General features: G+C 63.9%; 51 protein-coding genes and 1 pseudogene (2 of these 52 cut by a window edge). 21 read left to right on the plus strand and 31 right to left on the minus strand.

What is annotated here, in order from left to right; genetic code table 11:
• From EB235_RS28495 to ftsZ, 8 genes are all read right to left on the minus strand, one after another.
• On the minus strand, positions 1–411 hold the beginning of the coding sequence (locus EB235_RS28495; RefSeq protein ID WP_027034065.1) for an ABC transporter substrate-binding protein. Its footprint begins 1,035 nt before the window's first position; only the first 411 of its 1,446 coding nucleotides appear in the window; it begins with the start codon at positions 409–411; its stop codon lies beyond the left edge, outside the window.
• A 45-nt stretch (positions 412–456) separates the two neighbouring features.
• Positions 457–1,431: a sugar-binding transcriptional regulator gene (locus EB235_RS28500; protein ID WP_027034064.1), complete on the minus strand. Its 975-nt coding sequence runs from the start codon at positions 1,429–1,431 to the stop codon at positions 457–459.
• 246 nt (positions 1,432–1,677) lie between these two features.
• Positions 1,678–2,913: a VWA domain-containing protein gene (locus EB235_RS28505; protein WP_032926059.1), complete on the minus strand. Its 1,236-nt coding sequence runs from the start codon at positions 2,911–2,913 to the stop codon at positions 1,678–1,680.
• The gene (locus tag EB235_RS28510; protein WP_032926058.1) at positions 2,906–5,149 is read right to left on the minus strand and encodes a DUF5682 family protein; all 2,244 of its coding nucleotides are present in this window, start codon (positions 5,147–5,149) and stop codon (positions 2,906–2,908) included. The genes EB235_RS28505 and EB235_RS28510 overlap by 8 nt, the downstream gene beginning before the upstream one ends.
• A 4-nt stretch (positions 5,150–5,153) precedes the next feature.
• Complete coding sequence (locus EB235_RS28515) at positions 5,154–6,233, minus strand: ATP-binding protein (protein WP_027034062.1); 1,080 nt, start codon at positions 6,231–6,233, stop codon at positions 5,154–5,156.
• Positions 6,234–6,264: 31 nt separating this feature from the next.
• The gene (locus EB235_RS28520; RefSeq protein ID WP_027034061.1) at positions 6,265–7,692 is read right to left on the minus strand and encodes a DUF5691 domain-containing protein; all 1,428 of its coding nucleotides are present in this window, start codon (positions 7,690–7,692) and stop codon (positions 6,265–6,267) included.
• The gene (locus tag EB235_RS28525; protein ID WP_245268924.1) at positions 7,689–9,074 is read right to left on the minus strand and encodes an SWIM zinc finger family protein; all 1,386 of its coding nucleotides are present in this window, start codon (positions 9,072–9,074) and stop codon (positions 7,689–7,691) included. The genes EB235_RS28520 and EB235_RS28525 overlap by 4 nt, the downstream gene beginning before the upstream one ends.
• Positions 9,075–9,302: 228 nt before the next feature.
• Entirely contained in the window at positions 9,303–10,340 is a 1,038-nt protein-coding gene (ftsZ, locus tag EB235_RS28530) for a cell division protein FtsZ (protein ID WP_027034059.1), read from the minus strand.
• 382 nt (positions 10,341–10,722) lie between these two features.
• On the opposite strand from ftsZ, the gene EB235_RS28535 reads away from it, so the two are divergent.
• From EB235_RS28535 to EB235_RS28565, 7 genes and pseudogenes are all read left to right on the plus strand, one after another.
• On the plus strand, positions 10,723–11,421 hold the full coding sequence (locus EB235_RS28535; RefSeq protein ID WP_027034058.1) for a GntR family transcriptional regulator: 699 nt from the start codon (positions 10,723–10,725) through the stop codon (positions 11,419–11,421).
• Between the two features lie 220 nt (positions 11,422–11,641).
• Positions 11,642–12,997: a glutamine synthetase family protein gene (locus EB235_RS28540; protein WP_027034057.1), complete on the plus strand. Its 1,356-nt coding sequence runs from the start codon at positions 11,642–11,644 to the stop codon at positions 12,995–12,997.
• Between the two features lie 123 nt (positions 12,998–13,120).
• Positions 13,121–14,005, plus strand: a complete 885-nt coding sequence (locus EB235_RS28545) for a helix-turn-helix domain-containing protein (RefSeq protein ID WP_027034056.1) — start codon at positions 13,121–13,123, stop codon at positions 14,003–14,005.
• A gap of 154 nt (positions 14,006–14,159) precedes the next feature.
• Complete coding sequence (locus tag EB235_RS28550) at positions 14,160–16,328, plus strand: TonB-dependent siderophore receptor (RefSeq protein ID WP_027034055.1); 2,169 nt, start codon at positions 14,160–14,162, stop codon at positions 16,326–16,328.
• 22 nt (positions 16,329–16,350) lie between these two features.
• Positions 16,351–17,224 (plus strand): annotated as a pseudogene (locus EB235_RS28555) (ABC transporter substrate-binding protein).
• Positions 17,217–19,223 (plus strand): Fe(3+)-hydroxamate ABC transporter permease FhuB, encoded by a 2,007-nt coding sequence (fhuB, locus tag EB235_RS28560; protein ID WP_027034054.1) that lies wholly within the window; start codon positions 17,217–17,219, stop codon positions 19,221–19,223. Before EB235_RS28555 ends, fhuB begins: the two are co-directional and overlap by 8 nt.
• Positions 19,224–19,468: 245 nt before the next feature.
• The gene (locus EB235_RS28565; protein ID WP_027034053.1) at positions 19,469–20,584 is read left to right on the plus strand and encodes an anhydro-N-acetylmuramic acid kinase; all 1,116 of its coding nucleotides are present in this window, start codon (positions 19,469–19,471) and stop codon (positions 20,582–20,584) included.
• On the opposite strand, the gene EB235_RS28570 is transcribed toward EB235_RS28565, so the two are convergent.
• From EB235_RS28570 to EB235_RS28580, 3 genes are all read right to left on the minus strand, one after another.
• Positions 20,581–21,009 carry a GNAT family N-acetyltransferase gene (locus EB235_RS28570; RefSeq protein ID WP_027034052.1) on the minus strand — a complete coding sequence of 143 codons (429 nt, stop codon included), beginning with the start codon at positions 21,007–21,009 and terminating at the stop codon, positions 20,581–20,583. The two genes, EB235_RS28565 and EB235_RS28570, sit on opposite strands and share 4 nt — an antisense overlap.
• Positions 21,010–21,074: 65 nt before the next feature.
• Positions 21,075–22,460: a sigma-54-dependent transcriptional regulator gene (locus EB235_RS28575; protein WP_027034051.1), complete on the minus strand. Its 1,386-nt coding sequence runs from the start codon at positions 22,458–22,460 to the stop codon at positions 21,075–21,077.
• Entirely contained in the window at positions 22,457–24,277 is a 1,821-nt protein-coding gene (locus EB235_RS28580; RefSeq protein WP_027034050.1) for a sensor histidine kinase, read from the minus strand. The genes EB235_RS28575 and EB235_RS28580 overlap by 4 nt, the downstream gene beginning before the upstream one ends.
• A 345-nt stretch (positions 24,278–24,622) precedes the next feature.
• Between EB235_RS28580 and EB235_RS28585 the strand changes: the two genes are divergently transcribed.
• Positions 24,623–25,951 (plus strand): dicarboxylate/amino acid:cation symporter, encoded by a 1,329-nt coding sequence (locus EB235_RS28585; RefSeq protein ID WP_051429813.1) that lies wholly within the window; start codon positions 24,623–24,625, stop codon positions 25,949–25,951.
• Positions 25,952–26,022: 71 nt separating this feature from the next.
• Here EB235_RS28585 and EB235_RS28590 read toward each other — a convergent pair whose 3' ends face one another.
• From EB235_RS28590 to EB235_RS28645, 12 genes are all read right to left on the minus strand, one after another.
• Positions 26,023–27,042, minus strand: a complete 1,020-nt coding sequence (locus tag EB235_RS28590; RefSeq protein ID WP_027034048.1) for an ROK family protein — start codon at positions 27,040–27,042, stop codon at positions 26,023–26,025.
• Positions 27,039–27,761 (minus strand): ribulose-phosphate 3-epimerase, encoded by a 723-nt coding sequence (locus tag EB235_RS28595; RefSeq protein ID WP_027034047.1) that lies wholly within the window; start codon positions 27,759–27,761, stop codon positions 27,039–27,041. Before EB235_RS28595 ends, EB235_RS28590 begins: the two co-directional genes overlap by 4 nt.
• A complete protein-coding gene (locus tag EB235_RS28600; RefSeq protein WP_027034046.1) occupies positions 27,758–28,591 on the minus strand; it encodes an alpha/beta fold hydrolase in 834 nt (277 codons plus the stop codon). Before EB235_RS28600 ends, EB235_RS28595 begins: the two co-directional genes overlap by 4 nt.
• The gene (locus EB235_RS28605) at positions 28,588–29,409 is read right to left on the minus strand and encodes a sugar phosphate isomerase/epimerase family protein (RefSeq protein WP_027034045.1); all 822 of its coding nucleotides are present in this window, start codon (positions 29,407–29,409) and stop codon (positions 28,588–28,590) included. Before EB235_RS28605 ends, EB235_RS28600 begins: the two co-directional genes overlap by 4 nt.
• Complete coding sequence (locus EB235_RS28610) at positions 29,409–30,485, minus strand: Gfo/Idh/MocA family protein (protein ID WP_027034044.1); 1,077 nt, start codon at positions 30,483–30,485, stop codon at positions 29,409–29,411. The genes EB235_RS28605 and EB235_RS28610 overlap by 1 nt, the downstream gene beginning before the upstream one ends.
• 11 nt (positions 30,486–30,496) lie before the next feature.
• Complete coding sequence (locus tag EB235_RS28615; protein WP_027034043.1) at positions 30,497–31,318, minus strand: sugar phosphate isomerase/epimerase family protein; 822 nt, start codon at positions 31,316–31,318, stop codon at positions 30,497–30,499.
• Positions 31,319–31,381: 63 nt separating this feature from the next.
• On the minus strand, positions 31,382–32,224 hold the full coding sequence (locus tag EB235_RS28620) for a carbohydrate ABC transporter permease (RefSeq protein WP_027034042.1): 843 nt from the start codon (positions 32,222–32,224) through the stop codon (positions 31,382–31,384).
• A gap of 5 nt (positions 32,225–32,229) precedes the next feature.
• Positions 32,230–33,126 carry a carbohydrate ABC transporter permease gene (locus EB235_RS28625; RefSeq protein WP_027034041.1) on the minus strand — a complete coding sequence of 299 codons (897 nt, stop codon included), beginning with the start codon at positions 33,124–33,126 and terminating at the stop codon, positions 32,230–32,232.
• A 133-nt stretch (positions 33,127–33,259) separates the two neighbouring features.
• Positions 33,260–34,507, minus strand: coding sequence for an ABC transporter substrate-binding protein (locus EB235_RS28630; protein WP_027034040.1), 1,248 nt, complete (start codon positions 34,505–34,507; stop codon positions 33,260–33,262).
• Positions 34,508–34,627: 120 nt separating this feature from the next.
• Complete coding sequence (locus EB235_RS28635; protein ID WP_027034039.1) at positions 34,628–35,773, minus strand: ABC transporter ATP-binding protein; 1,146 nt, start codon at positions 35,771–35,773, stop codon at positions 34,628–34,630.
• A 90-nt stretch (positions 35,774–35,863) separates the two neighbouring features.
• Entirely contained in the window at positions 35,864–36,814 is a 951-nt protein-coding gene (locus EB235_RS28640; RefSeq protein ID WP_027034038.1) for a PfkB family carbohydrate kinase, read from the minus strand.
• 3 nt (positions 36,815–36,817) lie between these two features.
• A complete protein-coding gene (locus tag EB235_RS28645; protein WP_027034037.1) occupies positions 36,818–37,618 on the minus strand; it encodes a class I fructose-bisphosphate aldolase in 801 nt (266 codons plus the stop codon).
• Positions 37,619–37,780: 162 nt separating this feature from the next.
• On the opposite strand from EB235_RS28645, the gene EB235_RS28650 reads away from it, so the two are divergent.
• From EB235_RS28650 to EB235_RS28660, 3 genes are all read left to right on the plus strand, one after another.
• Complete coding sequence (locus EB235_RS28650; protein ID WP_027034036.1) at positions 37,781–38,542, plus strand: DeoR/GlpR family DNA-binding transcription regulator; 762 nt, start codon at positions 37,781–37,783, stop codon at positions 38,540–38,542.
• 267 nt (positions 38,543–38,809) lie between these two features.
• Positions 38,810–39,958, plus strand: coding sequence for a Gfo/Idh/MocA family protein (locus tag EB235_RS28655; RefSeq protein WP_027034035.1), 1,149 nt, complete (start codon positions 38,810–38,812; stop codon positions 39,956–39,958).
• 23 nt (positions 39,959–39,981) lie between these two features.
• Entirely contained in the window at positions 39,982–40,932 is a 951-nt protein-coding gene (locus tag EB235_RS28660; protein WP_080680973.1) for an alpha/beta hydrolase, read from the plus strand.
• On the opposite strand, the gene EB235_RS28665 is transcribed toward EB235_RS28660, so the two are convergent.
• The 7 genes from EB235_RS28665 to pcaD form a co-directional block, all read right to left on the minus strand.
• Positions 40,920–41,954 carry a LacI family DNA-binding transcriptional regulator gene (locus EB235_RS28665; RefSeq protein WP_027034033.1) on the minus strand — a complete coding sequence of 345 codons (1,035 nt, stop codon included), beginning with the start codon at positions 41,952–41,954 and terminating at the stop codon, positions 40,920–40,922. The two genes, EB235_RS28660 and EB235_RS28665, sit on opposite strands and share 13 nt — an antisense overlap.
• Positions 41,955–42,258: 304 nt before the next feature.
• Positions 42,259–43,431 (minus strand): 4-hydroxybenzoate 3-monooxygenase, encoded by a 1,173-nt coding sequence (pobA, locus tag EB235_RS28670; protein ID WP_027034032.1) that lies wholly within the window; start codon positions 43,429–43,431, stop codon positions 42,259–42,261.
• Positions 43,431–44,483 (minus strand): 3-carboxy-cis,cis-muconate cycloisomerase, encoded by a 1,053-nt coding sequence (locus tag EB235_RS28675; protein WP_027034031.1) that lies wholly within the window; start codon positions 44,481–44,483, stop codon positions 43,431–43,433. The genes pobA and EB235_RS28675 overlap by 1 nt, the downstream gene beginning before the upstream one ends.
• A gap of 19 nt (positions 44,484–44,502) precedes the next feature.
• Positions 44,503–45,117 carry a protocatechuate 3,4-dioxygenase subunit alpha gene (gene pcaG / locus EB235_RS28680; protein ID WP_027034030.1) on the minus strand — a complete coding sequence of 205 codons (615 nt, stop codon included), beginning with the start codon at positions 45,115–45,117 and terminating at the stop codon, positions 44,503–44,505.
• Entirely contained in the window at positions 45,117–45,872 is a 756-nt protein-coding gene (gene pcaH / locus EB235_RS28685) for a protocatechuate 3,4-dioxygenase subunit beta (protein ID WP_027034029.1), read from the minus strand. Before pcaH ends, pcaG begins: the two co-directional genes overlap by 1 nt.
• Positions 45,862–46,269 (minus strand): 4-carboxymuconolactone decarboxylase, encoded by a 408-nt coding sequence (pcaC, locus tag EB235_RS28690; protein ID WP_027034028.1) that lies wholly within the window; start codon positions 46,267–46,269, stop codon positions 45,862–45,864. Before pcaC ends, pcaH begins: the two co-directional genes overlap by 11 nt.
• Entirely contained in the window at positions 46,262–47,095 is an 834-nt protein-coding gene (pcaD, locus tag EB235_RS28695) for a 3-oxoadipate enol-lactonase (protein ID WP_171878157.1), read from the minus strand. The genes pcaC and pcaD overlap by 8 nt, the downstream gene beginning before the upstream one ends.
• 69 nt (positions 47,096–47,164) lie before the next feature.
• Here pcaD and pcaQ point away from each other — a divergent pair, with 69 nt between their 5' ends.
• The 8 genes from pcaQ to EB235_RS28735 all read left to right on the plus strand — a co-directional run bounded on the left by pcaQ (position 47,165) and on the right by EB235_RS28735 (position 55,249).
• The gene (pcaQ, locus tag EB235_RS28700; protein WP_027034026.1) at positions 47,165–48,082 is read left to right on the plus strand and encodes a pca operon transcription factor PcaQ; all 918 of its coding nucleotides are present in this window, start codon (positions 47,165–47,167) and stop codon (positions 48,080–48,082) included.
• A 142-nt stretch (positions 48,083–48,224) separates the two neighbouring features.
• Positions 48,225–49,541 carry an ABC transporter substrate-binding protein gene (locus tag EB235_RS28705; protein WP_051429812.1) on the plus strand — a complete coding sequence of 439 codons (1,317 nt, stop codon included), beginning with the start codon at positions 48,225–48,227 and terminating at the stop codon, positions 49,539–49,541.
• Between the two features lie 117 nt (positions 49,542–49,658).
• Positions 49,659–50,306, plus strand: coding sequence for an ATP-binding cassette domain-containing protein (locus EB235_RS28710; protein ID WP_245268983.1), 648 nt, complete (start codon positions 49,659–49,661; stop codon positions 50,304–50,306).
• On the plus strand, positions 50,303–51,031 hold the full coding sequence (locus EB235_RS28715; protein WP_027034023.1) for an ABC transporter ATP-binding protein: 729 nt from the start codon (positions 50,303–50,305) through the stop codon (positions 51,029–51,031). The genes EB235_RS28710 and EB235_RS28715 overlap by 4 nt, the downstream gene beginning before the upstream one ends.
• Entirely contained in the window at positions 51,028–51,924 is an 897-nt protein-coding gene (locus tag EB235_RS28720) for a branched-chain amino acid ABC transporter permease (RefSeq protein WP_027034022.1), read from the plus strand. Before EB235_RS28715 ends, EB235_RS28720 begins: the two co-directional genes overlap by 4 nt.
• Entirely contained in the window at positions 51,921–52,976 is a 1,056-nt protein-coding gene (locus EB235_RS28725) for a branched-chain amino acid ABC transporter permease (protein ID WP_032926056.1), read from the plus strand. The genes EB235_RS28720 and EB235_RS28725 overlap by 4 nt, the downstream gene beginning before the upstream one ends.
• 2 nt (positions 52,977–52,978) lie before the next feature.
• Positions 52,979–53,764: a coniferyl-alcohol dehydrogenase gene (locus EB235_RS28730; RefSeq protein ID WP_027034020.1), complete on the plus strand. Its 786-nt coding sequence runs from the start codon at positions 52,979–52,981 to the stop codon at positions 53,762–53,764.
• A gap of 39 nt (positions 53,765–53,803) precedes the next feature.
• On the plus strand, positions 53,804–55,249 hold the full coding sequence (locus EB235_RS28735) for an aldehyde dehydrogenase (RefSeq protein WP_027034019.1): 1,446 nt from the start codon (positions 53,804–53,806) through the stop codon (positions 55,247–55,249).
• A 32-nt stretch (positions 55,250–55,281) separates the two neighbouring features.
• Here the strand turns inward: EB235_RS28735 and EB235_RS28740 are convergent, their stop codons facing one another.
• Positions 55,282–56,205, minus strand: coding sequence for an aldose 1-epimerase (locus tag EB235_RS28740; RefSeq protein WP_027034018.1), 924 nt, complete (start codon positions 56,203–56,205; stop codon positions 55,282–55,284).
• 61 nt (positions 56,206–56,266) lie between these two features.
• Here EB235_RS28740 and EB235_RS28745 point away from each other — a divergent pair, with 61 nt between their 5' ends.
• Together EB235_RS28745 and EB235_RS28750 are read left to right on the plus strand one after the other, a co-directional pair.
• The gene (locus tag EB235_RS28745; protein WP_027034017.1) at positions 56,267–57,058 is read left to right on the plus strand and encodes a FadR/GntR family transcriptional regulator; all 792 of its coding nucleotides are present in this window, start codon (positions 56,267–56,269) and stop codon (positions 57,056–57,058) included.
• Positions 57,055–57,671 carry the beginning of an IlvD/Edd family dehydratase gene (locus EB235_RS28750; protein ID WP_027034016.1) on the plus strand. 1,111 nt of this gene lie beyond the right edge of the window, so only the first 617 of its 1,728 coding nucleotides appear in the window; the start codon lies at positions 57,055–57,057; its stop codon lies off the right edge, out of view. Before EB235_RS28745 ends, EB235_RS28750 begins: the two co-directional genes overlap by 4 nt.

Genomic DNA, 57,671 nt, shown 5'->3' on the forward strand with positions numbered 1-57,671 from the left:
GAGGTCGGTGATCCAGCCGGCGGGGCCATAGGTCCAGGTCATGTAGGCGCCGGTCATGAAGGCATCGTATTCGGGCGAGCTTGCCGAGAGCGCTGCCGTGACCTTGTCGAAATAGACATCTTCAGGGAACACGTCGTAGACGACTTCCATGCCGGTCAGTTTCTTGAAGTTCTCGAGGTCGGCAATCATCGCATCGGCATAGGGATGCTTGTTGAGCAGGAGCTTGATTGTCTTGCCCTTATGCGCCTGCCAGTCGAAATCCGCGGCCAGCGCGCGGGTCTGCCCCAGATTGAGCAGCGTGCCGGCGGTGCCGGCGGCAAGGCCCATCGCACCCAGGCCCTTGATCAGCCCGCGACGGTCGACTTGTCCGCGCAGGAAAGCGTCAATGAGGTCTTTCTCTTTCTCATGCATTTCGTCTTCTCCTCCACAGGGTAGTTTCAACTGAACTGTTGCCGGCTACCCGACCGGCGTCTCTTCCACGAGCGATCGCGCCGTCCGCTCATCGGTTATCAGGCCCTTGAGATAGCGCCCTTCCAGAACGGCCTTGATGGCACGAACCTTGATCTTGCCCCCGGCGACGGCGACGATCCGGCGGCTGGCAATGTCCTCGCGCGTCAGCGCCATCGCCCGGTTGGAAACGGTCGTCGCCACCGCCTTGCCGGCTTCGTCGAAGAAATGGCCGAGCAATTCGCCGACGCCGCCATTGCGGCGGATCTCCTCCATCTCGCCCTTTTCGATCATGCCGGTGGCAACCAGCGACGCTTCACGTTCGGCGGTGCCGATGCCGGCAAACAACAGGTCGGCGGACCGTGCGAGATCGAAGACCTCGCGGATGCCCTTCTGGCCGAGCAGCACGGTTCGGTCCTCCGCCGTGTTGGCGAACATCGGCACCGGCATGACATAGGCTTCGGCGCCGGTGCGCTCGGCCAGGCGGTGAATGACATCGTGCGGGTTGGCCGAGAACTTCCGCGTCAGGCCGCCAAGCAGCGAGACGAAGCGGATCTTGTCTGTCGAGGTGCGCGGCAGATATTCGACGCAAGCGGCGAGCGTGCGACCATGGCCGACACCGATCAGCGCCTCTTCGCCGCGTTCGATCTCGCGTTTCAAGAACTGCGCGCCGGCAATGCCGAGCGCCTTGAGCGGCAAATCCTCGGAATCGAAGTCCGGGACCACCTCGCAATAATCGAGGCCGTAGCGGCGGGACAATTCGTCTTCAAGCTCGACGCATTCCGACACTTCGCCGTCGATATAGACCTTCACCAGCCCTTCCTGGTTGGCCTTGGTGATGAGGCGGTGGGCCTTGAGGCTGGTCAGTCCCAGCCGCTTGGCGACCTCTGACTGGGTCAGGCCTCCGGCATAGTGAAGCCACGCGGCACGGGTCGCCATGCTGGTTTCATCGTCGCGCAGGAGACCGTTGCCGAACCCTACCATTTCCACCCTTTGATATTTTTATCAGTTGCTGCAAAATTTTTCACAAGGCGTGTTCAGAGTCAAGCGATCGATTGGCGCAAATCACGACATGACGACCGAAGCGGGCTTTGGCCGGCCGTCTGACAACGTTCAGTGAGTGGTGATGCGAGGGGCTCTTCCCGCGTGCATGTCAGCATCGCCGGGTTTCAGCCTTGCTTTTGGATTACCGCTTTTTGATCACGCCAGACGCGTGAAGGTGAGCGCGCCTTACGCGCCGGCCTCCGGGCTGTCAGCCTCGGCGCGAACAAGCTTGATATCGGCGCCTGCCGCCCACGCACCGACATCTTCCCGTCGCAAGGCCGCCGCCATCATGTCTGGAAACAGATCCGGCGTGCAGGCGAAGACCGGGATGCCGAGTGCTGCCACCGACCCTGCCATCTTCGGGTCATAGCCCGGCCTGCCCTGGTCCGTCAGCGCCAGCAGCACCACCACATTGACGCCGGAGCGGACGAGTGCCGCCAGCCGCTGCAGCAATTCCTGGCCGTTGCCGCCTTCATAGAGATCCGTGATCAGCACCATATGCGACTTGGTCGGCCGCTCGATGCGATCGGCGCAATAGGCGACGGCCTGGTTGATGTCGGTGCCGCCGCCAAGCTGCACGCCGAACAGGACCTCGACCGGATCGCTGAGCTCCTCGGTCAGGTCGACGATCGCCGTGTCGAAGCAGACAAGCTTGGTGCGCACCACCGGCAAGGAGGCCATTACGGCGGCGAAGATCGAAGCGTAGATCACCGAGCTTGCCATCGAGCCCGACTGGTCGACGCACAGCACCACTTCGTCCAGATCGACCAGCCTGCGCTGCTTGCGCATGAAGCCGACCAGTTTTTCCGGGACGATGGTTTTGTGCTCGGGCTGGTAATGGCGAAGGTTGGCCGAAATGGTCCGCGGCCAGTCAATGTCACGCTGCCGAGGACGGTTGGTGCGCTGCGACCGGTCCAGCGCGCCGCGGATCGCCTCCGCGGTCTTCTGCTCCAGCCGCTGCATCAGCTTGGCAACGATGTCGGCGATGATCGTACGAGCGATGTCCTTGGTCTTGGCCGGCATGACCGAGCGCAGCGAGATCAGGTCGGCGACGAGATTGACGTCGGCCTCGATTGCCTTGAGGAATTCCGGCTCCATCAGCATCTGCTTCAGGTTCAGCCGCTCGAAGGCATCCTTCTGGACGATCTGGACGACCTGCGCGGGAAAGAACGATCTGATATCACCCATCCACTGCGCCACCTTCGGCGCCGAGCGACCAAGGCCGCCGCGCCGCTTGCGCGGATCGGCGGCTGCATCGCCCGTGCCATCGCCGTAGAGTGCATCAAGTGCCGCCGACAGCCGCTTGTCAGTGTCGGACAGCGCTGACGATTTCTCATCGTCGGCGCCGATCGCAAGGCGCCACCGGCGCTCCCGTGCGTCCCCGGACTGCTCAGTTTCGCCGATATCGACCTCGTCATCCATTGCCGTTCTCGCTCATCAGCAAAGGCCGAAGCCGTTCCAGATGCCGGCGCCAGGCCTCGTCACCGTTTGGCGTCGGCGTCAGCCCGGCCGGCAGGCGCCTGGCGCGGCCGAGGACGGCTTCGATCAGCCGCCGCCGCTCCATCGAGTCCAGATGCGAAAACACCCGGCGCAGCAGCGGCAGATGCGCGATGAAGGCGTCTTCGTCGAGGGATTTAAGCCAGGCATCGACCGCGCCGCGTAAGCCTTCGTCATAGATCAGCCGCTGACCGGCGGTGCTGAAGAACCCTTCGAAGAACCCCGCCGCCTCGGCGACCGGCGTGCCCGGCGAGAGGCGCCGCGCGATAAGGCCCGCCGCGGCGTCGGCGGACAAATGCCCGGCTTCGTAAAGCAGATGGGCGGCACAGCCTGCCACCAATGCGGTTGATCGCAATCCATCGAGCACGGCCGCCAGTCCATTACGCCAGGCGTCCAGGACGTTTTGTTCGGGTTCGACCAGCTTGATCGCCTCGTCGGCCTTGCGCATGGCGCCGACCAGCGCCGTCGAAGCCGGGGCGTCGAGGTCGCGCGCGGCGTAGGGAAGCGCGATACCGCCTTCGACGATCAACCGCTCCAACAGGCCGGACAGGCGTTCGGTTTCCGTCTTGCGGGCTTCGCCATAGCGGATGATTTCGGCGAGTGGCGGCACCGATGCCAGGATTTCCAGGCATTCGCTGCTGCGCGCCGCGCGTTCCTCCAGCATCGCCAGCCCGGCGGACGAGGCTTCGGACAGGTTGGCCGTGATGGCGCCCTGGACCAGCGCCGCCAGCGCATCGAGCGATGTCGCGGCGCCGATCATCTGGACCAGCCGGCCATTGGCCGCCTTTTCGATGGTTGGCCCATGAACCAGGTTCTCGACCAGGCGAACGGCATATTCCGGCTCCCACGCCAGCGCCCAGCGCTCTCGAAACGTGCCGCGGCTGCGCCCGCTATCAGTCAGCCTGCCCCAATGCACGCCAAGCACGTTCAGCCGGTGCAGCAAGGTCGACCGGAACAGCCCGCTTTCGCTGCGCAGGTCGACCGACAGTTCGCGCTCCAGCGCTTCGGGCTTCAGCCGCGCCGCCTTCTGGTTGCGCTGCAGATCCTCGATCAGTGGCGCCAGCGGGGTGTCAGGCGGAATTTCACCGACATCGGCACCCAGCAGGAGTTCGGCTTCGACCAGCGCCCACAATATGGCTTCGCCGTTGAACAGAGCGGCGATCGCTGCATCGCGCAATTCCTCGAAGCCGGGCTTTGGCCGCTCGCGTATGACAGCCAGCGTGCGGGCCAGCCTTTCGGCCTCGATCAGCGAAGCGGTCGAGACCATGTGCCCCTTCGCCCGCAGCACTGCAGCGATGCGCGCGAGCCACAGGACCGAGGCGTCGCCTTGCCCACGCGTCCGCCACAGATGCTTGCACCAGCCGGGCGCGACGATGCCGGCGCCATAACCGAAGCCCAGCGCCAGGCGCGGGCCGGTCCATGGCGCCCAGGTCATCGTGCTCTTGCGCCGGGCAAGCCCCTTGAGCAGCGCCTGATCCTCCTTTTGCGATCGTGTCACCTGCAGTGCCGGCACATGGAAGGCGCCGCAGACGACAGCGATCGGTCCGTCGAATTCCTTGCGCGCGGCGGCGATCTCCAGCCGCATATGCGCTTCACGCTTTGCCTCGAATTCGGCAAGCGGGCCTTCGCCTTCGCGCAGCGTCGTCATCGCATCGGCTATGGCCGCGAAGATCGGACCGGGCTCAGGGTTCTGCTCGATGATATCGGCCCACCAGCTCTCGCCATCCTCATAGCCGGCGGCCTGCGCCAGCGTGCCGATCGGATCGCGCAGATGTGGCGCCGTCTCAGCCTCCACGGTGGCTTCCGTTCCATCGGTTTTTTCCGCAGCTTCAGCCGGGGCGACCCGGGCCGAAGACGGCAGGTCGATGAAGCGCACTGCCGCGTTGTTGGCGACGGCCCAGAGCGTCGCCTGATACTCCGGCGAGAACTCGGCAAAGGGCCAGAAGCTCGTCGAAGCCGGATCGTCTTCGGGATAGCAGAGCAGCGCCACCGGCGGCTGCATTTCGGGGCGGGCGAGCAAGGGCAGCAGCGCCGAGGCGTCGGCCGGCCCCTCGATCAGCACGGCGACCGGTTTCAACTCCTGCAACGCCTGCACCAGGCTGGCGGCGGAGCCAGGCCCGTGGTGGCGTATGCCGAAATAGGAAACGTCGCCTGATGCCATGGCGTCAGATCGCTGCGTTCAAAGCGGCGTAATAGCCGGCATAATCGGGCCGCTTCTTGAGCACCGTTTCCAAATATTCCTCCAGCACCAGCTTGTCCTGCACCGGATCTTTCACGATCGCGCCGACAAGGCTGGCAGCCAGACCTTCAGCGCCGAGCTTGCCGCTGTCGAACCAGGCCGCCTGGCTGAGGCCACCGACCATGGTGGCGATGGCTTCAGCCGTGGACAGCGAACCGGACGGCGTCTTCAACGTCACCTTGCCATCTGATGTCGCGCCGGAGCGCAACTCGCGAAAGATAGTCAGAACGCGGGCGATCTCCTCGCCGACATTCTTCGGCACCGGCAGGTCGAGACCGCCGGCCATCTCGCCGACGCGCTTGGAGACGATCGCCACTTCCTCCGCCATGTCTTCAGGCAAGGGCAGCAAGACGACATTGAAGCGGCGCTTCAGCGCCGAGGACAGTTCGTTGACGCCCTTGTCACGGTTGTTGGCGGTGGCGATGATATTGAAGCCACGCTGCGCGTAGATCGAGGTGTTGAGTTCAGGGATAGGCATCATCTTTTCGGACAGCACGGTGATCAGCGTGTCCTGCACGTCCGAACCCATGCGCGTCAGTTCCTCGAGGCGGCAGAGCTTGCCGTCCTGCATGGCGCGGTAGAGCGGCGTCGGCACCAGCGCTTCCTGGCTGGGGCCTTTGGCCAGAAGCTGCGCGTAATTCCAGCCGTAGCGAATCTGGTTCTCGTCGGTGCCGGCCGTGCACTGCACGATCAGCGTCGAGTCGCCCATGATGGCGGCGGCGAGATGCTCCGACACCCAGGATTTGGCGGTGCCGGGAACGCCGAGCAGCAACAGCGCGCGGTCGGTGGCGAGCGTTGCTACCGCTGTTTCCATTAGCCGGCGACGACCGACATATTTGGGCGTTATCACCGTGCCGTCGTCAGCCTTCCCGCCGAGCAGATAGGTCAGCACCGCCTTTGGCGACAGACTCCAGCCGGCGGGCTTTTGCCGGTCGTCATTGCGCGCGAGCGCCTGCAATTCGGCGGCATAGGCCTGCTCGACCGGAAGACGGATGGCTGCGTTCATTTGCTGTTCTCCGGATGGATCATGTGTTGATTCAAGGCCCGCTCAAGGATGCGTTGAGGCGCAGAAGACCGAGCGACGGTGCTGACGGCGCCATGCCGGCCGCGACGACGTCGCCAATCAATTTTTCCGCCGCCGCCGCGGTGACGAGAAAGCCCAGCGCTTCCAGAAGCTGGTCGGCGCCGCGCTTCACGGCATCATCGTTTCCCGCGACAGCGGCGCGCAGCGCCGGCAGCGTCTCGCCGTTCGTCAGGTCGGCCCAGTCCAGCCAGCCTGCTTCAATGCCCTCGGCCAGGCTGAGCGCACCGAGATATTGCGTGTCCTTCAGGATCAGCCTGATCAGGACACGTTGCCGGCGACTGTCCAGACGCGGCATCAAATGGAGGACGAAAAGCGCCGGCTTGCCGCCCTCAGCGACAAGCGTATCGGCCATGTGCGTGACCGATGCATCGCTGCCTGACGCGGCGACCATGCGGGCGACAAGGATATCGACATTGTTGTCGGCGCCGAACTGCCAGGCGCCGATGAAGTCGGGTTCGGTGACGCCGAAGCGCGCGGCAAGATCAACCAGGTTGCAGGTCTCGAACAGTTCGGCGCGGCGTCGTTCCTGCGCCGGCGATTTCAGCTTTGCCGGCGAGTAGGTGGTGCGGCGGCGGATGAAGCCGGATTTGCCTTCCGTGATGAAGGCGGCGAGTTCGGCCGTGGGATTTTCCGGCCCGCCATCGCCTGGCTGGCCGTGCTGGCCCAACCGCGCCAGCAGCCGGCCGGCCAATTCGCGCACCTTGCCGGAACGATCGGCGGACAGGCTTTTCAGGAAGGGCACGTCATCAGGCCCCAGGCCGAAATGCATGAGTGCGATGAGCGTGAGCCTGATCTCCGCCGGCTCGCTTGATCCCTTGGTCTCGATCAGCTCCCGCGCCACGGCCGGCGCGGTGCGGCGCAGATCGGAGAGCGCACTGCGGCGCGCGGCGGGATAGAAATCGTCCCAATTCTGCGCCGTCAGTTGCTCCCGGTCTGTGTGTTTTTCGCCATCCACGCCAGCCTGCCAATCGATCCAGGGTGCATAGACATCCGGGCTGGTCTGATCCGACGCGGCCGGCATCCAGTCCATCGGATGGAGCACGAAGCCGCGACTAGCGACGAGGGCCACCACACGCGACTTGGCTCTTGCGTCGGCGGCGTGTTTCAGCGCAGCCCGCAAAATTGGCCGCAGCCGCTCAGGCAGCATCGGCAAGGCAAGCTCGGGCAGCGGTGGGCGACGCTTCAGCGTCTTTGGTGCTGCCGGCCGCAAGGCAATTTCGAGGGCTTGCGCGGCGATCGCCAGCAGACGGCGCTCACGCTCGTCGGGGTTGGCGCCGGCGGCAATGTCCTTCCAGGCGGCCGGGGCCAAGTCAAAGCTGGTCCCGCCGGTGATCCAGCAATCGCGCATGGTCGCTAGACCCGTCTGCTCGATCTCGTTCACGACAGATCAAGCCTCCCGAACCCGCTCTGCGCCGCCAACAGGTGAAGCCTGCTACCGCTCCATAGGGCTGCCGTCGCCGCGAGGTCCAGCCCAAGCAGCGTTGGGCTGACGGTATCGGCGATCGGCAAGGCAATGCCATGCGGATCATCGGCGGACTGCCACCAGGCATCGCCACGATCGTCCAGCAGGATCGCGCCGGGCGGCAGCATGATAGGACAGTCGGTGAGCCACGGGGCCGTGTCCAGTTTAGCGACATGGGACGCGAGCGGATCGGCTGCGTCAAAGCCGAAATCCGGCCATTCCCTCGACAAGACATCGCCCTTGCGCTCGACCACCAGCGCCCGCAACGGCTGGCGTGCCGGATAAAAGACCAGCCTTGCATCGAAACGATCGCCCGGCGTGAACGCGTTGGATCGACGGCCGGCGGAGGCCGGAAAATAGTCGAGCAGCAGGGCGAATCGCGGACTGGCGCTCTTCAGATCGAGCAGCCAGGTCGAATGGCTGACAAGACCGTCGCGGCGCGTCTCGATCTTCTCGCCGAGCACCTCCCAGACGCTTTCGACCTGGATCGCGTCGGAATTGGCCAGAACCTGCTCGCGGCTTTCCGAAGTTGATACCAGCCGCCGCAGCTCGGCGTCATCAGGTGTCGATCGCCAGGCCTTGGCCAGCAGCACGAGCTTGCCAAGTTCTCGGATCGCGGCGTCCGGGCGCTCTTCGCTGCGCAACCCCATCAGCCGGGATGGAATCTCGTCGATGCGGCCGGCAAGCGCTGTCGCCTTCATGTCGACCAGCCGCGCCGCAATGCGGCGGCAACGATCGCTGCTGTTGTCGACAAAACCGGCAAGGCCGAGCCGCAGTTGATCCGATATCCATTGGTCGAGCTCGTCCAGTGCCGCCGAAACCGCGGAGCGCGTATCCTGGGCGCGCTTGCGCTGCGCGGCCTCGCGGCGTTCGATCGCCGCTGCGTCCTCGACGACAGCGCTTTCGTCGTCGCGCAAGGCCTCGCCAATGCTCTTGCCTCCTGCGCCGGGCACCGATGCAGCCGGCTGCGACGTCGTCTTCCGACGACGGCCGAGCCAGTCATTCACCCATTCCGGCGTCGAGTCGGCTGCAACAAAACTGGCTGGCGTGGTGGCGGCGATCCACATCAGCGCCAACGTGTGCTTGCAGGGAAATTTTCGTGACGGGCAGGTGCATTTGTAGCCGTGGTCGCCGGTGTCGACGACCACGCGATAGGGGTTGGAGCCGGAGCCTTGGCATTCTCCCCAGATGAGCCCCAGCTGTTCGCTCTTTTCGAGCCGGGGCCAGTTCGATTGCCTGGTCAACTTGGAAGCGGAGCTCAGCGACGCCTGGTCGGGCGCGAGCGCTTCGATGGTTTTCAAGTCAAATTCCAAGCCGCGCCTCTCATCGCTCGAACGAACGCCCACTGTCAGTATAGATGGCCTGATGTGACGGATTCTTGTAGCAGCAGAGGGATAGAGGTCGATACAGCCCAGTGCAATAGTTGCGCCAGCCGATCTGGTCCACAGGCAAGACAGCAGCCTTTCAGCGCCGTCTTCCTGGAGAATACGAGCGACCGATCGCTACTATGCTTGTGCGACGGACATGGCTTACTGCAGCGTCCGCAATGGCGATTGAGCGGCGCGGTCATGCGCGACGCCGGCACCGGCATCCTCCGCGCCAAGCGCGCGGTCGAGACCGGTCGCCACCACCGAAACCCTGAAGCGGCCTTCCATGCTCTTGTCGAAGATCGCGCCGACGATGATGTCGGCATCCTCATAGACCTCCTCGCGGATGCGGGTGGCGGCCTCGTCGACCTCGAACAGGGTCATGTCCCTGCCGCCCGATATCGAGACCAGCACGCCCTTGGCGCCCTTCATCGACATTTCGTCCAGCAACGGGTTGGCGATCGCGGCCTCCGCAGCCTTCATCGCCCGGCCGTCGCCTGACGCCTCGCCGGTTCCCATCATGGCGCGGCCCATGCCGCGCATGACCGATTTGACGTCGGCGAAATCGAGATTGATCAGGCCTTCCTTGACGATGAGATCGGTGATGCAGCTGACGCCGGAGTAAAGCACCCGGTCGGCAATGACGAAGGCGTCGGCGAAGGTGGTCTTTGCATCGGCGATCCGGAACAGGTTCTGGTTCGGGATGACGATCACCGTATCGGCGCTTTCGCGCAGCCGCTCGATACCTTCCTCGGCCATCTGCATGCGGCGCCTGCCCTCGAAGGTAAAGGGCTTGGTGACGACGCCGACAGTCAGGATGCCGGCCTTGCGCGCCGCTTGCGCAATGATCGGGGCGGCGCCGGTGCCGGTGCCGCCGCCCATGCCTGCGGTGACGAAACACATATGCGTGCCGGCCAGATGATCCATTATTTCGTCGAGCGATTCCTCGGCCGCGGCACGGCCGATCTCCGGCAGCGAGCCGGCGCCCAATCCTTCCGTGACGTGTGCGCCAAGCTGGATCAGCCGTGTCGCCTTCGACATGGTCAGCGCCTGCGCGTCGGTGTTGGCGGCAATGAATTCGGTTCCCTGAAGCTGTTCCACGATCATGTTGTTGATGGCGTTGCCGCCACCGCCGCCGACGCCGATAACGGTGATCTTGGGTCTCATCTCGGAGATTTCCGGCTTCTTGAACTCGGCCATGCCTGCTTCTCCTTCGCCAATTTGCGCGCGCTTCACGACCCACAAGCAGACTGCCTAGAAGGCATTGCGATCGAGCGGCATGACGCGAATCAGTCCGTCCGGATGGGTGACCCAAAAAGCCAGAGAGCGGCCGGACGTGCAAGTGCGCGCAAGGTCAAGATTTGTGATGGCGATATTGCAGGCCGCAACGGAGATACCGCGCGCCCGCAAGCCAGGCCGAAAAGCCAAGCAATCCGGGCAACGCGCCAAGTCTTGCCGCGCAAGGATTGAAGCGTCTATCATGGCCCTACAGATCGCAGGGTTCGGCATCCCGCCATGCTCGGCCCGATCGCGATTGTCCGTGGTCGTCAGGCCAGATTTCAGAACGAATGAAGCCCCGCCAATGGCCGACAGAACACAATTCGGGTTGACCGCGGTCGACACCGTCCCCCTGCACGAGAAGGTCTATCTGGAGCTTGTGCGAGCCCTGATGTCCGGCCAGTTCACGCCTGGCCAGAAGCTGACCTCGCGCAAGCTCGCCAAGGAACTCGGCACCAGCGACATGCCGGTGCGCAGCGCCTTCATGCGGCTGCAGGCGCTGCGGGCGCTGAGCCCGATGCCGAACGGCAGCGTCGAAGTGCCGGTCATTTCGGCCGACCGGTTCTCGCAATTGACCGCGGTGCGCACGATCCTCGAAGGCTCGGCGACCGAGCTCGCGACAAAGCTCGTCAACGGCAACAATCTGCGGGCGATCCGGCGCCACAGCACCGAATTGACCCTGGCGGCCCGCAAGGGCGATATCGACGACTATCTCAGGAAGAATTACGCCTTCAAGTTCTCGATCTATCGCCATTGCGGTAACGAGCAGATGATCTTCCTGATCGAGACCGTCTGGATGCAGGTCGGACCATTTCTCAGAAACCTCGCCATGGGCTTCGAGGACGACCTCTCCTCCATCCTCGACATCGACTATCACGAGCAAGTCGTCGCGGCGATCGAGGCCCAGGACGGCGCGCGCGCCCGCGCAGCCATCGTGCGCGACATCGATGAAGGTGCCGCGCATATCCTGCAGCAGGCCAGATTTCCGGGTGCAAGGCCTTAGAAATGTCCCTTGGCTTTCCATCCTCTTGCCTCTATGTTGCGATCGCAGATCGCGCAATTGGTTTTGAAATGCCTCCCGACATCCCGGCTAGTGACTTGAAAAAATAAGGAAAAGTATCCGGTATCAACCGGATATGCTTTTCGAAAACTCACAAGCATTTTTTACCAGGGATAGCGCAGCCGATCAGGCTTGGGCACTTCGAAAACCAGAGGTTTTAAAATTGAGCGATGCAATTGCGGACGTCCTGAGCTGGCTTGAAAGCAGAAACGACATCCAGAGCCTGAGAGCGGCGGTGTGCGACCTCAACGGCGTCATGCGGGGAAAACGCATTCCCGTCGAGCAGGCCCGCAAGGCACTGGAGGGCAAGCTGCGCATGCCCTACTCGCTGATCGGGCTCGACATCTGGGGCGAGGATATCGAAGGCAACACGCTGGTTTTCTCGACCGGCGATGCCGACGGGCTTTGCCAATGGACCGGACGGGGCATTCTGCCTGTGGAATGGACGGCGCATCCGACGGCGCTCGTCCCGCTCTGGCTTGCCGACGAAAATGGTGCGCCCTATCTCGGCGACCCCCGGCGGGCGCTGGCCCGCATCCTCGATCGCTACAAGGCGCTCGGCCTGACCCCGGTCGCGGCAACCGAACTCGAATTCTATCTGGTCGATCCGCAGTCGCAGCGGCCGGTCGGGCCTGTCTCGCCGGTCACGGGACGGCGGCTCGATTCCGATGCCGCGCTGTCGATCGACGAGATCGACGATTTCGAATCCTTCATCCATGACGTCTACGAAGCCTGCCGGGCGCAAGACATTCCCGTCGATACGGCGATCGCCGAAAATGGCGTCGGCCAGTTCGAGATCAATCTGAACCATGTCGCCGACGCCTTGCGGGCAGCCGACGACGCCGTGCTGTTCAAGCGTACGGTCAAGGGTATTGCCCGCAAGCACGGCTTTGCCGCCTGTTTCATGGCCAAGCCTTATGGCGACCGCGCCGGCAATGGCTTTCACGTCCATTTCAGCCTCGTCGACGCCGAAGGCCGCAACGTGTTCGACGACGGCACCGATCAGGGTTCCGAAATCATGCGCCACGCGGTCGGCGGGCTGCTCGCGGCGATGGCCGAGAGCACGCTGGTGTTCGCACCGCATTTCAACTCGTATCGCCGGCTTCGCCCGCGGTCCTACGCACCGACCGCGGTTGCCTGGGGCTACGAGAACCGCATGGTCGCGATCCGCATTCCCGGCGGCCCGACCGGGGCGCGCCGCATCGAGCATCGCGTGTCGGGAGCGGATGCCAATCCCTATCTGGTGCTTGCCGCCATATTGGGCGCGGCGCTGATCGGCATCGAAAGGCAGATGTCGCCGGGCGATCCGATCGGGAACGATGGCCAAGGCGTCGTGCCGGCCAAGCTGCCGCCGGACTGGGCCTCCGCGATCGCCACCTTTGAAAGCGGAACGCATGTGGCGGAAATCTTCCCGGCGATCCTGCGCGACTCCTTCGTCGCTTGCAAACGCCAGGAATTGAACACCTTCGCCCTCAATGTCAGCGACTTCGAGATCGAGACCTATCTCGAAAGCGTTTAGGCTGCGCCATCGGCGCGGACGACCTTCGAACAGCCGTAAAAAGCATGGACTTGCGGTACGGGCCTGAACCGGGCATAAACATGATAATTTTTATCATGTATTATGCTTGGAGATAGACAAGACTTGACCTTCGTTGCGCGCATGGAAAGTCGGATCGAGGGCTTTTCAGTCATCGGCGACCTGAAATGGCACCTGTGGGACGGCGTGATCGCCGACCTCTGGGATGTCTCATGTGGTGACAGGGCCGAAGGCTACTACGTCTCTCCCGATCCCCGGCTGTTTGTCGCACTCGACGTCGATGGCGACGGCGCCTTCTTCGTCGAAGGCGCCAAGGGCGAAGTATCCCGCTACGACAGGGCTCTTTCGATGGCCTATATTCCGGCCGGGGTGCCGATCCGTGGCCGGGTCGAGGGATTGCGCCGGATCCGGCATCTCGACCTGCATTTCGATGTGGCGACGCTGACGCGCCGCTTCGGCCGTAGCCTTGATCGGGAAGCCTTGCAGATGTCGCGCTTCCAGTTTCGCGACGACCGGGTCGCGATGCTGGCGGGCCTGATCGCCGCTGAATGCGGCAGTGACGAGCCGCTGCATGATCTCTATGGCGAGGGCCTGCTCAATGCCTTGTTCGCCAGCCTTTTCCAGATCGATCAGCCAGGTGCCGCCAGGCGTCGGTCGCCGCTGTCGCGGCGCAAGCTGCGCCTCGTCACCGACTACATAGACGCGCATTGCCTGGACCGGATCCGGCTTGCCGATCTCGCCGCGCTGACCGGCCTCTCCGAAACCGCGATGAGCCATGCCTTCAAGGCGGCAACAGGCGTGCCGCCGCACCGCTGGCAGATGCAGGCTCGGATCGACAGGGCGAAGGCGATGATGGCGCGTCGGGCCGCCTCGCTGGGCGACATCGCCGAAGCGACCGGCTTCTTCGACCAGGCGCATCTGACGCGGGTGTTCAAGGCGGTGGTCGGCGTGACGCCCGGCGCCTGGATGAAGAGCGCCGGAAGCCCGTGATATTTCCGCAACATGAAGCCGCGATGTCCCCCGTTTGGGCAAGAACGGACAAGCCGCCCAAATCCATCCAATGACCCGCAGATAAGTTGAGATAAATGATCAAGTATCTCAACGACCGCAGACGGGGACCTACCTGATGAGCAGACTTTACTGGATGAAGGCGCTTCTGGCGGCCAGTGTCGCGGCGGCCGCGATGATGCCGCCGATGGCCGCCTTCGCGCAGTCAGTACAGAGCAGCACCCAGCTCGAGCCGGTGGTGGTCGAAGGCGAAGCGGGCGACAGCGCCACCGGACCGGTCCAAGGTATCGTTGCCAAGAAAACCAAGACCGGCTCGAAGACGGCGGCCGACATCAAGGAGATCCCGCAATCCGTCTCGGTGGTCGGCCGCCAGGAGATCGACGACCAGGGCGCGCAGAAGGTCGATGAGGCCCTGCGTTACACGGCCGGCGTCTTTGCGCAGCCCTTCGGCCCAGACAGCGATACCAACTGGCTGTTCATCCGCGGGTTCCAGGCGACGGCCACCGGCACCTACATGGATGGCCTGCAGCTGTTCAGCTATGGCTTCGGCGGCTTCTATGTCGACAGTTTCGGGCTTGAGCGCATCGAGGTGCTGAAAGGCCCGGCTTCGGTGCTCTACGGCGGCAGCAATCCCGGCGGCCTGGTCAACTATGTCAGCAAGCGGCCGGAGTTCGAACGCAAGCGCTACATCGAGACCGGCATTAACGATGCCGGCAATGTCTATCTCGGCTTCGACATTGGTGACGTGGCCAACAATGACACGGTCAGCTACCGCATCAACGGCAAGGTCGCCGGCGGCGACACCTACAGCGACCTGCAGAATGGCTGGCGCGGCTTCATCTCACCCAGCATCACCTGGAAGCCGGACGAAGCGACCACGCTGACCATCCTGGCCAATTACAGCCATATCGACGAGAACCACAATGGCGGCAGCTTCCTGCCCTACGAAGGAACGGTCACCGACCGGATCATTGGCGGCGTCAACTACGGTCGTATTGACCCCGACGCGAACTTCACCGAACCGAGTGTCGATCTCTACAAGCGTGAACAGGGGTCGATCGGCTATGAGTTCGAGCATACGTTCGACAATGACTGGACGGTGCGCTCCAACACACGCTACAGCGCGGCGAACATCCAGGAAGTCAGCGTCTATCCCAATGGTTGGGTAAGCCCCGCATCGACGCAACTGAACCGCATCAATTTCGGCCACGACACCGATGCCAAGACATTCCTGTCGGACCTGCAGATCGAAGGCAAGGTGCAGACCGGTGCGGTGGAACACACTTTGCTGGCCGGCATCGACTATAAATACTACAATATCGATCAGGTACAGTCGTCGGCCCTGTTCGGTACGACGCCGCCGATCGATGCTTTCACCCCTGTCTACGGCTCGACGCTGACGCCTCGCGTCAGCTATCTCAGCCAGAATCTGACCCAGCAGCAGCTAGGCTTCTACGCGCAGGACCAGTTGCGCTTCGGCGATGGCTGGCTGGTGACGCTGAATGGCCGCTATGACCGCGGCTGGCTCGGAGCCGATAATCGTCCGACCTTTTACTCGGCGAGCCCCAGCGCGCAGAGCCAGACCGTCGGCGACTTCTCCGGCCGTGCCGGCCTCGCCTATGAGTTCGCCGATGGCGTGACGCCCTATGCCAGCTTCGCGACTTTCTTCAATCCAGTCATCGGTACCGACGCCAACGGCAATCTTTTCAACCCGGAGACCGGCCAGCAGTACGAGGTCGGCGTCAAATACGTGCCGACCTTTATCGATGGCCTGTTCACCGTGTCGCTCTTCGACCTTACCCGCCAGAATGTAGCGACCGCGACCGCCGCCAACCCCTTTGCCCAGTATCAGACCGGCGAAATGCGTTCGCGTGGTGTGGAGCTCGAGGGCAAGGTGAACATCACCGAGGATTTCAAGGTAACCGGCGCTTTCACCGCGTACGATCTCAAAATCACCAAGGACAAAGAACCGACATATGTCGGCAAGACACCTTTCATCGCGCCAGAAGTGATGGCGTCCGCATCGGTCGACTACACGTTCCGTGGCGACTGGTATGACGGCATCTCGGTCGGCGGTGGTCTGCGCTATCTCGGATCGTCCTGGGCCGACAACGCGAATACGGCGAAGGTGCCGGCCGTCACGCTCGCCGACCTGAAGCTCGGCTACGAGAAGGAGAATTGGGGCGTCGACCTCAACGTCACCAATCTGTTCAACAAGACCTATGTCGCCAGTTGCCAGACGACGCTGACCTGCTCCTATGGCGAAGGCCGCTCGTTCAAGCTGAAGGTGCACACGACTTGGTAGCCGTGTGCCGAACCCGCCAGCAATGAAGCACCTGCCCAACAGACGGCAGGTGCTTGCGCTGGCGGCAGCTTCCTTGCTGCCGCCGATCGCAGCCAGGGCTGCGGTAATGCGCGTTGCCGCGATCGACTGGGGGATGTTGGAGACGTTGCTGGCGCTTGGCATCGAACCCGATGGCGGCGACCGAACTCATCCAGTTCCGCAAGATCGTGGTCGAGCCGGCCGTCCCTCAATCGGTGACCGATCTCGGACTGCGCGGCGCGCCTAACTACGAGCTGCTGCGCATCATCGCGCCGGACCTGATCGTCATCTCCAATTTCTACGAATACCAGCGTCCGATGCTCGAACGCATCGCGCCGGTCTTTGCGCAACCAGTCTACGAGGCCGGTGTGCCTCCCTACGCGCTCGCCGAGACAGCCACGCTGGCCCTGGGTGAGCAGCTCGGCCGACAGGCGGGGGCGAAGCGTTACGTCGACGAGACGTCAGCTGAAATTGAAGGCCTTCGTGCCACCTTGCCGCCATCGTCCGGACGACCGGCCTTCGTCATCAGCCTTGGCGACAGCCGGCACTTTCGCGCTTTCGGCCGCGACGCCATGTTCGGCGATGTGCTCACACGTCTCGGCCTGGCCAATGCCTGGACCGACGAGACAAGCTATAGCGCGGCAGCACCCGTGGGGCTGGAGGCACTGGCACGTGTGCCCGAAGCGTCGATCCTGATCGTCCCGCCGCTGCCGGCCGATGTCGGACGTTCGCTTCCGTCCAATGCCTTGTGGAATGCGCTGCCGGCCGTGCACCGTAACCGTGTCACGGTGCTCGAAGCCATCAACCATTTCGGCTGCTTGCCGTCGGCACGCCGTTTTGCACGCCTGGCGGCGGCAGCGCTTGCCGCCCATGGCTGAGCGCGCAGTCGATCATCGCGCCACGAGAGGCGCCAATCTGTCGCCGATCGCCCTATGGGGCTTCCTGGCGGCAATGGCGGCGCTGCTGTTCGCATGGCGCCTAGGCATGCAGTGGCCGGCGCCGCCGCCGGGCGACGGCGTCTATCTCGACCATGTCATCCTGTTCTACAGCACGCTGCCGCGCGCCGCGGTGGCCGTTCTGGCGGGCGCCGTGCTCGGCCTCTCCGGCCTGCTGCTGCAACATGTGCTGCGCAACAAGCTGGCCGAGCCGTCAACGCTTGGCATTTCGGCCGGCGCGCAACTGGCGATGACGGCAGCCTCGCTCTACGCGCCGTTTTTGATGGAGCGGTCGCAAGGCCTGGTCGCCTTTGCCGGTGGCACTGCGGCGGTGCTGCTGGTGCTGGGCTTGACGTGGCGGCGCGGGCTCGAGCCGGTCTCCGTCGTGCTGGCCGGCATGATGGTGGCGCTGACCGCCAGCTCGATCAGTGCGGCGCTGATCCTCGCCAATGGCGAATATCTGTTCTCGCTGTTCATCTGGGGCGGTGGGTCACTGGTCCAGCAGGATTGGGGGCCAGCCATCGCGCTTACGGTCAGGTTGGCGGCCGGTGCCGTTGCCGCGCTGATGCTGCTGCGGCCGCTGACCATCCTCGGCCTCGACGATGCCTCGGCGCGCGGCCTGGGCGTTGCCCGACACTCAAGCCGCCTTCTCGTCATCGCGTTGGCCGTGTGGATGGCGACGAGCGTCGCGGCGGAGGTCGGCGTCATTGGTTTTATCGGCCTTGCCGCGCCGGCGCTGGCCACGCTTTCCGGCGCACGCACCTTGCGCCAAAAACTGATCGCCGCACCGCTGATCGGCGCCATCCTTTTGTGGCTGACGGACGGGTTGGTGCAGCTCGCCGCCGGCTCCGGTGGCGAACGCATTCCGACCGGCGCGGGCACAGCGCTTCTCGGTGGCCCGCTGCTACTGTGGCTGTTGCCACGGCTGCGCATGTTCGAGTGGCCGCATCTCGGCTCGAACGGGGATGCACCGCGCAAAGCCGATCGACCGTGGCTCATCGTTCTGCTCTTGGTCGTGCTCACCCTTGTTGCCGTCGCGGTGGCGCTGATCGTCGGCCGCGGCCCCACAGGCTGGTCATTCGCCAGCGGTGATTTGCTGACCGATCTCGCCGCTTGGCGCGCGCCACGCATCGGCGTGGCGGCTGCCGCCGGTGCCATGCTGGCGGCCGCCGGGGTGGTCATCCAGCGGGTCACCGGCAATCCGCTGGCAAGTCCCGAAGTGCTTGGTGTCGGCACCGGCGCCGGCGCCGGCCTGACCGTCGTGCTGGTGGTCAGCGCCACAGCCGGGCTCGGCTGGCAGCTGGCCGGCTCGGCCCTGGGCTCGCTGGCGGCATTGATCGCCATGCTGGCCATCGCCGCGCGAGCGAAATTCGGTGCCGAGCGCCTGCTGCTTGCCGGCATCGCCATGAGCGCGCTGTACAGTGCCGCGATCACCGCGACGATCGCGATGGGCAACGCGCAGTCCTACGTCCTGCTGCGCTGGCTGAGTGGCTCGATAGGTCAAGCAACCGCCATGGACGCATCGGTTGCGCTGGCCTGCCTGTTGCCGCTGACGCTGCCGCTGTTTCTGGCGGCCCGCTGGCTCGACATCCTGCCGCTAGGGTCCGTCAGCGCTCGCGGGCTTGGCGTGCCGGTCGCCGGCGGGCGGCTGACGCTGATCCTTGTCGCCGCGCTGCTGACCGCACTGTCAGCCATGGTCGTCGGGCCGTTGAGCTTCGTCGGCCTGATCGCGCCGCATCTTGCCCGGCTCATCGGGTTCTCCCGCGCTCGGGTTCATCTCGCTGGCGCGATGCTTCTGGGCGCCTTGCTGATGACCGTCTCGGACTGGCTGTCGCGTATGGCGGCCTTTCCCTACGAACTGCCCGCCGGCCTGTTCGCCTCGCTGCTCGGCGGGCCGTATCTCGTCTACCTACTTGCCAGGGGTGTGCCGCGCCAAGGCTGACAAAGCTGGTGCGGCGTGCCTCCGGGGCAAGCTTGAGTTCCCGAAGCCGGCGCGGGACTGTGGATCGAGTTCTGCAACAACCAAACGGAGACCTTGCCCGTGGGCCAAATCCGTCCGACACCTCATTGCAACAACGGAATCACCGCGCACCAGCAGCCGGGCGATCTCATGAATGGAGCTGGAGCATGATCCCGAAAAGTGGGAATCGGTTTTCGGACAAGATCATGCTCAATAAGGAAACGACCATGGAACCAATCTGGGCCGTCGGGCTGATGACCGGGACGGTGCTTGACGGGAATATCGACGTCGCGCTGATCAAGACAGATGGCGAGCGGATCGATGATTTCGGCACCTACCGGCTGATGCCTTATCCCCCGTCGATCCGCTCCCTGCTGGAAGAGACGCTGAAACAGGCGCGGGCCTGGAACTTTGTCGGGCCGGAACCGGCAATCTTCGCTGAGGCCGAGGAAGCGCTGACGCGGGCGCAGTCGGCGGCGGTCAGGGTATTGGTCGAAGGCCACGGGATGACGATGGCCGATATCGGCGTGGTCGGCTTCCACGGCCAGACAGTGCTGCATCGCGCGCCGCAACCCGGACGGATTGGCCAGACCCGGCAGCTCGGCGACGGCGAGCTGATGCACGCGCTATTGGGCACCAAGGTCGCCTACGACTTCCGCTCCGCCGACGTTCGCGCCGGCGGACAGGGCGCGCCCCTGGCTGCTGTCTATCACACCGCGCTGATGCGCAGCGCCAGCGCCAGCGGCGAGGTGGCCGTGCTCAATCTCGGCGGCGTCGCCAACATCACCTGGTGGGACGGCGCCGACAATGTCGTCGCCTTCGACACCGGGCCCGCCAACGCACCGCTCAACGATTTCATCAAGTCGAAGGGGCTCGGCGAAATGGATCGCGACGGCGCGCTTGGCCGCGCGGGAACCGTCGACGAAGCCCGGCTCGCCAAGCTGCTGCAACACCCCTATCTCAGCAAGCCCTACCCCAAATCACTGGACCGTTTCGACTTCGGTGCCGCCATGGCGGACGGCCTCAACACCGAGGACGGTGCGGCCTTGCTCACCGCCTTCACCGCCTCAGCCGTCGGCAAGGCACTTGACCTCTTGCCACACCGGCCGAAAAAGCTGGTGGTCAGCGGCGGCGGCCGACATAACCCGACAATGATGTCCATGCTCGCGAGCCGCGCCGGCGTCGAGGTGGTGCAGGCGGAAAGCCTCGGCTGGAGCGGCGACGCTGTCGAGGCCGAGTGTTTTGCCTTCCTCGCGGTTCGCGTGCTGCGCGGCCTGCCGATCAGTTTTCCAAGCACCACCGGCGCGCCGCAGCCGATGCGTGGCGGAAAGCTCGCCAGTTAGACCAGCGACAGTTTCTTCTGCAGGAAAATGCGGCTGCGGCCGACCGGGAAATCGGCCAGCGCGCCGAAGGGCTGATAGCCCTGACGCTGGTAGACCTTGGCGGCGTTTGGATTGAAGGTGTCGATCCAGGCGTTTTGGCAGCCGCGTGCCACAGCTTGCTGTTCGGCTGCGGCCAGCATCTGACCTGCCATATGCTGGCCGCGCAACCGCTCATCGACCCACAGCCATTGCACGTAGAGCCAGCCCCACGCCGTGTAACCCGAAATCCCGGCAACGACCGCGCCATCCTCGTCGCGCACGAACACCGCCAGCGCTTTTCTTTCCGACGCGCCGACATCGCCGTCGTTGAAGGCCGTCAGCTGTTCGCTGAGAAAGGCGAGGTCTTCCGGCAAGGGATTTGCCGTTGTTTCGAGGGTCGTGTTCATGGCTCTTTCCGGAAAGCTCAGCTGGATGGGATGAAGCGATACGAAGCGTAAGGTTCTCGCGCAATCTATGTCTGCTCTCGAACAGGGTTCGGATCGCCGCTGTTGCGGAATTCGGATGCGGCAATGCCGTAGCGCTTGAGCTTGTCGTAAAACGTCTTGCGCGGCACGCCGAGGGCGTCGATGGCACCGCGCACATCGCCGCCATGGTCGCGCAGCGCGTCGCGGATGAGTTGCGCCTCGTAGTGGCCCACGCGCGCCGGCAGCGAGCCTGCAGGCTCCGGCGATTGCGGTGAGACCGCCTTCGTCTCGTCGTCCGGGCCAAGACCGAGCGCGACGCGATCGGCGAAATGCGCGAGCTCGCGCACATTGCCCGGCCAGGCATGCGACTGGAGATGATCGCTGACGGCGGCGTTCACCTTGGCGACAGGCCGGCCGAAGCGTTCCGCCGCCTTGCCGAGGAAATGCCCGAACAGCATCGGGATATCGCCGCGCCGTTCGCGCAAAGGCGGAATGCGCAACGTCACCACATTGAGGCGAAAATAGAGATCCTCGCGAAAATCGCCGCGCTGGTCCGGCCGTCCGAGATCGACTTTGGTTGCCGCGACAACCCGCAAATCGATACGCCTGATATCGTTGGAGCCAAGCGGGGTGAGGCTGCGCGTCTCGAGCACCCGCAGCAGCTTGACCTGGAGGGCCGGCGGCATGGATTCGATCTCGTCGAGGAACAGCGTGCCGCCGCTGGAATGCTCGATGCGGCCGATGCGTCGCCGTTGCGCGCCGGTGAACGCGCCGGCCTCATGGCCGAACAGTTCGCTTTCGATGACGGTCTCCGGCAGAGCGCCGCAGTTCAACGCCACGAAGGGTTTGGCCCGGCGCCGGCCCCACCTGTGCAAGAGGTCTGCCACCACTTCCTTGCCGGTTCCCGTCTCGCCTTCCACGAGCACGTCGACATCCATGTCGGCGATCTGTCGCAAGGTTTCGCGCAGCCGGTGGATGGCAGGCGCCTCGCCGATCAGCGGCAGGCCGTCGGCGGCCAGTGCGGCGGCTTCGCGCAGTCGCCGGTTCTCCATCACCAGCCGCCGCTTCTCGCTCGCCCGTTTCAGTGCCTCGACAAGGCGATCACCGGCATAGGGTTTCGGGATGAAATCGTAGACGCCGTCCTTGAGCGCGGCCACGGCAAGATCAACATCGCCGTGCCCAGTGACCAGGATCACCGGTATGTCGGGGTCGATTGCCTTGATGCGGTCGAAGAGCTGCAGCCCGTTCATGCCCGGCATGCGGATGTCGCTGACGACGACGCCGTCGAAATTCCGGTCTACGATGGCAAGGGCTGCCTCGGCGGCATCGCGCGCGACCACCGTGAAGCCGGCAAGCTCGAGCAATTGCGTGGTGGCGTGCAAAAGGTCGGCATCATCGTCGACGAGCGCCACCAGCCCTGATCCCTGCGTCATTCAATTCGCCTCAAATCGATGGTGAAGGAAGCGCCGCTGGTGCTGTCGGGATCGAGCTGCAAGGTGCCGCCCAATTCCTGGGCGATTTCCTGCGAGATCACCAGCCCGAGGCCGAGCCCCTTCTCCTTGGTGGTCTGGAACGGCATGAACAGATTGGCGGCCGCCTCCGGTCCGAGGCCGGGACCGTTGTCGCGCACCGAAATCAGCACCCGGTCGTCGTGCTCGGCGAGTCCAATCTCGATGCGGGGATCGGGCTGGTCCTTCATGGCATCCAGTGCGTTCTGCAACAGGTTGACGAGGATCTGCTCCAGCCGGATGCGGCTCGCCATCACCATCGGCGAGGCGCTGCCGCGCGGCTTGACGATGGTGACGCCGGAATCGCGGATGCGGCCGGAGAGCAACGACAGCGCGCCGTCGATCGCCTCGCGTACCGGTAGTGGCGAAGCGGCCACGCCCGGGCGGCGGGCGAAGGTGCGCAAGGTGTTGGTGATGGCGCCGATGCGTTCGGTCATCGAGACAATCGAGGTCAGATTGCCGCTCGCCGGCTCGGTCTTGCCGCCTTCGAGAAAGCGGCCGGCATTCTCGGCATAGGTGCGGATCGCGGCGACCGGCTGGTTGATCTCATGCGCCACGCCGGCCGCGATCTGGCCGAGGATGGACAGCCGATTGGCCTGGGCGAGATCGTCGCGCAACCGACGGACCTTGGCCTCGGCGCTTTCACGCTCGGCGATTTCGCCGGCGAGTGCCGTATTGGAGCGCGTCAGTTCGGCCGTTCGCGTGCTGACCCGGCTTTCCAGTTCGGCATTCATGCGCGCCAGCGCGTCCTGCCGCAGCCGGCGTGTACGGCGGCGGCGGGTGAGCACGTAGGCAAGCAAGCCGGTCAGCAGCAGCCCAAGCAGCGTCGTCAGCCGCGCCGTGTTGGCCGCGGACGAGAGAGCAGCGTCGGCGGGCGTCAAGAGCCAGAGACGCCAGCCGGGGACCGCACCCGGCAAGTCCTGCACCACCTCGACGAACTGGCGCGGCTTGCCGGAGCTGTCGATCGTCGCCAGGCCGTCGCCGGCACCGCGCCGTATCGGCAGGGGTTCAAACGCGGCGTCCGTCAATTGCAGTTGCTCATGGGCAGCGGCGGCGTCTTCGGCGGAGAGCGGCGCCAGCGCGTGAAACCGCCATTCGGGCTGGCTGGTGGCGAGTACCACGCCGCGTTCGTCGGTGACGAAAACGAGGAACCCGCTGGAGCGCCAATTGGCTTCGACGCCGTCGAGTTCGACCTTCAACACCGCGACGCCCAGCGGCTTGCCGTTGTCGTCGACGCGGCTCGAAAGATAGAGTCCCGGCCGGCCGCTGATCGTGCCGAGGCCATACTGGCTGGCAGAGCCCTTCGCCAGCGCCTCGTTGAAATAGTGGCGGAAATTATAGTCGATGCCGACAAAGCTCGTCGGCTCACCGGCATTGCTGGCCGATATCGCGATGCCCGCCGTATCGATGACATAGATGGCGGACGCCGAGGCGTCGCCGGCAATCGCCTTGAGCTTGTCGTTGAGGGCCGCTTCCTGCATCGTTCCGGCCCGGCGCAGCGCCCCGCGCACAGCATCGTCGCGGGACAGCACCAATGGCACCAGGCGCTGCTTTTCGATTTCGCCGGTCAGGGTTCCCGCCGCCAGCGGCAGAGCGGCAAGCGCTGTGTCGCGAAGATCGTCGGCCGCCTGGCCGGAGGCTATGCGCCCGGCAATGGCGATGGCGCCAGCCAGGATCGCAAGCGCGATGAGGACGATAAGCCAGCGGCCATCGCGCAGCCGGCCAACCGCCTCGCGCAGCAAGTCACGACCGGACCCGCTATCGGTGCCAGCTTGCGTCGTCTGCCCTCTCCCTTTTCTCTGGCGCAATTCCGGGCGGAAAACCGCTCACACTTTTCCTGGAATTGCTTTAGCGGCCTCGCCGCCACTCTAATGCGAAATTCCGCCCAGGCAAACGTTTCGTGTGCGGAAATCCGCACACGCATTTAGCCCTGGACCTCGCAAAAGGGCCGAAATGTGGGGATTCCGGCCTTTCTCCGATCTGGCACAGCGCTTGCAAAACTCCTTGCTAGCGGCGGGCAACCGGAACGCCGCGATGGGAGAAGTCACGCAGGGCGGGTTCCGTCCATCCGGCCAGGGAGAGTTTTCATGCAGATCGCAGACCAATCCGGCGCGCCCGCCGCGCAGCGCAAGCCCCTCTATGCCCAACTCTATGTGCAGGTGCTGGTGGCAATCACCGTCGGCATCCTGCTCGGCCACTACTATCCATCGATCGGCGAGAGCATGAAGCCGCTCGGCGACGCCTTCATCAAGCTGGTCAAGATGATCATCGCCCCGGTCATCTTCCTGACAGTCGCGACCGGGATCGCCGGCATGAGCGACCTGCAAAAGGTCGGCCGCGTCGCCGGCAAGGCGATGCTCTACTTCCTCACTTTCTCGACGCTGGCGCTGATCATCGGCCTTATCGTCGCCAATGTCGTGCAGCCGGGCGCCGGCTTCAACATCGACCCGGCGACGCTCGACGCCTCGACCGTCAACACCTACGCCGCCAAGGCACATGACCAGTCGGTCACCGGCTTCCTGATGAACATCATCCCCGGCACGATCGTCGGCGCCTTCGCCGATGGCGACATATTGCAGGTTCTGTTCTTCTCGGTGCTGTTCGGCATCGCACTGGCGCTGGTCGGCGACAAGGGCGCACCGGTGCTCAACTTCCTGCAGGCGCTGATGGCGCCGATGTTCAAGCTGGTCAGCGTGCTGATGAAGGCAGCCCCCATCGGCGCTTTCGGCGCCATGGCCTTCACCATCGGCAAATACGGCATCGGCTCGGTCATCAACCTCGCCATGCTGGTCGGCACCTTCTACGCCACCTCGTTTCTGTTCGTGTTCGTCGTGCTGGGTGCCGTCTGCCGCTACAACGGCTTCTCCATCCTGTCCCTGATCCGCTACATCAAGGAAGAGCTGCTGCTGGTGCTGGGCACCTCCTCTTCGGAAGCAGCCCTGCCCTCGCTGATGGAGAAGATGGAGAAGGCCGGTGCCAAGCGCTCGGTGGTCGGCCTGGTCATCCCGACCGGCTATTCCTTCAACCTCGACGGCACCAACATCTACATGACTCTTGCGGCGCTGTTCATCGCGCAGGCGACGAACATCCATCTCTCGATCGGCGACCAGATCCTGCTGCTGCTGGTGGCGATGCTCTCGTCCAAGGGTGCCGCAGGCATCACCGGGGCCGGCTTCATCACGCTCGCCGCCACGCTTTCGGTCGTGCCATCGGTGCCGGTCGCCGGCATGGCGCTGATCCTCGGTGTCGACCGCTTCATGTCGGAATGCCGGGCACTGACCAACTTCATCGGCAACGCCGTCGCCACGCTGGTTGTCGCCCGCTGGGAAGGCGAGCTCGACGAGGCGAAGCTGGCGAGAGCCTTGGCTGGAACAGCCGACGACAGCCTGCCGGCGGATGTCGTTCCCGCCGAGTAATCCGCGCGATCGCATGGCAATGCAAATGGCCGGAGGCAGCGATGCCTCCGGCCATTTTTTTACATGACGTGTCAGCCGTTGAAATCCCTCCGCGCTTCCGGGAACGTGCTTGGACCGACCGGCATGCGGGCTGCCAGGCTGCCATCGTCGAACAGGATAAGGCTGGCGGCGCCGACCAGGCCGGCGTGGCGGCCAAGCTGCGCCTGGACGACAGGCACGTCGCGATAGGCGCGCATGGCGCGTTGCCGGATGGTCGCCTCGATGACCGGATGCATCAGGTCGAGGCCATTGGCGATGCCGCCGCCGACGACCAGCACGTCGGGCGAATAGAGATGCAGGAGATTGGTGAAGCCGACGCCCAGCCAGCGCGCTTCCTCCTCGAGCAGGGCCACGGCGAGATCGTCCTGCAACCGCGCCGCATCGACCACGTGGCGACCCGTGACCTCGGCATTGGCCGAGAGGCGGCGCAGCGTCGAGCCGTCAAAGGCCGATGTCGCGGCGTTGGCGCGGCGGCCAAGCGCCGTGCCCGAGGCGATGGCCTCGAAGCAACCGACGACGCCGCAGACGCAGCGCTCGCCCTCATTGGTGATGGTCATATGGCCGATCTCGGCGGCCAGGCCACGGCGGCCATGCAGGATGCGCCCGTCGGCAACGACACCGCCGCCAATGCCGGTGGAGACCGTGACGAAGACCAGCGAGCGCGCGCCGTGGCCGGCACCGAAGCGCCATTCGCCAAGTGCTGCCGCATTGGCGTCGTTCTCCAGCCTCACCGGCAGGCCGAGCCGACGCTCGAGAATGTCCGCCAGCGGCACATCCTGCCAGCCAGCCAGCGTCGGCGGTCCAACCGCGATGCCGGCCAGCGGATCGAGCGGGCCTGGCGCACCGACGCCAACGCCGACGACGGCGAGGCCTGGCGCTTCGGCATGAACTGTCGCGGCCAGCGCCTCGATCTGGCCGATCACCACGTCGGGCCCAGCCTGTGCCTGCGTCGGCACGGCGGCGAAGGCCAGAATCTTGCCGTCACGGTCAACCAGGGCGGCACGAAGCTCGGTGCCGCCAAGATCGATCGCGAGGGCCGCTTCAGTGGTCATGCCGCGACCTTCAGCCCATGCAGCCAGCCGATGCGGCCGGCCAGGTCCTTGTCGCCAAAGGCGAGCGATCCCAAGACCACAGTCTCGGCCCCGGCAGCACGCAGCAACGGCACGGTCTCGTGGCGTATGCCGCCGTCGGCGGCGAGAACCACGTCCGCCTCGCGGCCAGCCTTTCGCAGGATGGCGCGGGCAGCACCCAGCCTGTCGCAGGCCTTCTCCGACAGGCTCTGGCCCTTGACGCCGATCGCGGTGCCCAGCAGCGTGACGAAGGCAACCTCGGAGACGAAAGGCCTCACCGCCTCGACCGGCGTCTCCAGCCTGAGTACAACGCCGGCTTCGGCGCCGAGTTCACGGGCCAGCCGCACGGCACGCAATCCCGCCTCTCCATTCTCGGCATGGACGCTGATCATGTCGGCGCCGGCCTCGATGAACTGTCGCGTCTGTGCCTCGACGATTGCGTCATCGACCATCAGATGGACATGGATGGGTTTGGCCGTCAGCCCGGCGATGCGGGCGACGAGATCGGGGAAGAACAGGAAGGACGGGGCGAAATGGCCGTCCGCCACATCGATGTGATGCAGATCGACATGAGGTTCGATCCGTTTCAGGTCGCTTTCGAAATTGGCGAGATTGGCCGACCAGAGCGAGAATTCGGCGATCAAGCGATCGCGCGGCAATGCGGCGATTGCCGCGGGGCCTGACAGGGGCTTTGAAGTCATGATTGGTCCTGATTGTTGAAATGTCTGTCGAGAAAACCGCCGATGGCGGCGCGGGTTTCGGCGAAATGCCGATCCTTGTCGGCGGCTTTCGGCGTCACCTCGGCGAAGGCTGCATTGGGGATGGTCCCAGCAAGCTCGCGCGCGGTCGCCAGGGGATGGACGAGATCGATGCCGCTGCCGATGACCAGCGTGGGTATTGCGAGACCAGTGGCGTCCGCCCGCGTCACGCCAGGCCCGTCATTGGCGATCGCCTGCATCACCTCGGCAAAGATAACCGCGTTTTCGCGGGCGAAGAAGCCTAGCAAGGACGCAAGATTGTCCGGGGCTTCGCTGCGAAAGCGGGCCGCAGTGGCGGAGGCCGCAAAGGCGTCCCGCGCGTCATCCAGCGGATGATCGCGGATGAGCTCCGCCACTTCGACGTAAGGGCGCATGTTTTGCGGCGCCGCGTCGAAGGCCCAGGCAGGACGCACCAGCACCAAGCCAAGCACACGGTCCGGGCGGCGGCTTGCCAGGTTCAATGCGATCGCCGCCCCCATCGAGATGCCGCCCGCGACGAAGCGGTCGAGCCCAGCCGCATCGGCAGCTGCCAGCACGTCGTCGGCGAACATGTCGATCGAGAACGGGCGCTTGCTGCCGGCACCGGAGCCACCTTGCGCGCGGCATTCGACGGTCAGCCGGCGGCGTGATGGGCTGTCGGGAAAATTCTGCGCCACCTGCGCGGCATCGCCGCCGAGGCCATGCTGGAAGACGATGGGAAGCCTGCCCTGCCCGGTGTCGAAGACACGAAGAGCGGCATCGTCGCGCAGCAGGATCGTCGGCGCGGCGCTCATCGGAGCAGCCCATGTAGGAACGCGGCGACGCCGGGAGCCTCTTCGGCGGACAGCCCATGGGTGACGAGCGCCCCATCGAAGCCTACGGCCTTCAGCCGCGCGACGAAATCCGGGAAGTCGACGATTCCTTGTCCTGATGTGGCGAAGCGGCCGTCGCCATACCGGTCCTTGGCATGCGCCATGGCGATGTGCCCGGCTGCTTCATCGATCGCGGCGGCAACGATGGCGCGCGCCTCATCCGGCGTCGCGTGTTCGAACAGGTTCGCCGGATCAAGCACGATCTTGAGATGCTTCGAACCCATGTCGGCGATCAGGCGTGTCGCGTCGCTTGCCGAGGTGACTATGTTGGCCTGCTCGGGCTCGATGCCGAGATCGACGCCGGCGTCCTCGGCCAGCGCCAACGCTTTCTCCATCTCGATGGCCATGTCGGACCACGCAGCCGGTGTGGCGTTGTCGGGATGAAATGCCCATTGATCGGCGGCATTGCGCGAGCCGGTGCAGAGCGTGACCAACGGGATGTCGAGGGCTGCTGCGGTCTCGATGACGACGGCAAGACGGCGAAGGCCATCGTCACGTACCGCCTTGTCGGGATGGGCCATATTGTAGGTGCCCGACAGCGCGGCCAGCGAAACGCCTGATGATTGCGCGGCAGCGCGGATCGCCACAACGGCATTCTGCGGCACGGCATCCGGCATCGACGGCAGGCCGGCGCAGGCGAGGTTGAATTGCGTCGTCTCATAGCCGGCCTGCTTCACCGCAGCCAACACGGCGGCCGGCTCGGTGCCCGAAAAAGTCTTGGCGAAGATGCCGAGACGCATCAGACCGCACCTGAAACCGAGGCTAGCTCGACACGCTCGCCCGTTTCCACCGAGCGTGCAATGGCGACCATGGCGCGGATCGAGGCGATGCCGTCCTCGACATTGGCGCCGCGCATCGGCGTGCCGTTGAGCACTGTGTCGGCAAGGCCTTCCAACTGGCGGCGGAAGAAATGGCCGTCGGCGCCGAGCGGTTTGCGCGAGGTCGCGTCCTTCTCATGAAAAATGTCGACCTCGCTGGCGCGGAAGTACCAGGGGTTGAAGGTTTTTGCTATCACCGAACCGTTCTCGCCATAGAGCTGGAACCCTTCGTGCCAGTCCATACGCACGGCCACCGTAAGATCGAGATGGCCGAGCGCGCCACTGGCGAACTCGGTCTCGACGAACCAGCAATAGGCGCCGAAGCGTTCATTGAGACGGGCGCGGACCGCCCTGATGTCACCGCAGAGGAAGCGCGCCGTGTCGACGAGATGCGAGCCATGCGCCAGCATGAAATATTGCCGCAGATCGGCCTTGGGATTGCCCGCCGGTTTCCTCGCCAACTTGCTGGTGACGGGCAGCGGCTGAATGGCGTCGGTGTTGGTGTAGCGGTGGGTGGAATCGCAATACCAGGCCTTCAGCGCCAGCACCTCACCCATCTCATCGCGGACGAAGTCGCGCGCGGCCTCCAGGGCCGGGTCGAAGCGCTTCATGTGGCCGACCTGCAGCACCTTGCCCGACCGCTTCACCGCCGCCGCCAGTGCCTCGCCTTCCTCGACCGAGGTGCCGATCGGCTTTTCGCAGAGAACATGCTTGCCGGCGTCGAGCGCCTTGATCGACATCGGCACGTGATAGGCATCAGAGGTGGCGACGATCACCGCTTCCAAGTCGGGATCGGCGAGCATGGCGTCATAATCGGCATACATCTTCTGCGGTTCGTAGGTGGCGCCCATGCGGGCGAGCAGGTCGGGCGCCGCATCGCAGATGGCGTAGAGATCGGCATTGCCGGCCTTCGTGCAGGATTGCAGATGTGCGAACTGCGCGATGGGGCCGCAGCCGAGCACGCCGACCCTGAGGCGTCTGTCTTGTTTCTTGATCATCGTCTCGTTCTTCAGGCGCCGTAGCTGCGCATCGTCTGGCGGTTGGTCTTGACCGCGCCAGCGGGATTGGCGGCGGCCGTGTCGGATTCCTCTTCAAGCACCAGCCAGCCGTTGAAGTGTGGCGCGGTGTTCGCGATCTCGATGACCGCTGATGTGTCGCAGACGCCTTGGCCCAGCATCGCCCAGGTGCCGTTGGCGTCAACGTCCTTCAAATGGATGTAGCGGATGCGGTCGCGATAGGTGCGCAGCGTGTCGGCCATGTCCTTGTGGCCGCGCAGGAGATGGCCGGTATCCGGCACCCAGCCGACCAGACCGGGGTCGAGCAAGGCAAAGATCGCGTCATAGTCGGCGCGGTCGAACAGCAGCGTGTTATGGTGCGAACTCGGATGCACCGCCACCTGGACACCGGCCTTGCGGCCGAGCTCACCGGCCTTGTTGTAAACCTCCGCGGCGATGGCGAACTTGTCGTCGCGCGGCCCGTCGGACACCACCGTTGCCGACCCCATCGAGACCAGCGCGCCGGGAAAGGCGGAAGCGAAATCGATCCAGCGTTGCGCCGCCGCAAGGTCGGCGCCGATCTCCTCCTTGAGCGTAAAACCGCTGTCCGAGCCGAAGGCGAAGGAAACGAGTGTCAGGCCGGACGACTTCAGCGCGGCGGCGAACTCCGACGGCCGGTCGGCGTAGCGGCCGATCATGGTGTCGGTGATCTCGATGCCGGAATAGCCGCCATCGGCGATGGCCTTCAACAGATCGTCGGGGCCGCCGGTAAAACGGTCTCCCAGCATTTCCCAGGTAAAGGTCTGGCAGCCGACTTTGAGGTCTTTCACGTTCATCCTTTCAATCCTTGATACCGCTTATTGCTTGATGCCACTCTGCGTCGCCGTGGGAAGGACATCCTACTTGACCGAGCCTGCGGTCATGCCGGCGAGGAAGTACCTCTGGGCAACGAGGTAGATGAACAAGAGCGGTAGCGAGCCGAGCACGCTCATCGCCATCATCTGGTTCCACTCGAAGGCGTGCTGCCCCATCAACAGCTGGATGCCGATCGGGACGGTGCGCATCGAGGTCGACTTCGTCAGCGTCAGCGCAAAGAGAAATTCGTTCCAGCACAACAAGAAGGTGTAAACCGACGTCGCCACGATACCAGGCAGTGAAATCGGGACGACCACCCGCCAAAGCGCCGTCCAGCTGGTGCCGCCATCGACAGCCACGGCTTCATCGAGATCGCGGGGCAAGGTGTTCAGATATCCCGTCATCAGCAGGATCGCGTAGGGCAGTGTAAACACCAGGTAAGTCAGGATCAGTGCGAGGTAGGTATCGAAGATACCGTATGAGACGACAAGCCCGAAGAACGGGATCAAAAGCGTGATCGGCGGAATCGTCTGCGTGCTGATGATGAGTGTGTTCAGGCTGCCCTTGCCGCGGAAGTTGAAACGGCTGAACCCGTAGGCCGCCAGCAAGGCGATCAGCACCGTCAACACGGTCACCGTTCCCGCCACGAAATAGCTGTTGAAGAAGAAGCGCAGCTTTACCGGGTCGCCAAGGATGGCTGCATAGGCTTCCAGCGTGAAGGCCTTCGGCAGGATGGTTGGTGGCAGGGCAAAGATTTCGGTATTCGATTTGAACGAACTGCTCAGCATCCAGTAGATCGGGAATGCCGCGAAAAAGAGCCCCGCTGCAAGCGCTATATGGAGCGCGACGGTGATCAACCTGTCTTTCGGCGTATGCCTTTTCCTCATGGTGACTACCGAGCCTTTTGATAGCGAATATAAAACAGCGTCAGGCCGAGAGAGATCAACAATATGACCACAGCGCTCGCCGAAGCCTGCGACAGGTTGTAGCTCGAAAATGCCAGCTTGTAGGTGTAGGTGCTCAGCACCTCGGTCGAGTAGATCGGACCGCCACCCGTCGTTATCCAGATCAACGGGAAGACCTGCATGGTCCAGATGAAGTCGAGCAGCGAGATGCTGATGATGATCGGCATCAGCTGCGGAATGGTGATGAAGATCAGCTTCTGGTAGGCCTTCGCTCCGTCGATATCGGCGGCCTCGTAGAAATCCTTGGGAATGCCCTGCAAACCCGCGAGCAGGCTGACCATGAAGAGCGGGTAGCCCGCCCAGATATTGGCGAAGGTGACGGCGTGCAGCGCGGTCTCGGGCGACGAAAACCACTCGACCTTGGAACCGATGATACCCAATTGCAGGAGAATGCTGTTCACGACACCGTTCGGCTCGAGCAGCAGGCGCCAGATCACGGCGATGATCACCGCGGTGAACAGCCAGGGCAGTATGTAGAGCACACGCAGAATATTGCGCAGCATCGGATTGATGCGGTCGCTGTTCAGCATGAGCGCGAAGATCATGCCGATGGTCATGTGGAAAATGACACTCATGCATGTGAAGTAGAGCGTGTGCCACAGCGAAGCCCAGAACACCGGATCGTTGAAGATCGCCTGGTAGTGTTTCAGCCCGGCAAAGGACGGGTCGCGACGCAGCACCGCGCTGTTCTGGAACGAATAGCCAATCACCGTCACCATCGGCAGCAGCATCAGCAGGCTGATGATCACGAGCGAGGGCGACAGATAGAGGTAGGGTGCGACCGCTCGTTTCAGCTTGTGGTGGGAGCGCTTTTGCCGGGTCATGTGCCAACCTTGGGATACGCCTTCAAGAGAAGGTAAGCTTCAAAAACAGGTCCATCTCAAATTGCCGATCCGTTGTTGCCGGGTGGCCCGCCCGAAGTCAGGCCACCCGGTCGAAGAAACGGGAACAGGCCGATCAGAATTTCGCCATCCAGCCCTTCTGAGCGGCGGCGGCGGCTTGTTCGGGAGACTGCTCGCCGGCGAGCATCTTCTGGGCTTGCACGTCGAACTGGGTCATCAGGTCTTCAGCCACCGGCAGGCCTGTGAACTCATTGGCGAGATAACCGGTCTTGAAGATTTCAAAAGCCTTGGCGAAAGCCTTGTCCGAGGTCACGAAATCGGGCTTGGCGTTGACGTTGCCCGGGAAGGCGTTTGCAAGCGACACGAGCTTGGCGTTCACCTTCTCACTCATCAGATATTGGACGAGTTTCCAGGCCTCTTCCTGATGTTTCGAGGCAGCGGAGATGCCGATGCCCCAGGAGGCATAGGGAAGGCCGCGTTTGCCCGTATAGCCCTCCACGACCGGGACCGGGATGAGGTCGAAGTTCAGATTGGGATTGCGCTTGCGGATGAGGTTCACATGCGCGAGCGAGTCGATCATCATCCCGACCCGGTCGTTGACGAATTCCTCGACCTTTTCCTGTTCGGTCTTGGTGGCGATGCCGGGCGAGATGGTGCCCGCGTCATTGAGCGATTTGACGAAGGTGAGCATGTCCACCACGGGCTTGCCCTCGAGAGCGGGCTTGCCGTTTGCCATCATCGACTGACCCGAAGCCCAAACCCACGACATCATGTCGTTCTGGACGCCGGATGGCGTTTGCAGCGACAGGGGCAGCACCCAGCCATACTGGTTCTTGTCGGCGTGCGTCATCTTCTTGGCGGCGTCGAGAAACTCCGCGCGGGTCGACGGCAGCTTGGTCACGCCGGCCTGCGCGGCGAGGTCCAAATTCACGAAGACCGGATAGACGAAGGAAGCCACGGGAAACATCACCGCCTTGCCGTCCACCTTGATGATATCCGCGACCTGGGTCTTGTCGAACTTGCTCGCATCCATCATCGCGTTCATGTCGGCGAGCGCGCCCTGCGCATTCAGGTTGTTCACCCAGGCACCGTCGAGACCGACGACGTCGCTGAGCGTTCCGGTTGCGGCACCAACCGAGATCTGGTCTCGCGTGGTCGCGTAGGGGCCGCTGACCAGCGTCACCTTGATGCCAGGATTCGCGGCCTCGAAATCGTCCAGGATTTTCCGCAACGAGCCTGCGGGCAGTTCAGGCTCCCACCATTGGGTGAATTCCAGCGTCGTGTCCGCCATGGCGGCGGTTGCGCCAAGCAACCAGGCTGCCGCGGCTATTTTCAGCATCGCGGGTTTTATCCGAAACATCATTTTCTCCTCCTTCTCTGGGATCGACCGCACAATGCGGCCGATCGTCTGCTTCATTCAGAAGTCTTCTTACGAGTGCTTCGCAGGCGCCTCACCCTCGCCTGCGGGCTCTGCCACAGATCTTCAGATCGCCAGATGTGTCTCGGGATCGAAGAAATGGAGCTTGGTATCATCCAGGGCCAACCGGATTTCCGAACCGGAGCGAACTGTGCTGTCCGGTTCGAATCTCGCCACCGCATTCGACGTCAGGCCGAAATCCTGCACTGCGTCGGGGTCGCCGGAGTCCACCCGGACCCCATCGATGTTCAGATGGACGATATGTTCCGATCCGAGTTCTTCGATCGAGGTCACCTTTGCCGGTATCGTCTGATACTTGCGGCCGGATTCGAGGCTGCTGTCATAGAGATCCTCCGGTCGGATCCCGAACACGATTTTGCGCCCTGCATACGACCTCAAACCCGGCCTGCGCACGAAGGCTGCATCCTGCAGCCGGATGGCAAAGGCGCCGGACATCAGTTCGCCGCCCGTCATTGTCGCCTCGAAAAGGTTCATCGAGGGAGAACCGATAAAGCCAGCAACAAAGGCGTTCACCGGCGATTCGTAGAGCCTCTTGGGCGTGTCGACCTGCTGCAGCACGCCGCCCTTCAGCACGGCGACTCTGTCCCCCATCGTCATCGCTTCGGTCTGATCGTGGGTCACGTATATGGTCGTCACGCCGAGCTGCTTTTGCAGGCGGGTGATTTCGGCGCGCATTTGCACGCGCAGTTTCGCGTCCAGATTGGAAAGGGGTTCGTCCATGAGAAAGGCTGCCGGCTCGCGCACCATGGCGCGGCCCATGGCAACCCTTTGACGCTGTCCGCCGGAAAGGTTCGCGGGTTTGCTGTCCAGCAAAGACGTCAGTTGAAGGGTCTTGGCGATCTCGTCGACGCGTTTCTTGCGCTCGGCCTTCGGCTTGCCTGCCAGCCGCATCGAAAAGGCGATGTTTTCGAACACCGTCATATGCGGGTACAGCGCGTAGCTCTGGAAGACCATGGCGATGTCGCGGTCCTTGGGCGGCATATCGACGACGTCGACACCGCCGATCCGAAGGCTGCCGCTGGTGATGTCCTCCAATCCCGCGATCATCCGCAACGCGGTGGATTTGCCACAGCCGGACGGCCCGACGAGAATCAAAAACTCGCCGTCCTCGACCGACAGGTTCAATTGGTCGATTGCGTGAAAATTGTTCCCGTATGTCTTGCAGATATTCTCAAGAACGACTTCTGCCATATTCCTCCCCCCACAAGTTCAAGCCACTGATTTTGTTGTTTTTATTGACTCACTTTCACCTGTGAAAATGTTTCCTCGGATCGTTTCAGGCTATGTTCCGGTATCGAGTTGCGCATATCTGAGTTCGATTGCCGACGGCGCGTTCGCCGACGCCAGGAGTTCCGTGACCTGGTCGTGGGTCGGAAGCGCCTCGCGCCCGCCCCGCCCCGTTATCGAAAGCGCCGCCGCCGCGGCAGCGAATGCCGCCCGGCCCGCGGTGTCGGCACCGCGTGTCAATGCATAGGCATAGGCGCCATGAAAGCAGTCCCCGGCGCCGGTCGAGTCGACGACGACAACCCGGTGCGGAGGCAGGTGCCAGAGCCCTGTCTCGTCGCGTCCACGATAGAAGACGCCCCTGCCGCCATCCGTCAGAACCACGGCGGACCGCGACGGCAACCACAATGCATCGAGTATTTCGGCGGGCGATCGGCAACCCGTGGCAGTCCGCGCAAAGCCGAGCGGAAGAATGAGATGGTCGCAGAGCGCGACCAGCCGCTCCGTGGCTGGGCCGCTGCTCCATTCGACATCGCCAAGGATCGCAAGGCCGAGATCGCGAGCCCGCGCCACGACATCCAGCGACCCAATCCCGTAACTATCGACGATCAGGACGGCCGCACGGCTGAGGACCTCGTCCGGAAAGTCCGGCGCGGTGCCCAGCATCGCTTCGTCGTCATACGCGATGAACCGTTCCCCATCCGAACCGACGGTGATCCGCGAGCGCACCGGGCGCGCGTGCGGGTGGCGCGGCGCGAACGCGGTTTCAACGCCGCTCGCAACGAGATCGCACAACACGTCGTCGTCGGCGGCGCTGCCCAGCCATCCGACGAACCCGGCGCTTCCGCCGAGCCGCGCGACGGCGGCAAGCGCCGTCGCGACATTTCCCCCGAAAGCTCGGGCACTTTGCAGAACCTTCCCCTTACCGGCCGACAAGGGCTGATCGACATAGACGATGTCGTCGATCGCAATAGCTCCGAAGCCGAGGATTGAAGGGACGGTGGGCATCGGTCAGGCACCCGCTCTCGCCAGGGCGTCTTGTGCCGAAAGGCCGTCATGGATGACGCCCCGAAAGGCAATCGCCGCCTTTTCCGGATCGCCATGCCCCCAGAGATTGCGGCCCACCACGGCACCGCGCGCGCCGGCACGGATGGCGTCCGCCGTCTGCTGAAGGGCGCCGAGCAGCGTGTCGGTCTTCGGACCACCGGCGATCACGACCGGCACCGGGCAGGTCCGAACGGTCTCCCGGAACGACTCGAAATCGCCTGTGTAACCGATCTTGATCACGTCGACGCCGGACTCGTAGCCGATGCGTGCCGCATAGGCGATCTCATCGGGGGTGAAGACGATTTTTGCTCCGTCGGTAAAATCGCGAGGGTAGATATGCGCCACCACCGGCATGCCGTAACGGGCTGCAGCATTCACCGAATCGGTCAGCCAGCGTATGTATTTGCCCTCGGTCGCGCCGCGCACTGGAATGGCCACGGCCAACGCATCGGCGCCAGCGCGCACCGCATCCTCGGGCGTTGCAATCAGTTCACTGATGCGATCGTCCGGGGTGAAGCAGCCGGCCTGGATCACCAGGGCAGCCTTGCCCGCATATTGCGGCCACAGATGGCGAGCGGTGCCAGGCTGGATGCTGACGTAGTCGGGTTTGCCCACCATGACGCGTGCAAGCGCGCCGGGCAGGTCGGCAAGACCGCCTTTGCGCACGTCGCCATAGCCGACAAAGTGGTCGACGGCGCCGCCAAAAAGATTTCCCGATGGATGTGAGAAGAGGCGCGCCAAGCGCACCTTGGTTCCGAGGCTCATGAGTCCAAAACTCTCCAATTGATTGACTTCAAAATCTCGGACCCAGTGTTTTCGAAAGAAATAATAAATGCAATCTTTCGAAATCTTTCGAATTCGCTTATTTTTGGTAGAGTGAACCGAGGCCAGGGCGATCGCTTGGCGGATGGAGGCAAGGACAGGGCAATGTTGTCAGAGCAGAGACGCCAATCGATCCTGGGTGAAGTGCAACGCAGCGGACAGGTTCGCATCAAGGAGCTGTCAGACGATTTTGGCGTGTCGGAAGTCACGGTGCGCTCCGACCTCGAGATACTCGACCGCAAGGGACTGCTGACCAAGACCCGTGGAGGGGCGGTGACCCGGACCACGGATTCGACCACGGCCGCGTTTGCCCGGCGGATGCAAACGAACCTCGATGCAAAGAAACGCATCGCCCAGGCAGCGGTAGAACTGTTCGAGGACAACCAATCGGTCATCTTCGACGGCGGCTCGACATTGATGCAGGTTGCCATGCTGTTACCGCCGCTCAGCAATGTCGTGGTCGCGGCCACGGCGATGAATATCGTGCAGCATCTGATGCATCGGCCCGGGCTCGACGTTCACATGATCGGTGGCCGGGTCTATCCAGACACGGTGAGCACGCTGATCACCGATGCCGACACGGCTCTCGGCGGCTTGGTGGCGCATCAGGTCTTTGTTGGAGCTCATGCGATTGACTCGTCACTGGATGTGGTCGACGTGAACGAAGACATGGCGCGAACGAAACGAAACCTCGTGCGCATGGCCCGGCGCGTTGTCCTCCTTGCGGATTCGAGCAAATGGGGCGTCAGCGGAACTTCCAAGGCATTTTCACTGTCGAGCGTCGATGTTGTGATCACCGACGATGGCCTGTCCGACCCGATACGCAGCCAGCTTGATAGGACCGGGGCCAAGGTCATTTATGCCTGACCCGTCTCGGTCCCTGCCCGCGACGGAAACATCCAATGCGCGCATGACCCATGAGCTTAGGACCGGCTGTCGGCCGGTTTTTCATGTCTGCCATCTTCTCCTCCCAAGGCTGGCAGCCTCCCGAAGTCACGCCAGCGTTTTCGCATGTTCTATAAAAATTTTACGCGCGTCAATATTTAAAATGTTGTATAGCGTTTTCCCTGAATGATCCGTTGCCGGCGCGGCGGATCCGGCAGAGCATGACGAAGTTGGGAGGTACGGCCAAAAATGCAGGGAAAATCAGAGGCGAAGCTCGGAATCGGCGTCATCGGATGCGGCAACATCTCAATGACCTACCTGCGCAATGCCGCGCTTTTCGGTGGAATTGAGCTGCGCGCCTGCGCCGATATTTCGTCCGAGATGGCGGCGCTTCGGGCAAAGGAATATGGCATCCGGGCGCTCGGCGTGGATGCGCTGCTCGCCGACCCCGAGATCGATCTCGTGCTCAACCTCACCATTCCAGCAGCGCATTTCGACATTTCGTTTTCTGCGCTTTCGGCGGGAAAACACGTCTTCACCGAGAAGCCGCTGGCCACATCAGCCAGCGACGGGCGTCGCCTGGTAGCCGAGGCGGCAAAGCGCGGCCTGCTGCTCGGCTCGGCGCCTGATACGTTCCTCGGTGCCGCCGGCCGCCGGGCGCGCCGCCTGATGGACGATGGCGCCATCGGCCGCCCGGTCACCGGCACCGCCTTCATGATGGGGCGCGGCATGGAGCACTGGCACCCAAACCCGCAATTCTACTACCAGCCGGGCGGCGGCCCGGTGTTCGACATGGGTCCCTACTATCTGACCATGCTGGTCAATCTGCTCGGCCCTGTCGCGCGCGTCATGGCAATGGCGACCAAGGGCCAGGAAGAACGCCTGATCACTGCCGAGGGGCCGTTCAAGAACACCACCTTCAAGGTCGGAACGCCGACCAACGTGCTATCGCTGCTCGAATTCCGCTCCGGCGCCACCGTCACCTTCGGCGCCTCGTGGGACGTCTTCAAGCATTCCAACCACCCGATCGAATTGCACGGCACGGAAGGCTCGCTGCGTCTGCCAGATCCCGACACGTTCGGCGGCACCGTCTCGCTGTCCGAACGCGGCGCCGGCTGGAAGGATTTCGCCAGCGAAGGCGAGCTCTATGGTGCCCGCAACTGGCCCTATGCCGCGCCCGATCGCGCCAATTATCGCATGCTCGGCGTCGCCGATCTGGTGCGCTCGCTGAAGACTGGTGCAGCACCTCGCGCGTCCGGCAATCTGGCGCTGCATGTGCTGGAGATCATGGAAGCGATCCTGCGTTCGGGCGAAACGAAGAGCTCGGTCGCAATTACGGGAGATGTCGTCCAGCCGGCGCTGCTGACCGAGGACGAAGCCAGCAGCCTGCTCGCCTAGACGCAGTGACGCCGGAGATGAAAATGACGCTCGATCGGGATGCGCTGCGCGTTCTCGAAGTCGGCCGGGCGGCCGGGGGCGTGCCGTTCGAGAACGGCAGCGTGGCGGCGGCACGGGCCGCCTACATCGCCTCGTTCCCGACACAGCAGGGCGAGCGCGAGCCGGTGGCAGAGACCTCGCAACAAGAGATCGACGGACCGAACGGCCCGGTCACGATCCGCATCCATCGCGGCATCGGCGCGCCGCGGAGCGGAGCGCGCGCCGTGCTCTATCTGCATGGCGGCGGCTGGGTCATCGGCAATCTCTCCTCGCATGACGAGATCTGCCGCTGGTTGGCCAATCTGGGCAATGCCGTTGTGGTCTGCCCCGATTATCGGCTGGCGCCGGAGTACAAGTTTCCGACAGGGTTCGAGGATTGCGCCGCGGCGCTCCGCTTCATGGCGGAAAATGCCGGCGAGCTCGACATCGACCCGGCCCGTATTGCCGTCGCAGGCGACAGCGCCGGTGGCAACCTGGCTGCCGTCCTGGCATTACTCTCCCGCGACGGGCTAGCGCCGCCGCTTGCCGCCCAGATCCTGATCTATCCCAACACAGATGCCCGCCAGACGGCGGACAGCTACCTGCGTTTCGCCGATGGCTTCGGGCTCACCGCCACCACCATGGCCTGGTTCCGCAACCATTATGTGCGAACGCCGGACGACATCACGGATTGGAGGGTATCGCCACTGCTGGCATCAACGCTTGCCGGTGCTGCACCTGCGTTTGTCACGATCGCCGGCCACGACATCCTTGCCGATGAAGGCACGGCCTATGCTGAGCGCCTACGGGCCGAAGGCGTGCCGCTGGTGCTGCGGCACTGGCCGGGCCAGATCCACGGCTTCGTCTCGATGGGCCGTCACATACCGGCCGCGCGGCAAGTGGTGAGCGAAGCGGCGGCCTGGCTCAAACAGCAGACGCCCGCTCAGGCCGACTGACGCATCACCAGCGTGGCGCCGAGCTTGACGTTGCGCGCCAGACCCTGGCCGGGCGGGTCGGTCTCATCAAGCAAGGCCAGCAACATCTCGACGCTGCGGCCGGCCATGGCGGCGAAATCCTGCGCCATGGTGGTCAGCGCCGGGCAGGTGTAGCGGCTCAGCGGATGATCGTCATGGGCGGCGACACGGAAGTCGCAATCGGCTCGGCGGCCGATCTTCAGCCCGCGCGAAAAAGCCGCCGCCATGACGCCGAAGGCGAGACGGTCATTGGCGCACAGCAATGTGCGGGCCGGAAGGCCGCCTTTTTCCAGCGCCCTCTCCATCCATTCATGGCCGATGCGCTCAAAATCCCAGTTGTAGCCGCCCGCCGCTTCGAGAACGACAGGTTCCAGGCCGGCGGCTCGCATCGTCTCGATATAGCTCTGCAAGCGTTCGCCCGAATTGTGGTTGACGTGCGGAATGTCGACATAGACCGGCGGCTCGCCCGAACGGCAGAGATAGTCGACGATGGTGGATGTGCTCTGGTGGTTGTCGTTGCCGACGAAAGGCGTGTCGCCTTCGATGTAGGTGTCGAAATAGACGATCGGAATCTCTTCGCTCATACGCTCGAAGACGCCGGGTTCGGAGACCGATCCCAGCGGAGCGACGATGGCGCCAGCGACTTTCAGCGACATCAGCGTCCTGACCGATTCCGCCTCCAGCTTCGGCGAACCGTGCGAGGAGATGACGATCGGCCAGAATCCCTCGTCGCGGCAGCGCAGTTCGATACGGCTGACCATTTCGGCATAGAACGGATCGGTGAGCGCCGGCACGACGATGCCGACATTGCGGGTGCGCTTGCGGTTGAGATTACGCGCGAAAACGTTGGGCTGATAGTCCGAGGATCGCAGTGCCGCCTCGATGCGCGCCCGCGTCGCCGGCTTCACGCTGGCCGGATCGTCGAAATACTTCGACAGGGTCGGACGTGACACGCCGGACGCCCTGGCGAAATCATCCATCGTGCGGTGGGTTTTCTCCGCCATCGATATTTCAGGCCCCTTTGCCCTCGCCGCCAGCCTTCCAGCCAGAATCAGTCTTGCGACCGATGCCGAGAGGCAGCATTGCTTCACCGAATTTGTTCAGTCAAATTTCAGCGTTTCCAGTACAACGCAAAAGAGTTGCGCGCGTCAAATTATTTATTGACGCCCTGAAACCGCACGTGGACGGCAAAACGGATTCGATGCTCTGCTACGCCGCGACCCCGAAAGCGCCAGCCAGGCCATGCTGGCGCATCTGAGGACGGTCGAGCGTAACCTGCTCGGGCGGTAAATCCGCATACCGCGCCGGTCAGTAAGGCAACCCAACATAGTTCTCGGCGAGCGCGGTCGATGCGGCGCGCGACTGAACGAGATAGTCGAGTTCGGCTTCCTGGATGCGCTGGCCAAAATCGCCGGTGTCGGGAAAACGGTGCAGCATCGTCGTCATCCACCAGGAAAAGCGCACCGCTTTCCAGACCCGCGCAAGTGCCTTGGCGGAATAGGCGTGGATGCCAGCGTGTGATTTCTCGGCATAGAAATCGCGCAAACCGGCAAAGAGATAGCGCACATCGCTGGCGGCGAGGTTGAGGCCCTTGGCGCCGGTCGGCGGCACGATGTGGGCGGCATCGCCGACCAGGAACAGCCGGCCGAAGCGCATCGGCTCGGCGACGAAGGAGCGCAGGGGTGCGATCGACTTCTCAAAGGACGGCCCGGTGGTGACGCTTGCCGCAGTCTGGTCGGGCAAGCGGCGGCGCAACTCGTCCCAGAAGCGGTCGTCAGACCACGCCTCGACGCGATCGTCGTGCGCGCATTGCACATAGTAGCGGCTGCGATGCGTCGAGCGCATAGAACACAGCGCAAAGCCCCTCTCGTGATTGGCATAGACGAGTTCGTGATCTGCCGGCGGCACTTCGGCCAGCACGCCGAGCCAGCCGAACGGATACTGCCGCTCGAAGGTTCTCAGCGCGCGCTCCGGCGCCGATTTGCGGCTGACGCCATGATAGCCGTCACAACCGGCAATGAAGTCACAATCGATGCGATGGCTGACGCCGTCCCTTGCATAGGTGACGAAAGGCGCCCCGCCGTCGAAATCATGCAACGCGACTTCAGACGCCTCGTAGACGGTGACGAGGCTGGCCGCCTCGCGCTTGTCCATCAAATCATGCGTCACCTCGGTCTGGCCGTAGACGGTGACATGCTTGCCGCCGGTGAGTGCCGCGAGATCGATGCGGTGCAGGCGCCCGTCGAAAGCGAGCGAAATGCCGGAATGCGGCAAGCCTTCGGCATGCAGCCTTGCGGCAGCACCAGCCGCCTCCAGCAACTCAACGGTTCCTTGTTCGAGCACCCCTGCCCGCACGCGGCCAAGCACATGCTCGCGGCTGGAGCGTTCCAGAATGACGGTCTCGACGCCGATGCCGGCCAGAAGCTGCCCAAGCAGCAGGCCGGAGGGTCCGGACCCGATAATGGCGACCTGCGTGCGCATCAGTGGCCGAGACTTTCGATCTGTGCGGCCAGTTCGGCGGCGAGCCGCAGCGACGCGGCGGTGGCGACAACCATTTGCGGCAGCAGCAGCCATTCCAGCGTCCAGGCAGCGCCCGAGCGCTCATGCTCATGCACCAGCGCCTGGTGCATGCCGGAAAGTTGCGTGGCGTTGAAGCGGGCAAGCGCCACCAGCGCCTCGGCCTTCACCGGGTTCTGCTTGTGCGGCATAGCCGACGAACCACCGCCGCCGGATAATTCGATGTCCGTCCCGGCTATCGCCATCAGCGCAATGTCCTGGCCGAACTTGCCAAGGCTGCCAGTTACCAATGACAGCCAGGCTGCGAACTCGGCCAGTGCATCACGCTGGCTCTGCCATTGCGGAGAGTCGGCGAGGCCGAGTTTTTCGGCAAGCGCCGCACGCACCGCTGGTCCCTTGTCGCCAAGCTTTTCCAGCGTGCCAGCAGCGCCACCAAACTGCACTATAAGCAGGCGTCTCGACTGATCCGACAGCCTCTCATGATGCCGCTGCAGTGGTGCGCGCCAGGCGTTCACACGATCCGCCACTTGGATAGGGATCGCTGGCTGCATGCGCGTCATGCCGGTCAGCGCCCTACTCCCGAAGCGCTCCTCCAAAGAGGCGAGCCGTATGATGGTCTCGGTCAGGAGCAGGCTGAGATGCTCGACGACAGATTTCAGCCGAAGCACAAGGCCCGTGTCGATGACGTCCTGGCTAGTCGCACCGAAATGCACCCTGCCGCTATGCGGTTCGCTGACCGCCGCCCTGATCTGGCGCACCAGTTCCGGAACCACGACGCCGTCCTTGGCGACGCCGGCCCTGAGCAAGGCGGTGTCCGGCCGGAACGAGGCCAGTGCCGTCACGATCGCTGTCGACGCATCCCTTGTGATGATCCCGTTTTCCGCCTCCGCTTCGGCCAACGCGTGTTCGAAGCCCAGCATCGCCTCGATTTCCGCATCGACGGAAAAATGACGGCTCGCTTCCTCGTCACCAAGGAGGGCGGAAAGCAATGGATGGTCGAAGGGCGATACGGTCATGTCCTGCTCCTCCTGACCATCAGCTGTCGAAGAAGACCGTTTCCTTCTCCCCCTGGAGATGGACGTCGAAGACGTAGGTGTCGCCCTGGCGCTCGGCGATCAGCGTCGGCACGCGGATGCGGTGCTCGATGCGCGCCAGGATCGGATCCCCGGCATTCGCCTTTTCCTCGTCGGAAAAATAGAGCCGCGTGTGCAGGCCGAGATTGATGCCGCGCGCGACGATCCAGAGTGTGATGTGCGGCGCCATCAGGCGACCATCGCTGAACGGCACACGACCCGGCTTGATGGTCTCGAACGTGCACAGGCCGGTGTCCATGTCGGTCGGGCAGCGGCCCCAGCCGAGAAAGTTCGGATCGGCCGCACCACGCAACTCCGCCGGTGAATTGTAGAGGCCGTCCGCATCCGCCTGCCAGATCTCGATCAGCGCGTCCCTGAGCGGCGAGCCGGTGCCGTCGAGTACCCGGATGCACAGGCCGATGCGCTCGCCTTTCGTCTTGTCGTTGACCATGGTCGTGCCGAGATCGGTCGCATAGACGCCGCTAATGCCGCAGAAATTCGGCGTCAGCCCGATATGGACATAAGGTCCCGCGGTCTGCGAAGGGCTCTCCTTCAACCGGTCAAGCGACTGGGCCATCAATTGCCCTCCGGCCGGTTTTCGAACAGCGACGAACGGCGCCCGCGCAGCACGATGTCGAACTTGTAGGCGAGCGCATCCATCGGGATCGTCGCTTGCGTGTCGAGGATGGCCGTCAGCGCCTCAATGGCTGCCTTGTCGGCGATGCCGCGCACGATCGGGCATTTCCAGATCAGCGGGTCACCCTCGAAATACATCTGCGTGATCAGGCGTTGGGCGAAGCCATGGCCGAAGATCGAGAAATGGATGTGCGCCGGGCGCCAGTCATTCGGCCCGTTCGGCCAGGGATAGGGACCGGGCTTGACGGTGCGAAAGGCGTAGCCGCCGTCCTCGCCTGATATGGTTCGGCCGCAGCCGCCAAAATTCGGGTCGAGCGGGGCGAGATAGCCGTCCTTCTTGTGGCGGTAGCGGCCGCCGGCATTGGCCTGCCAGAATTCGAGCAGCACGCCGGGAACCCCAACGCCGCGCTCATCGAGCACCCGTCCATGGACGATGATGCGCTCGCCGATGGCGCTCTCGCCCGACCTGGCGAAATTGTGAATGAGGTCGGCGTCGAGCTCACCCAGCATGGCGTGACCGAAGACCGGTCCTGCTATTTCCGACAGCGTGTTGTCGAAGGACAAAAGCGCCTTCTGCGGCGAGCGCAGCACCGAACTCTTGTAGCCTGGCGTCAGCGCCGGCGGATGCCATGTCCGGTCGCGCTGGAAGAAAGCGCCGGTCTCGGGCCTCCGGTTCGAGCCGGACTCAGCTGGCATTGTCGGCTCCGTCCATTTCCGAAAACACGTCCTTGGCTATTCTGAAGGCACGGTTGGCGGCCGGCACGCCGGCATAGATGGCGACATGCAGGAACGCTTCGCAGATATCGTCGCGCGTTGCGCCGGTGTTGGCGGTGGCGCGCACATGCAGGGCGACCTCCTCATCATGGCCGAGTGCGGCCAGCAGCGCCAGCGTGACGATCGAGCGTTCGCGCTTGCTGAAGCCCGGCCGCGCCCACACGGTTCCCCAGGCGGCCTCGGTGATCAGCTCCTGGAAGGGCTGATCGAAATCCGTAGCGGTGACCTCCGCCCGGTCGACATGGCGATCGCCGAGCACGGAGCGTCGCACCGCGAGGCCGGTGCGATATCTGGCTGCGTTGCCGGGGACTTCATCCATGGGTTTCTGCTCCAGGGGCAAGCGATGCGATAAAGTCGCGGATCAGGGCGACCAGCGCCTTGGGTTGTTCGACGCAAGGAATGTGTCCGGCGTCGCGGATGATCTCGAAACGCGCACCGGGGATTAGAGCCGCCAGCGAGCGGACCAGATCGGGCGGCGTCGAGCCGTCCTGGTCGCCGGCGAGGCAAAGCGTCGGCACCGTAATGCTGCGGGCGACCTTGGTGAAATCAGCGTCGCGGACGGCAGCGCAAGTGCCGATATAACCGGCGACTGCTTGCCGGGTCATCATGTTCCAGTAGCCGTCCAGCTCGGCCACCCGGTTCGCGTGGAACGCCGGTGTGAACCACACTTTGAGCACGCCATCGGCAATGGCCTGGATGCCCTTGCTTTTGACCGTCGCGATGCGTGTGTTCCAGCTGTCCGTCGTGCCGATCTTGTGGGCCGTGTCGCATAGGATCATGGCTTCGACGATCCCGGGGCGCCTGGCATAGAACCCTTGCGCGATCATGCCGCCGACCGACAGGCCGCAGAGCACGACCTTCTCCAACCCGAAATGATCGATGAGCGCCGAGAGATCGTCGACATGATCGTCGATCGACCTGATGTCGCCGATGTCGGACAGCCCGTGGCCGCGCTTGTCATAGACCAGCAAGGACATTTCCCCATCGAGGGCCGAGACGACGTCGTCCCAGATCCGGAAGTCGGTGCCCAGCGAATTGATGAATATGATCGCGCGCGCATTGCCGGTCGCCTTGACGTGGCGGTGATGCAGCGTGATGCCGCCGATGGTGACGAATGGCACGATTTCGATCCTCCACCCCCACATTGCACAAGGCATTTGGTTCGGTAAAATGATATTTTGCGCCGTTTCATTAACTCAGGGGTTATCAAATCCATGTCCGAAGGCCGCATCCGGTTCCGCCATCTGCAGGCATTCCTGGAAGTCGCGCGGCAGGGCAGCGTGGCGCGCGCCGCCGACTTCCTGCATGTCAGTGCGCCGGCGGTGACCAAAACCCTTCGAGAGCTGGAAGAGGCGCTCGGCATCGCCGTTGTCGAGCGCGATGGGCGCGGCATCCGGGTCACAAGGCTTGGCGAGATCTTCCTCAGCCATGCCGGCTCGGCGATCACGGCGTTGAAGCGCGGCGTCGATTCCGTTCGCCAGGACGGCGCCATCAACCGCCACCCGATCCGCATCGGCGCGCTGCCGACAGTGTCGGCGAAGGTCATGCCGCAGGCCATGAGCCTCTTTCTCAGGGAAAATACCGGGGCGGCGATCAAGATCGTCACCGGCGAGAACGCTGTGCTGCTCGAGCAATTGCGCACCGGCGCGCTCGATCTCGTCGTCGGTCGGCTGGCGGCACCTGAAAACATGACCGGCTTCTTCTTCGAGCACCTCTACTCCGAACAGGTGCTGTTCGTGGTGCGGGCCGGACATCCGCTGCTCGAGCCGGGGACGGACATCTTCGCGAGGCTCGACGAATTCCCGGCGCTGATGCCGACCCGGGAATCCGTCATCCGCCCGTTTGTCGATCGCCTGTTCATCACCAATGGCATGACCGCGCCGGCAACCGAGATCGAAACCGTCTCGGATTCCTTCGGCCGCGCTTTCCTGCGGCAGAGCAATGCGGTGTGGATCATTTCGGCCGGCGTGGTCGCCAACGAAATCGCCAACGGCAGCTTCGTCGCCTTGCCGGTCGACACCGAGGAAACCAAGGGACCGGTTGGCCTGACGATGCGGACCGACACCGCTCCCTCGCCGGCCTTTACTATCCTGTTGCAGACCATTCGCGAGGCGGCACGGCCGGGTGTCTGAGGTGCCGCACCATTTGGGCCGGGCTCTGTCTTCGTCGAAAATCTCCTAACCCCAGGGTTAATGAAACACCGCAAAATATCATTTTACCGAACCAAAACGCTGGTGCACTGTGCCGATGGAGGAGCCACAGAGGGAGGAACACATGACCCATTCTATCGGCAGCAAATCCAATATTCGCGGCATTTCGCGGCGCCAGTTCATCGTCACCTCGGTCGCCGGCGGTGCGGCGCTCGCGCTTGGTGGCCGAAGCGCTTTCGCTCAGGCCGGCGACACGCTCAAGGTCGGCTTCGTCAGTCCGCGCACCGGCCCGCTGGCGGGCTTTGGACAGACCGACGGCTATGTGCTCGACCTTGCCCGCAAGGCGCTGGCTGGCGGCCTTGAGATCGGCGGCAAGAAATACAGTGTCGAGATCCTCGACCAGGACACGCAGTCCGATCCGTCTCGTGCGGGCCAGCTCGCCAAGGACCTAATCAACAACCAGGCGATCGACCTGATGCTGGCTGTTTCCACGCCCGAGGTGATCAATCCGGTGGCCGACGCCTGCGAGGCCGCCGGCGTGCCGTGCCTGTCGACCGTCATGCCGTGGGAAGCCTGGTACTTTGGCCGTGGAGCCAAGCCGGGCGCGCCCTCGCCGTTCAAATGGACCTATCATTTCGGCTTCGGCGTCGGTGAGTTCTTCAAGACCTACATCTCCCAATGGAACCTGATCGAGACCAACAAGAAGGTCGGCGTCATGTATCCAAACGACGCCGACGGCAACGCCATCCGCGCCAATCTGGCACCGCTGCTGGCCAAGCAAGGTTTTACGATTGTCGATCCTGGCGCCTATGAGACCGGCACCACCGACTATTCCTCGCAGATCGCGCTGTTCAAGCAGGAAGGCGTCGAGATCTTCAACTCGTTCCCGATCCCGCCTGACTTCGCCGCCTTCTGGCGGCAGGCGGCACAGCAAGGGCTGATCAAGCAGATCAAGATCTGCCAGGTCGCCAAGACCGGCCTCTTTCCGTCCGATATCGAGGCGCTTGGCGATCTCGGCAACAACATTTCGAGCGCCGCCTACTGGCACAAGGCCTTCCCCTACAAGTCGCCGCTAACCGGCGTTTCGGGCACCGAGCTGGCCGACGGCTACGAAGCCGCGAGCGGCAAGCAGTGGACACAGCAACTCGGCGCCTCGATGTCGCTGCTCGACGCCGGCTTTGAAGCCCTGAAGGCCAGCACCGACGCCAAGGACAAGGCAGCGGTGGCCAAGGCGCTGAGCACGCTGAAGACCGAGACGATGATCGGCAAGGTCGATTTCACCAGCGGTCCGGTGGCCAATGTCTCGCCCGGTCCGATCATCGGCACGCAATGGGTCACCGCCAAGGAAGGCAGCAAATTCCCGCTCGATTATGTGGTGACCGAGAACGCCACCGATCCGAAAGTGCCTGTCGAAGCCAAGCTTCTGCCTTACAAGGGCTGATGGACCGCTGACGAGGATCGCCTGGTGAGCCATCCGCAAGAACAGGCTGTTCTCACTGCCGCCGGCATCCACAAGCGCTTCGGCGCGCTTGCGGTGCTGGACGCGGTCGACTTCAGCATGGCAGCCGACGAGGCTGTCGGCATTGTCGGCCCGAACGGCGCCGGCAAGACCACCCTGCTCAGCGTGCTTTCCGGCGCCTTTCCGCCAAGTGCGGGCACGGTCCGTTTCAAGGGCGGCGATGTGACAGCGCTACCAGCGACGCAGCGCTGCCGGCTCGGCCTGGTGCGCACGCATCAGGTGCCCAAACCATTCAGCGGCATGACCACTTTCGAGAATGTCTTCGTCGCAGCGTCACACGGCGCAGGGCTCGGCCGTGACGAAGCCTATGAGGAGGCGCTCGGTTCGCTGAAACTGTGCGGCATGCTCGGCGTCGCCAACCGGCGTGCCGAGACGCTCGGCCTGCTCGATCGCAAGCGGCTGGAACTGGCACGCGCACTTGCCGCGAGACCGACTCTGCTGCTTCTGGACGAGATCGGCGGCGGGCTGACCGACGGCGAAGCGAGTGAGCTTGTCGACACAATCAAGGAATTGCGCCGGCGCAAAATCGGCATCGTCTGGATCGAGCACATCGTCCACATCCTGTTGCAGGTGGCGGAGCGGCTGATCTGCATGGATGCGGGAAAAATCATCGCCGACGGCGAGCCGCAGGCGGTCATGGCTGATCCCGAGGTCGTGCGCGCCTATCTCGGCGGAGGCCCGAAATGAGCCTGCTGTCGGTCGAGAACCTGGTTGTCCGGCATGGCCTGCTGCAGGCGGTGCGCGGCGTGAGCTTCAGCATCGAACGCGGCGAGACGCTGGCGCTGGTCGGCGCCAATGGCGCCGGCAAGACGACGCTGCTGCGGGCGATCGCCGGCGCGCACCAGCCGGCGGCCGGGCGCGTGCTGCTGGACGGTGCCGATCTTACCAACGTGCCATCGCACAGGCGCGTCGGCATGGGCATCGCGCTGGTGCCGGAGGGGCGAAAGCTGTTCGTGCAGATGACGGTCGAGGAGAACCTTCTGCTCGGCAAGACCACAGGCCGGCCGGGCGACTGGAGCGTCAACAAGGTGCTTGAGATGTTCCCCAACCTCAAGCCGCGCCGCCACGCCAGGACGGGCCATCTCTCGGGCGGCGAGCAGCAGGCGACGGCGATCGGCCGCGCGCTGATGAGCAATCCCGAAGTGCTGCTGCTCGACGAGGTTTCGCTCGGCCTGTCGCCGGCGATCGTCGACCGTGTCTACGAAGCCCTTCAGGGACTGATCGCTTCCGGCACGACCATCATCCTGGTCGAGCAGGACCTCAACCGTGCGCTCTCGGTATCCGACAGGGTCATCTGCATGCTCGAAGGGCGTGTCGTGCTTGAGGGGCCGAGCAAGGGGGTTTCGCGCAACGATGTGACAAAAGCCTATTTCGGCCTGCACCGGAAAAGCACCGGGAGCGTTCCGGCATGAGCAACCAGATCATCCAGGGCATTCTTCTCGGCGGCTATTACGCGCTGATCGCTTGCGGCCTTTCCTTCATGTTTTCGGTGATGCGCATCATCAACCTCGCGCATGGCAGCCTTGCCGTGTTCGCTGCTTATGCGCTGTGGCTGTTGGCCTCAAGGTTCCACATCTCACCATTTCTCGGCCTGCTCATCGTGCTGCCTTTGATGGCTGCAATCGGCTGGGCGCTGCAGCGCTTCCTGCTCGAACGCAGCGCGCGCGGTGGGGCGCTGCTGCCGATCCTGACCACGTTCGGCCTGGCCATCGTCATCGACAACATGCTGTTCGAGCAGTTCGGCGCCGATACGCGTTCGCTGGCGCCCTATATCGGCAGCCTGTCCTATGATTCCTGGGAGTGGCCAGGCAGCATCTATGTCGGCAAGCTCGCGGTGATCATGTTCGCAACAGCCGTGGTCCTGCTGGGTGGCCTGCAGCTTTTCCTGACCCGTACCCGGCTCGGCCGCTCGATCCGCGCCACCTCGGAAGACCCGGACACCGCAGGCCTTGTCGGTGTCGATGCACGCCGCGCCAACGCCATTGCCGCTTCCATTGCCATGGTCACGGTCGGCCTTGCCGGCGCCTTCCTCGGCATGCGCGCCACCTTCGATCCCTACGCCGGCGCGCCGCAATTGCTGTTCGCCTTCGAAGCCGCTGTCATCGGCGGCGCCGGTTCGCTGTGGGGAACGCTGATCGGCGGCATCGTGCTGGCGCTTGCCCAGACGCTTGGTGCGCAGGTGCATCCGCAGGGATTTCTGATCGGCGGCCATGCTGTCTTTCTCGTCGTGCTGTTCGTGCGGCTTTCGGCATCCGGTCTTGGCCTGCGCGGCCTGCTGCGCCTCCCCGTGAGAAAACCATCATGAGCGCCGCCATCATCGAGCGCGGCACCCAGGCTTCGCGCATCTCAGCGATTGCGGCCGTCGTCATCATCGCGCTGCTTGCAACCGCACCACAGTTCCTGTCGGCCGGGGCGGTGGACCGGATGACGGCGCTGTTCATCTATGTGATCCTGGCGGCGATGTGGAATGCGCTGGCCGGCTTCGGCGGCCTGGTCTCCGTCGGCCAGCAAGTGTTCTTCGGGCTCGGCGCTTACTTCGCCATCCGGCTGGCCGATGCCGGCTTGAACCCGTTCGCCTCGCTTTTCGTTTCCGCAATTATCGTCGGCGCGATCTCCTGGCCCCTGTCGCTGTTCATGCTGCGGCTGAGGAACGGCGAGTTCGCCATCGGCATGTGGGTGATCGCGGCGCTGACGCATCTGCTGGTCAACCTCGACAGGCTGGTGCAAGGCGAGACCGGAACGTCGCTGATCTCGCTCAATGTCTACGATGCCTCGACAAGGCGGGCTGTTATCTACTGGCTTGCGCTGGTCTCGATGACCGCCCTGCTTGCGATCCTGTTCGCCTTGCTGCGCGGGAGCACAGGTGCTGCCATCCGCGCCATCCGCGACAATGAAGATGCCGCCGCTTCGGTCGGCGTGCGCGTCACCGGCACCAAGCGGCTGCTGTTTGTGCTCGCCGCCTTCGGCATCGGCATTGCCGGCGCGCTGTGGCTGGCGACCTCCATCACCTTCCAGCCGAAAACCTACTTCAACGTCCAATGGACCGCCTACATGATCTTCATGGTGCTGGTCGGCGGCATAGGCACTTTCGAGGGTGCCATTCTCGGCGCGCTGGTGTTCTTCCTCATCGAGACCTGGTTCGGCGGCACCGGCGTCTGGTACCTGATCGGCCTTGGCGCCACGGCAGTGCTGTTCTCGCTGTTCCTGCCGCGCGGCCTGTGGGGGACGATCGAGGAGCGCTTTGGCCTGCGCCTGCTGCCGGTCGGCTACCGCGTCAGGCCTCCCGGAAATGCTCCGGCCGATGACGGCACCGCGCCCTCGCTGGAGCGAACCACGCAGCATCAGGAGAAGGCATGACCATGCTCTTCGGCAAGACGATCCTCATTACCGGTGTCGCCTCCGGCATCGGCGCGCGTACGGCGGAACTTGCCGGCCAGCTCGGCGCTGACGTTATCGGCGTCGATGTGCACGAGCCGGCTGTAGCGGCTGGCAGCTTCGTCAAGGCCGACATCTCGTCGAAGGCCGGCGTCGAAGACCTCATCGCGCGCCTGCCGCAGCGCATCGATGCGCTCTGCAATGTCGCCGGCCTGTCCGGCAGCACAGGCGCGGCAGCAACGCTGGCCGTCAATTTCTTTGGTCTCAGGGCGCTCTCGGAAGGCCTCGTGCCAAGGCTCCGTGAAGGCGGCGCCATCGTCAACGTTGCCTCGATCGCCGGCTATGGCTGGCGCGCCAATCTGAACCGCGCCGCCTCGATGGTCGCCATCGAGGGCTTTCCCGATGTCGCCGACGTGATCTGCACGCACGCGGTCCGCAACGAGGAAGGCTATCCCGTCTCCAAGGAGTTGCTGCTGCTGTGGACCTTCCGCGCGGCGCACCAGGACCTGTTCAAACGCCGTGGCATCCGTATCAATGCGGTCAGCCCCGGCCCGGTCGAGACGCCGATCCTGAAACAGTTCCGTACCGTGCTTGGTGACGCCCGTGTCGACAACGACATTGCCCGGGTCGGCCGCGCCGGCACTTCAGGCGATATCGCGCCTGTCGTGCTGTTCCTGTGCTCGGACGGCGCGCGCTGGGTCAACGGCGCCAACGTGCCGGTAGACGGCGGCCTCGAAGCATCGATCAATGCCGAAATGTTCGGCTTCTAATTCAATGAGGACGCTCCAGATGGAGCGAGGGAGACAATCATGGATATCGGACTTCTGATCGACGGCGACAAAAGGGATGCGTCGGGGTCGGCCTCCTTCGAACGCATGGACCCGTTCACCGGCAAGCTGGCAACGCGTGCAGCGGCGGCCAGCATCGCCGACGCCAACGCCGCCGTCGAAGCCGCTGCCGCTGCCTTTACGACCTGGTCGAAGACCGGACCTGGCGAGCGCCGCGCCTTGCTGTCCAAAGCAGCTGATGTGATGGCCTCCAAGGTCGGCGAATTCACCAAGCTGATGATGGAAGAAACCGGCGCCACCGGCCCCTGGGCCGGCTTCAACGTCATGCTGGCGGCCAACATGCTGCGTGAGGCAGCCGCCATGACGACTCAGATTTCTGGCGAGATCATCCCTTCCGACAAGCCGGGCACGCTGGCCATGGCGATCCGCCAGCCTGCCGGCGTCTGCCTCGGTATCGCGCCGTGGAACGCGCCGGTCATCCTCGGCACCCGCGCCATCGCGATGCCGATCGCCTGCGGCAACACGGTGGTGCTGAAGGCATCCGAAATGTGCCCTGGCACGCACCGGCTGATCGGCCAGGCGCTGGTCGAGGCCGGCCTGCCGAAGGGCGTCATCAATGTCGTCACCAACGATCCCAAGGACGCCGCTGCAATCGTCGAGGCCCTGGTCGCTCATCCCTCGGTCAAGCGCGTCAACTTCACCGGCTCGACAAAGGTCGGCAGGATCATCGCCGAGCTCGCCGGCCGGCACCTGAAGCCGGCCCTGCTCGAACTCGGCGGCAAGGCGCCGCTGCTGGTGCTGGACGATGCCGACATCGACGCGGCGGTCAACGCCGCCACCTTTGGCGCCTTCATGCATCAGGGCCAGATCTGCATGTCGACCGAGCGCCTGATCGTCGATGAAAAGATCGCCGACCAATTCGTTTCCAAGCTGGCGGCCCGTGCCTCGCAACTGCCGGCCGGAGATCCGCGCGGCCATGTCGTGCTGGGTTCGCTGATCAGCAGCCAGGCCGCCGACAAGATGGAAGAGCTCGTTGCCGACGCCGTTGCCAAGGGCGCCAAGCTCGTCGCCGGCGGCAAGCGCACCGGCACCGTGGTCGAGGCCACGCTGCTCGACCACGTGACGCCCGCAATGCGCGTCTATTCCGAAGAATCCTTCGGGCCGGTCAAACCGGTGATCCGCGTGAAGGGCGAAGACGAGGCGGTGCGTGTCGCCAACGACACCGAATACGGCCTGTCGTCGGCCGTGTTCAGCCGCGACATCAAGCGCGCCATGGCTGTCGCTGCCCGCATCGAGGCCGGCATCTGCCACATCAACGGCCCGACGGTCGGCGACGAGGCACAGATGCCATTCGGCGGCGTCAAAGGCTCGGGCTATGGCCGTTTCGGCGGCAAAGCGTCAATCGCCGAATTCACCGATTTGCGCTGGGTGACGATCGAGGATCCGGGCCAGCATTATCCGTTCTGACCCGGCCTCGCTTGGGCAACCAATAGCAGGGATCAAACCGCCATTGACGGCGTGAACCGAACGCTGGCGGATCGCGTCTGCCCGGGCGCCAGCACGATGCAGCCGGTCTCCTCGTCGCCCACCCGGTTGAAGGCGTCAGTGATGTTGCTGACGGGCTCGGCGCAAAAGAACGGTTCGCCCGGCGGCGTGTAGAGAACAAGGAAATCGAGCGGTGCCTCGGTGTCGATGTCCAGTTGCCGGCCGTGCTCCGGCCAGGAGATCCGGGCGCGGCGCGCCCATCCGGTGAAGACCGTGTCGAAGTCCACTTCCGATACGTCAAAGCCGATCGACGGATCGGCTCCTGCCGGCGGCAGGACATGCCGGATCGGCAGAACCTCTGTATCGGCTTCCCACATGCCTGACACCGTTGCCTGGACATGCGTCCACGGCGTCGACGGGAAATAGGGATGAAGGCCGAAGCCGACCGGCATCGGCGTATCCGACAGGTTGCGCACGGCCATGCTCACGCAAAGCCTGCCGTCAGCCAAGGTGATTTCTTGCTCGGCCTCGTAGCTCCATGGCCAGGAATCGGCGGCATGGCGATAGCGCAGGACGATCGTGCTGGCTTCGTGCCTCATGACCATCCATGGGTGGCGCCAGCCATGGCCATGCTCATGGTGCGGGTCTTCTGGCTGGCTGGGCAGCTGGACGGTACGCCCCGCGAATTCGAACCGGCCGCCTCTTATGCGATTGGAATAGGGTACGAGCGGGAAGCAGGCCATGGCGCCGGCATCACGACCGCTGATCGCCGCCGGATCCGCAGGGCGTAGCCAATCCACGGCGGAGCCATTGTGCCACCAGCGATACGACGCCAACGCCCCGCCGGCAGCCGGGGAAATGTCGACCGTCGCAATGCCGTCACTGATCGAGACCAGCTCCGTGTGCGGCGCGGCAACAGCAGCGGAATTCTTTGTCATTGGCACTCCCCTATCCCTTGACTCCGATCGCCATAGCGATAAGACATATCATATGAATAGTATGAAGAATAACAAATCTTTCAGCACGGCGCGCACGTCAAGGGTCGCTGTCGCGGTTTCCAGCGGCTCCACCGCGCTGCACGCAACGGTCGTCGAGCAGATCGGCCTGCGCATCGTGCAGGGCGACTTCCTGCCCGGCGAAGCCCTGCCCAATGCCGACGATTCCAGCGAGATGCTGGGCGTCAGCCGCACGGTGCTGCGCGAGGCGATCAAGGTGCTGGCCGGCAAGGGACTGGTTGAATCCAGGCCGAAGACCGGCACCCGCGTGCGTCCCCGCGCCGACTGGAATTTCCTTGACCCGGACGTGCTGTCTTGGCGCTATGCCGGCGCTGTCAGCGCCGACGACGTTCGGGCGCTGTTCGAATTGCGCCGCGCCATCGAGCCGATGTCGGCTGCACTTGCCGCCCAGCGCGCCACCCCCGCCCAGATCGCCGAGATCAATGCCGCGCTGGCCGAAATGGAAGCGCTGGTCGACGATGGCGACCGCTTCGCCAAGCCCGATCTTTTGTTTCACCAGACCATTTTGCGCATGACCGGCAATGAGCTGATCGGCTCGCTGGCCGCGCTGGTCGAAACCGCATTGGTGATGAGCTTCCGTCTCTCCAACGACAATCCGGATGGACAGCGCCATTCCTTGCCGCTGCACCGGGAAGTGGCCGAAAAGATCGCCGCCGGCGACGCACTCGGCGCACACAAGGCACTGCTGGTGCTCATCGACAATGCCGAGGACGACGTGCGCCGCAGTGTCGAGAGCCGCAACAAACGCCGCCTGGATCGGGAACAGCAGTCGTGACCGAAAACAAACGAAAACTGCGCTCGGAAGCCTGGTTCGGCGGTGAAGGCAAGAACGCTTTCATGCACCGCAGCTGGATGAAGAATCAGGGTATCCCGGCCGACTCTTTCGATGGCCGCCCCGTGATCGGCATCTGCAACACCTGGTCGGAACTGACCCCGTGCAATGCGCATCTCCGTGCCTTGGCCGATCACGTCAAGCGTGGCGTCTACGAAGCCGGCGGCCTGCCGCTGGAATTTCCTGTCATGTCGCTGGGCGAAAGCAACATGCGCCCGACCGCCATGTTGTTCCGCAATCTGGTCAGCATGGATGTTGAGGAATCGATCCGCGGCAATCCAATCGACGGCGTCATCCTGCTGGTCGGCTGCGACAAGACCACGCCGGCGCTGCTGATGGGCGCTGCGTCATGCAATTTGCCGATCATCACCGTTTCCGGCGGACCGATGCTCAACGGCAAGTTCCGTGGACAGGATATCGGCTCGGGCACCCATGTCTGGAAATTCGCTGAAGAGGTGAAGGCCGGCCGCATGGCGGTCGCCGACTTCCTCGCCGCCGAGCAGGGCCAGAGCCGATCGGCCGGCAGCTGCATGACGATGGGCACGGCCTCGACCAT

This window comes from Mesorhizobium loti R88b, assembly GCF_013170845.1.
Classification (GTDB): Bacteria; Pseudomonadota; Alphaproteobacteria; order Rhizobiales; family Rhizobiaceae; genus Mesorhizobium; species Mesorhizobium loti_B.

Coding starts and splice junctions, on each gene's coding strand:
- EB235_RS28500 (WP_027034064.1), bottom strand. CDS start 1,431: ATGGTAGGGTTCGGCAACGGTCTCCTGCGCGACGATGAAACCAGCATG.
- EB235_RS28505 (WP_032926059.1), bottom strand. CDS start 2,913: ATGGATGACGAGGTCGATATCGGCGAAACTGAGCAGTCCGGGGACGCA.
- EB235_RS28510 (WP_032926058.1), bottom strand. CDS start 5,149: ATGGCATCAGGCGACGTTTCCTATTTCGGCATACGCCACCACGGGCCT.
- EB235_RS28515 (WP_027034062.1), bottom strand. CDS start 6,233: ATGAACGCAGCCATCCGTCTTCCGGTCGAGCAGGCCTATGCCGCCGAA.
- ftsZ (WP_027034059.1), bottom strand. CDS start 10,340: ATGGCCGAGTTCAAGAAGCCGGAAATCTCCGAGATGAGACCCAAGATC.
- EB235_RS28535 (WP_027034058.1), top strand. CDS start 10,723: ATGGCCGACAGAACACAATTCGGGTTGACCGCGGTCGACACCGTCCCC.
- EB235_RS28550 (WP_027034055.1), top strand. CDS start 14,160: ATGAAGGCGCTTCTGGCGGCCAGTGTCGCGGCGGCCGCGATGATGCCG.
- fhuB (WP_027034054.1), top strand. CDS start 17,217: ATGGCTGAGCGCGCAGTCGATCATCGCGCCACGAGAGGCGCCAATCTG.
- EB235_RS28565 (WP_027034053.1), top strand. CDS start 19,469: ATGGAACCAATCTGGGCCGTCGGGCTGATGACCGGGACGGTGCTTGAC.
- EB235_RS28570 (WP_027034052.1), bottom strand. CDS start 21,009: ATGAACACGACCCTCGAAACAACGGCAAATCCCTTGCCGGAAGACCTC.
- EB235_RS28575 (WP_027034051.1), bottom strand. CDS start 22,460: ATGACGCAGGGATCAGGGCTGGTGGCGCTCGTCGACGATGATGCCGAC.
- EB235_RS28585 (WP_051429813.1), top strand. CDS start 24,623: ATGCAGATCGCAGACCAATCCGGCGCGCCCGCCGCGCAGCGCAAGCCC.
- EB235_RS28590 (WP_027034048.1), bottom strand. CDS start 27,042: ATGACCACTGAAGCGGCCCTCGCGATCGATCTTGGCGGCACCGAGCTT.
- EB235_RS28595 (WP_027034047.1), bottom strand. CDS start 27,761: ATGACTTCAAAGCCCCTGTCAGGCCCCGCGGCAATCGCCGCATTGCCG.
- EB235_RS28600 (WP_027034046.1), bottom strand. CDS start 28,591: ATGAGCGCCGCGCCGACGATCCTGCTGCGCGACGATGCCGCTCTTCGT.
- EB235_RS28605 (WP_027034045.1), bottom strand. CDS start 29,409: ATGCGTCTCGGCATCTTCGCCAAGACTTTTTCGGGCACCGAGCCGGCC.
- EB235_RS28610 (WP_027034044.1), bottom strand. CDS start 30,485: ATGATCAAGAAACAAGACAGACGCCTCAGGGTCGGCGTGCTCGGCTGC.
- EB235_RS28615 (WP_027034043.1), bottom strand. CDS start 31,318: ATGAACGTGAAAGACCTCAAAGTCGGCTGCCAGACCTTTACCTGGGAA.
- EB235_RS28620 (WP_027034042.1), bottom strand. CDS start 32,224: ATGAGGAAAAGGCATACGCCGAAAGACAGGTTGATCACCGTCGCGCTC.
- EB235_RS28625 (WP_027034041.1), bottom strand. CDS start 33,126: ATGACCCGGCAAAAGCGCTCCCACCACAAGCTGAAACGAGCGGTCGCA.
- EB235_RS28630 (WP_027034040.1), bottom strand. CDS start 34,507: ATGATGTTTCGGATAAAACCCGCGATGCTGAAAATAGCCGCGGCAGCC.
- EB235_RS28635 (WP_027034039.1), bottom strand. CDS start 35,773: ATGGCAGAAGTCGTTCTTGAGAATATCTGCAAGACATACGGGAACAAT.
- EB235_RS28640 (WP_027034038.1), bottom strand. CDS start 36,814: ATGCCCACCGTCCCTTCAATCCTCGGCTTCGGAGCTATTGCGATCGAC.
- EB235_RS28645 (WP_027034037.1), bottom strand. CDS start 37,618: ATGAGCCTCGGAACCAAGGTGCGCTTGGCGCGCCTCTTCTCACATCCA.
- EB235_RS28650 (WP_027034036.1), top strand. CDS start 37,781: ATGTTGTCAGAGCAGAGACGCCAATCGATCCTGGGTGAAGTGCAACGC.
- EB235_RS28655 (WP_027034035.1), top strand. CDS start 38,810: ATGCAGGGAAAATCAGAGGCGAAGCTCGGAATCGGCGTCATCGGATGC.
- EB235_RS28660 (WP_080680973.1), top strand. CDS start 39,982: ATGACGCTCGATCGGGATGCGCTGCGCGTTCTCGAAGTCGGCCGGGCG.
- EB235_RS28665 (WP_027034033.1), bottom strand. CDS start 41,954: ATGGCGGAGAAAACCCACCGCACGATGGATGATTTCGCCAGGGCGTCC.
- pobA (WP_027034032.1), bottom strand. CDS start 43,431: ATGCGCACGCAGGTCGCCATTATCGGGTCCGGACCCTCCGGCCTGCTG.
- EB235_RS28675 (WP_027034031.1), bottom strand. CDS start 44,483: ATGACCGTATCGCCCTTCGACCATCCATTGCTTTCCGCCCTCCTTGGT.
- pcaG (WP_027034030.1), bottom strand. CDS start 45,117: ATGGCCCAGTCGCTTGACCGGTTGAAGGAGAGCCCTTCGCAGACCGCG.
- pcaH (WP_027034029.1), bottom strand. CDS start 45,872: ATGCCAGCTGAGTCCGGCTCGAACCGGAGGCCCGAGACCGGCGCTTTC.
- pcaC (WP_027034028.1), bottom strand. CDS start 46,269: ATGGATGAAGTCCCCGGCAACGCAGCCAGATATCGCACCGGCCTCGCG.
- pcaD (WP_171878157.1), bottom strand. CDS start 47,095: ATGTGGGGGTGGAGGATCGAAATCGTGCCATTCGTCACCATCGGCGGC.
- pcaQ (WP_027034026.1), top strand. CDS start 47,165: ATGTCCGAAGGCCGCATCCGGTTCCGCCATCTGCAGGCATTCCTGGAA.
- EB235_RS28705 (WP_051429812.1), top strand. CDS start 48,225: ATGACCCATTCTATCGGCAGCAAATCCAATATTCGCGGCATTTCGCGG.
- EB235_RS28710 (WP_245268983.1), top strand. CDS start 49,659: ATGGCAGCCGACGAGGCTGTCGGCATTGTCGGCCCGAACGGCGCCGGC.
- EB235_RS28715 (WP_027034023.1), top strand. CDS start 50,303: ATGAGCCTGCTGTCGGTCGAGAACCTGGTTGTCCGGCATGGCCTGCTG.
- EB235_RS28720 (WP_027034022.1), top strand. CDS start 51,028: ATGAGCAACCAGATCATCCAGGGCATTCTTCTCGGCGGCTATTACGCG.
- EB235_RS28725 (WP_032926056.1), top strand. CDS start 51,921: ATGAGCGCCGCCATCATCGAGCGCGGCACCCAGGCTTCGCGCATCTCA.
- EB235_RS28730 (WP_027034020.1), top strand. CDS start 52,979: ATGCTCTTCGGCAAGACGATCCTCATTACCGGTGTCGCCTCCGGCATC.
- EB235_RS28735 (WP_027034019.1), top strand. CDS start 53,804: ATGGATATCGGACTTCTGATCGACGGCGACAAAAGGGATGCGTCGGGG.
- EB235_RS28740 (WP_027034018.1), bottom strand. CDS start 56,205: ATGACAAAGAATTCCGCTGCTGTTGCCGCGCCGCACACGGAGCTGGTC.
- EB235_RS28745 (WP_027034017.1), top strand. CDS start 56,267: ATGAAGAATAACAAATCTTTCAGCACGGCGCGCACGTCAAGGGTCGCT.